We start from the raw sequence: 56361 nt of genomic DNA on the forward strand, positions 1-56361 counted from the left end.
TCACCGTGAGCGTGCTCGCCGTCGTGCTTCGAAAGAGCGACGTGCACATCGAGTGCGGCCCCGGCTTTCTCGCCAAAGCGCCCCGTTGCCTCGGCTGCCCCGCGCCCTTGGTGGCCTACGCCGGCGGCTGCGATGCCCCCGACGTTCGCATCGCCGTCCCGGCCACCACCCTTCTCCTCGGCCCCTCGGACTGGGAGGCCGAAGGCCGCGTCGCCCCGCGCACCGTCGAGGTCGCAGCCTTCGCCATCGACGCCTTCGAGGCCACCGTCGCCAAGGTCGAGCATCGCGCCTCGCCCGACGGCGCCCGCGCTGCCGCGGGCCTGACCCGCGACGAAGCCGCCGCCTACTGCGCTTCCCGCGGAGGACGCCTCCCCACCGAGGACGAATGGATGGCGGCCGCCACCAACGCCGGCACCCTTCGCCGCTACCCCTGGGGAGACACCGGTGCGGTGTGCCGCCGCGGGGCCTGGGGACTCGAACGCGGCCCCTGCGCCCACGGCGCCCTCGGGCCCGACACCGTCGGGGCCCACCCCGATGGCGATACGCCATCCGGCATCCACGATCTCGCGGGCAACGTCGCCGAGTGGGTGATGCCCTCACAGCCGGCCGGCGCCAGCACCACCCTCGCCGTGGCACGCGGCGGAAGTTACCGCACCGCGCTAGCTACCGAGCTCCGCACCTGGAGCCGTATGGAAATTCCCCCCGGTTCCCGAAATCCCGACGTGGGCGTGCGATGCGCCTACGAAGGCGCATCCGGCGAGGCGAATCCGGGTTACCCTCGTCGATCCCCATGACGTGCGCCGTTCTCTCCATCGGGACCGAACTAACTCGCGGTGAACTCGTCAACTCGAACGCCGCCTGGCTTTCTGCCAGCCTCACGGACCTCGGCTTCGACGTGCCCCTCGGCGCCACCGTCGACGACGATTTGACCCGCATCGTCCAAGAGCTGCAACGCCTGGCGTCCTTCGCGCGCGTCATCGTCTGCACCGGAGGCCTCGGCCCCACGACGGACGACATCACCACGCAGGCCGTGGCCAACTTGATCGGCGTGCCGCTCGTGCGCGATGAGGCCTCGCTCGAGCACATTCGCCGTCGCCTGGCGAAGTTCGGCCGCACCGTGAGCGACACCAACGCCAAGCAGGCCGACTTCCCCGAGGGAGCCGACATCCTGCCCAACCCCATCGGCACCGCCCCCGGCTTTTCCGTGCGCATCGGCAACGCGCTCGCCTTCTTCATGCCGGGCGTCCCCCGCGAGATGAAGCAGATGTACGAGGAGCAAGTGGTCCCGCGCGTGCGGGCCCTCGCCCCGAACGACAGCTACCAGATCCGCCTGCGCACCTTCGGCTTGCCCGAAAGCACCGTTGGCGAGCGCCTGGCCGGTGTCGAACAAGCCTTCCCCGGCGTGCTTCTCGGCTACCGCGCGACCTTCCCGGAGATCGAGGTCAAAGTCCTCGCCCGCGGTCTCTCCACGGCTGCCGCGCGCGAACTCTGCGAGCGCGCCACCCTCGAAGTGAAGCAGCGCCTGGCCGACGTCATCTACGGCGAGGCCGACGACACCTTCGCCGGCGTCACCGGCCGCCTCCTTCGCAAAAAGGAATACACCCTCGCCGTCGCCGAATCGTGCACCGGCGGCCTCGTAGGCCACCTGCTCACCCGCGAGCCCGGCGCCAGCGATTTCCTCCTCGTCGACGTGGTCACCTACGCCAACAGTGCCAAAACGCGCTTGCTCGGCATCGACGAAGAGGTCATTCGCGGCCACGGTGCGGTGAGCAGCGAGGTGGCCTGCGCCATGGCCGAGGGCGTGAAGCGCGTCTCCGGCGCCGACGTCGCGCTTTCGCTCACGGGCATCGCAGGCCCCAGCGGCGGGTCGCCGGAAAAGCCGGTTGGCACCGTCTTCATCGCCGTGGCCGGGCCGGCGGGCGTGAAGGTCGTCGAACGGCATTTTCCGGGCGATCGCCACATGATCCAGACCTTGGCGGCCTACGTGGGTTTGAACCTCGTGCGCCAGGTGTGCATCACTTCAACTTGACGCACGACGCATAGGCGCCCACGCGATCCGAGCCATCCGTGGGTGCCACGCGCAGCCGCACGTCCTTGCCCGGCCCCACGTAAATCTCGGCATACGGCTGCACGGTGCCATTGCTTCGCGTGCTGGACCACGCCCCGGTGATGCCGCTGATGTAGCAGCGCCCATTCTTGGCATTGGCCGCCGACAGCAATTGCGTATCCGACGTCGTGTAAATGTCCTTGGCCAAGTACACCGGGCTCCACGCATTGCACTTCGTCGAATAGGCCTCCCCGGTGAGCGGCCCCTGAATGAGCGGCGCCGACGGCTTCACGTGCTCCTGCGCCAAAAGCGCATTGGTGCCCGATTCGTAAACACGAAGGAAGTCCGGTTTCACCGTGGTCGCGATGTTCGTCTGGGCCACGTTGCCAATGAAGCCGGACAAGATGTTGATGAATTGCCCCGCCGGCGCAATCGTCGTGCTTTGACTGTAATGCGTCCCATCGGAGTCATTGAGCTTCGACGTCTGCATCGAACAATCATCGGGATTGGGAATCGCCTGAATTTCGTTGAAGCGCGAGCACTCCAGCGTGCCGCCCGGCGCCGCCATCGGCGCGCCCGGCGTATTGTCCATGAAGTACCGTGTCTTCCAGGCGCCATCGGCGGCATACAGCCGCAAAAAGCTTCCTCGGTATTTCTCGTCGGCAATGGGGATCGAGTTGTCCGTCTTTTGCCAGAACGACCCGTGCAAGGTGCGCCAATAGCAGAACGCGAGCGGGCATTCGCCGGGCGTCGAGCACTCCGAAACCGTTTCCTCTTCGTCCACGCGACCATCGTGTGGATCGGCGTGCGTTGCGCCATTGATGATGACGCGCTTGGGCCCTCCGCGGCACGTGTCGCCCTGCCCATATTGGGCAATCTTGCACTTGGCTGGGGGCTGGGGCGCGCGCGGGTTGTTGCCATATTCGGCAATGGCCTTGGCACATTCCGCGACATCGAGCGCCTCGCCCTCGACGGAGGCATTGTACGTCGTTTGCCCAGGCTTCATCCAAATAGGTGAATCGGCGGAGTGCGGATTCTTGTGCGTCTGCGTCGCCGCCGTCGCAATGGGTCCGAGCGCGATGGACGTGCCCCGCGTCGTGGAGAAGGCGCCGTCGAGCGCGGAGAGGCCCATGCGATGGCACACGCCCGTGCACCCGGCCCCGGTGCCCGTGGACTTGATCTCGTAGACCTTCCACGATTGGAAGTCCGCCCCGACGAAGTTGTACGGATTGGTCTTGTTCCAGCTGAAATCGTGTGAGCCCGGGAGCACGTTGCCCTTGGCAACCGCGTCCGGATCGTCGGCAAGTTGTGCAATGTAGGGCGAGCGAATGAAAGGCCCATTGTCGTGGCAACGCACGCAGTTGTCCGCTGCGGTTCCCGCGGGCGTCTTCCACGGGAAGTTTCCGCCACCGTTTCCTTTTATCGGCGCCGTCACCTTGGCCGGCAGATTTCCGAGCGCCTGATAGAAACAGGTATTGCCGTTCTTCTTGTTGTACTGAATGACGGCGATATCACCGTAATTCGCGCCCAGGCCTTTCTTCCGGCAGTGCGCTACGACCATGTGGGTCCCATCGTTCTTCAACACTTGAAAGCGACTGCCGGGATCGCATTCATGGTTGAGCACATTGGGACGGTCGCAATCCTGATTGGGGTAGCTGCCGCTCAGATTCGTCTCGGGGACCTCGGAGCCTTCGTCGCAGTCGAAATCGGGCACGGTCGCGCCAATGGCCGTGTCGCACTTTTTGGAGAATTGCTCCAGTTCCTCCGTCCGGCCGACGTCACACTCCGCCTCGGGATCGTTCGGATCGATGGGATCGATCGCTTGCTCGGTGCTGCCCACCGTTTCTTCGGGTACCGGCGCCGACGAACACGCTGCCAACCATGCCGCCGCGGTCACGGCGCTCAGCCCGATGTAACTGGCCTTTCGCATGAACGAAACGATGCCCACGCATTGCCACGGCCGGCAGTCGCTCAAACGAACGACGGCCGGCCGCAATGCACTGTTACGGCGCTGCCAGCACCTCGATGGCGCGCATCAGCTCGGGATCACGGCCATCGCGGAAATCGGCCGTGGTCATGGCTACTTCGTAATCCGGCACGATGCCGATACCGTGAAACGTCGACCCATCCGCATGAAGGACTTCCAGCCCGGTGAACGCGCACGCGTAGCCGCCGGGTAGTTGCACGGTCGTCACGTTGCCGTTCGTGCCCGCGCTCCGCCGGCCCACGACCGCTTTCAGCCGCCGCGCATCGACGAGCATCGTGGAGAAATTCTCCGCCGCCGAAATCGTCCCAGTCCCAACGAGGAGTACGAGCGGGCCGCGGTACGATGGCTCGGCGGGCGGTATGTCGTAGCGAACGGCATCGAGCTCGCGCCGTGCGGGCCCCGTGAGGACCGGAATATGGAACAAGGGACTAAAGAAGTCCCTTTGAATCAGGTGTTGTGCGACGTCATAGTGATCCACCAAGGGGTAATTGCGCATGTCCACGACCAATCCTTTGGCCGACTGACTCTCGACGATGGCCGCACGAAAATCGTCCATGGACGTGAGCACGTCACCCGCTAAATTGATGTAATGAACGTCAGGCGCACCCACGTCCCCGAGCCGGCCGGCGGGCCGCCGGGTGGGGCCCGTACCCAGCTTTTCCAAATAGTCCTTTTTCGAAAATGCCGTGGCCGTAACCGTGCGCACCGTGCCGTCGGGAGCGCGCAATCCGAACTCGGTGGGGCCGCTCATCTTGCGGTAGAAAAAGGATGCGCCGATGAAGCGGTCGCCTTCCGTGGCGGCCGACGTGCGCCATAGTTCGCGTGCATACCAAGTCTTCGCGTCTTCGCCGCCGATGCGAACGATGGTATCGCCTGGATGAATCGCGGGATCCAACGAACGGCGGACCACGTCCTCGCCGTCGATGTTCTCGGAAACGACGCCCAGCCAATTCGGCAGCGGAGGGGATCCGAAGTCGAGAATCGCATTATGGCCATCGTGAATGGATTCGGCGAAGCGCCGGAGCACGTCTCGAAAGGCGCTGCGCTCCAAGCGGGGCATGCCATCCACCGTGGCGAGCGTCTCCGCGAGCCGCTCGTCGATGCGATCGCCGACGGTGTGGAAGTACGGAAAGAACCGACGCAGCGTACCGTGCACCGTCAAAAGCGCCGCCCGCGCTTCGCCCAGGCCCAACGATGCGGGTTGGACTTCGTCGAGTTTCGTGATGGGCAGCAGCGGAGGGCGGTTGGCAGGACCCCACGGGATCGGCGGAGGCGTGGCTGTCCCAATGGCGGCCATCGCCTCGGCCTCCGTGGGGTCTTTTGCTTGCAGGTCGGCCGGCACCTCGTCGGGCCACCGCGCATTCCCGGAGAAGAGCTCTTGCGCGCGGTAAGCGAGACCGCTTTTCCCGACGCCGACCCAGCGTGCCTCGGCCACCTCGGCGCGCACATTCGAGCCGGCGAGCCAGGCGCGGTTGGCCAGGCGCAAGGTCATGGCCAGCTCCGCGGCCTCCGGCGCAAGCTCGGCACCCGTGACGAGCACCAGCGGCAGCTCGGACGTCCCTTTGGGCGCAAGCGCCGGCTGCGTCAGGGCCGCAACGCTGTTCTCGTAGACGCTTCCGTCCCTTGGGGCGAGTCCGTAGTGCTTGCGCACATGCGACGTGGCGCGCGGCACCGCCGACGCCAGCGCCGGTGCCACCGCGGCCTCGAGTGCCTCGCGCAAGCCCTGGACCGCGGGCAGATGACGCAGATCCACCACGACGGCCTTCGTCCCTGCCGGCAAGGTCACTTCGCCGGTGCCGGGCCGCACGATCGCCACCGGCCCCATGGAGCGCACCCGCGCCGGGCGAAGCGGCGTGGCATCGGAGGGGCGCGCGCACGCGGCCCCACCCAGGCGTGCCGCATACGCCGGCAGCACCGCCTCGGTGATGGGACCGGCCCCACCGACACTTGCGGCGAGGGCTTGATCCACCTCGGTGTACGTGGCGTGCACGCCGAAGAATCGAACCTCGGCGTGGGCCGACGAGAGCTCGATGGGAAGCTCCCCCGCGCCGCCGGGACCCGCCGCCACGTGGGCGCACCAGTCGAGCGGGGCGAGCGGGGCGAGCGAGGCGAGTGAGGCCGCGAGCCCGATGCGGGAAGGCTCCTCCGAGCCACCCCCGTCCGAGCAGCCCGCAAGCAGGGACGAAACCGCAAGCAGAGCAAGTCTTTTCATGCCCTGCGCGCGAGCAACAATTACACCGGGCCCGAGCGCGCGCCCGCAGGTGAAATCACGCGGTACACGCGCCCCGCATGCGCCGGTACATCGTACCGCTGTACCGGCGCAAATGTACCTACGGTGCCGGTGCCGACGCGGTCAACTCCGCGAGCCACTTCGTCACCATGCCGCAGTCGGACGTCTCTTTGGACGCGCCGTTCTGCGCGGCCTGCGTGGGCCCCACCACCATGATGAGATCGCGCCCTTTGCGCGCGATGCCAATCGGGCCGAGCCCCTTACGCGCAATGCAGGCCGTCGGACCGGGCCCTTTTTTCGCCGGTCCCACCTTGGCTTCCATCGGCGGCAGCAGCGCGGCGTAGGCGCGCTCCGCGAAGGCGGCGGCGTTCTTCCCCGGCCCGCGGTCGTAACGAATGCGCCACCCGAAGGCGAACTCGTTGTTCCCCTTTTGCAAAAGCACGCCTTTGTCACCGCCCCAATGGGCGGCCACCACGGCGGCCTTTTCCGGATCCATCCACTCGGCGAAGGTGATGCGGATCCCCAGCTCGCCGTACACGTCGTTCTCTTTTTCGGTCCATCCAGCGCCCAGCGCATTCCGCGTCGGCACGTCGATGTCGATGGCCGGCTCGTGCGACTCGTACTTGTCCAGGTGCAGGATCTGCTCGCTCGTGAGCGGCGGCTTTTCCCAGGCGCGGTTGACCGCTTCCCAGCCGCCCTTGCGACGCAGCGCATGCACGAACAGCGTCCCGTCCAGGTACGGTGCAATCAGCGACGCGCGCATCACGTGCGGCGCCGACGACCCTGGCCCCTTGTCCATGCTCTGGGCAATCGTCGCCGAGAAAAGCTCCTCGGGCATATCCAGCGCCGTCCGACCCGTCTCGGAGATGATCACGTCCAGCATCGCACTGGTCGCGTCCCCCTCGGCCAGCGCCGAGCGCGCCGCTGACTCGTCGCCGTGGCCCGGCTTGTACTTGCTGCGCGTGGCCAGGTCCCAGTTTTGGTCCTGCAGCGCGTGCACCAGCTCGTGCGCGAGCGTCGCCTGCGCATTTTCCTCATCGAGATCGGCCGCCATGTACATCGTCCGATCCGCCGGCTCGTAATAACCGGCGAGCTGCGCCTCCAAGAGCCCGAACGTCTCCGCCTCGTAGTCGAAGGCCATGGGGATGAACCCCAAGAGCTGCAGCACCAGCCCCTCGTCCCGAATGGCAGCCGGCGGGATCTCCCGCGCCACGTGCTCCTTCACCCGAGCGAGCAGCTTTTCGCGCGCCAAGGTGCGGCCAGGCACCTCCTTCTTGGCCTCGATCCCGCGCACCGCGCTCACCTTCTTCAGCATGCGCGCAATGAGCCGTTGCTGCTTTGCCGCTTCCTCCGCCGACACATCGTTCCCTGGCGCCGGCGGCGCAGTGGGGGCCGCCGAGGCCGTGGACACGGGAACCACGGCCACGGGTTGGGGTGCGGGTTTGGAGCTGCCGCACCCCAATGACAACAACAAGAAGGACAAGAACGTTCGGCCGCGCATGGAGCGTGTCATCACTCGGGTTACCCTTGGGATCAAACGAGCCCTTTTTGAGCTTCGGTCAAAATAGCCGAAATAGCCCGTTCGTAGGGTGGGTGCGTGAAAATAGCGTTTCCGGCGACCAGCGCCCGGGCCCCCGCGCGCACGGCCCTCTCCGCCGTTTCCGGCGAAATTCCGCCATCGATCTCCAAATCGATGGCCCGCCCGCTTTGGTCGATCATCTTGCGGATGGCCGTCAGTTTGGGCAGCGTCGATTCGATGAACGACTGCCCGCCGAATCCCGGGTTGACGCTCATCACGAGCACCAGATCGACCAAGTCCATCACGTAGCGAAGGGTCTCTTCGCTGGTGGACGGGTTGAGGACCACCCCGGCGCGCAGCCCGAGATGTCGAATGCGCTCCAGCGTGCGATGCAGGTGCGTGCAAGCCTCGACGTGCACCGTCAAACCATCGGCCCCCGCTTCGGCGAAGGCATCGATGTATTTTTCCGGCTCCACGATCATCAGGTGGGTATCGAGCCTCAGCTTGGTGACCTTGCGCACGGCCTTCACCACCGGCGGGCCGATGGTGATGTTCGGGACGAACCGACCGTCCATCACGTCCACGTGGATCCAGTCTGCGCCCGCGGCCTCGACGGCGCGAACCTCCTCCGCAAGGCGGCCGAAATCGGCGGACAATATCGAGGGGGCGATGATGATGCGATCCTTGTCGGGCTTCATGATTTCCTTGCTCGAAAACGAATTCGGGAAGACTCTATCTACTACCGAGAACCTACGCGTCCCATGGAAACCCGCCGCATTACCAAAGCCGACTTCGATCATATCGTCGAAGTGATTGACCGCTGGTGGGGAGGGCCCATCCACGCGCAAGTCCACCCGATGTTCTTTTACGAGCTCGGCGATCACGCCCTCATCGCGGAGGAAGGGGGCCTCATCATCGGGTTTCTCCTTGGGTTCGTAGCCCACGCCGAGGTCGACCGGCCCAATCCGAGCACGAGTCCCCATCCCGTGGCTCCCGGGGCCGGCCCCGGTGTGAAGACGGGTTACGTTCATCTGGTGGGCATTCACCCGGAGTACCGCCGGCGCGGCGTCGGCCGCTTCCTGTACAAGCAATTCGTACAGGAGTGCATCGCGGCGGGCTGCACGCGGATGAAGGCCATCACCACGCCGGTCAACGAGGGCTCCATCCGCTTTCACGTCGCCCTCGGCTGGCAGGTCACCGAGATGGATCACTACGCCGGCTACAAGCGAAAGCGCCTGGTGTTCACGAAGGACATCTCTCAGGAATCGGGGCAGGAGTCAGGGCAGGAATCGGGCGCGGACGGCTCGGTCGTGTCGGGATCCGGGTCGGGGAATGGCCATGAGTGAGCCCGAGGTCACGCCCGCGCGCCTGCGCGAAATCGGCCTCTTCGGCGCCCTTTCGGACGAGGTGATCGCCCACCTCGCCGTCGCGCTGAAGCCGCACAAAGTCCCGCCCGGCGAGACCATCTTCCGCGAGGGCGATCCCGCCCGCGAGATGTACGTCGTGCTCGACGGCGAAATCGAGGTCCTCAAGCGAAGTCGCCGCGGTCGCGATCTGCGCGTGGCCATCCTGGGCCCGAACGACACCTTCGGGGAGATGTCCCTCATCGACGTGCAGGCCCGCTCCGCCACCGTCCGGGCCGTGGCCCACACGCGCCTGCTGCGCATGAGCAGTGAAGACCTCGATTGGCTTTACCGGCACGATTTGAAGTCGTACGCGATCATCACCTTGAACATCGCGCGCGATCTCTCCCGTCGCCTCCGCGTGGCCGACGGCATCCTGGCCGACTTCGCTGCCAGCGTTCTTGACGAATACGTCATCGGCGATCGCAAATAGCGCGGGCTAGCCCGCGTCGGCGTCGCCCGCGTCCGCATCTCCCGCGTCCGCGTCGGCGTCGCCCGCATCGGCGTCGGGGCCGCCTTCACTGGTCTCGCTGGCATCCATGTCTGCGCCGGGGACGGCGGAGTCGCCGCGACCTTGGCCGCCGCCGTTCAACGAGCCATCCAACTCCGCACCCGGCGGAATCGGCTGCGGGTTGAGCGTGCACGCCATCCACAGCATCGCCGGAAGAACCAGCGCCAGGAGCATCCACACCGCAAGGCGAGCGCGCTTCATCCCGCGTCCCCCGCATCGCCGGCGTCTTCGCCTGCATCGCCGCCGTCACCAGCATCGCCCGCATCCGTACGGGGATCACTCGCGTCGGATCCCGCGCCTGCGTCCTCGACGGCTTTGGCATCGGGCAGGCTGGCATCTCTCGGTGGCTGCTGCGAGCCTCCGCCGTTGCCCATGCCATCCGTGGGCGAGCCGCTATCGGGCTCGGCGCCGGGAGGAATCGGCTGCGGATTGAGGTTGCAGGCGCCCATCCAGGCCGCGATCCCCAGGGCGAGCACCAGGCGCAGCCGTGCGCCGAAGCCCGTGCCTACCGGCATGGCCACATTCCCCTGGGACTGTGCCGCTCGCGGATCCATCGCCGATAGGTGATACCCCTCGATCCCACTGCTGTTCGCTTGCCGATCGCTCGCCAAACGCTTCCATAGCATCGAGGGTGCCATCTCGAATATCGCGGAAATTCGGCCACCTTGGGATCACCGGTCGCTGACAAGCGTGCCGTTTCGGCGCAACTTGGCACACGACGCTTCGGTGGGCTGCGGAATCAAAATCCACCACGGAGCACGGCGTCCAGCCCTTCGTTTTGCTAAGGGAATTCGGACGCGAACGCCATGACCTCCCCGGCCACCCCGCTGCCCCCGAAGCTCCGCCGTGCCCTCGAGCTGGTCTATGCGCTGGAGGGCGTGGCCTCGGCCCGCGTCTGGCAGTGGGGCGATCGCATCGCGCTCGGCGTTCGTGCCGGTCGAGCGGCCGCCCCGGCCGAGCTTCTGCAGCGGGTGGAAGACGCCGTCGCCGCGCTGCGTGAGCCCGGCGAAATCTGGGACTTCGGCCTGCTCGACGACGACGATTCGCGTTCGACGGAGCCGCCGGCTCTCTAAGTTCTCTGCACGATCAGTTGGCGACGAACAGCGCTTCGATTTCCGTCTTCACGTCGTCTTCGGTCTGCGCGCGGGCCACGGCGATCTCTTTCACGATCAAGCCGCGGGCAGTCTCGAGCATGCGGCGCTCTCCGAACGAAAGCTGCTTGTCGGTCTTCAGGCGGTACAGATCGCGAAGCACCTCGGCCACGTCGTAGATCGAGCCAGTCTTGATCTTGTCCATGAAGCCGCGGTAGCGCCGATTCCACGTCTGATTGTCGAACGCGATCGTGCGCTCCTTCAGGATGTCGAAGATCTCGCGGATCTCTTGCTCGTTGATGACTTGCCGGAGGCCTACCGCGCTGGCGTTCGTCACCGGGACCATGATTTTGCGGTCCGTATCGAGGATGCGGAGCACGTAGAAGCGCTGACGGCTTCCCGCGATGTCCTTTTCCTCGATCTTGATGACTTCGGCGACCCCTTGGGCAGGGTAAACAGCCTTGTCACCAACATTGAATTTGACGTCCGTCCCAGCTTGCATGGTATCTCCTTGTACGAGTGATTCACGGTAGTGGCGTCCGCGCCTTGAATGCGTGGTACACCCCGTCCGACCGGGCGCTCGTGAAAAGGCGGCCCGGTTCGCAAAAACACTTTCTCCCCGGCGCAAATGCGACGAACGCCAGAGGATCACGAAACGAAATGCCTTGGACCGAGCGTTAGACGTGGTCCAGGCGGCGAACTCAGAATCAGGAGCGAATCGATGAGGATGCGGGGGAGTGCAGTGGTGCACGTATGAGTGCACTGACTCAGCCGATTTGGAGGCTGAGTTCCTAACGGTCGGCGCCTTTTATCTGCCTGCTTTTACCTGCTTGCTAGCTTGCTGCCGAATTCGCATTTCACGGATGATTGAATGTGAAATGCCACTGCTCCTGGCGACCGCTGGATATGAAGCGAGGCGAGCGCACTCTAGTTCCCTCGCCATAGGTTTGTCAAACTTATTCGGCTGCTGCGGGATCACAATGTAGCAGCCGATCGAGAGAGCGCAACCGCGAGTCCCCACCGCACACCTCGGTCCGAAATCACCAACGATTCCGCGCCCAAATGCTCGAGTAGCGCCAGCGCGACCAGACCACCCGCCACGATGACGTCGGCGCGTTTGGGTTCCAGGCCCGGGACCTCACGACGCACTGCGAGAGGAAGGGACGCGAGGTGCTCCACCACACCGCGTAACGCGCGCGTCGTGAGGTGGTGCCCGTGCACGCGCGTTGCGTCGTAGGTCTCCATCTTCATCGCCACCGCGGCCAATGTCGTCACCGTGCCCGCGATGCCGATGGGCACCATCGCAGGACGCGCGTGTGCGCCCACGTCACCCGCCAAGGTCGAGAAGGTCGCATGAAGCTGCGCGCGGATCGCATCGAGCTCGCCCGCCGATGGTGGGTCGCTCCGCACGTGGCGCTCGGTGAGCCTCACGCTGCCGACGTCGAAGCTTTTCTTGTAACCGATGCTCCGCACCGCGCCTGTGTCGTCGAGCGTGCCGCGCACCACCTCGGTGCTGCCACCTCCGATGTCGAACACGACGAGCTCCTGCCCGGGCACCGCCTCTGCGAGCCCGACGAGCGCGCCGGCGAAGGTGAGCTCCGCCTCTTCGTCGCCGCCGATGACGCGCAGCTCGACACCGAAGGTCTTCCTGATGTGCTCTGCAATGACCTCGCTGCCGCGCGCATCGCGCATGGCGCTCGTTCCGACCACCGCCACGTGGGTGACCCCCAGCCGCTTCACGATCGCCCCGTAGGCGTCCAAGCAGGCGCCCGTGCGGGCGATGGCGTCGGGGTGGAGCGTGCGCGTCTCGTCGACCCCCTGCCCGAGGCGCGTGATGGTCGCATGCTCCTCCACGGCGCGCAGCGAGCCGTTGCCCGTGCGCTCGGCGACGAGCAGGAGCACGGTGTTGGTTCCAATGTCGATGGTAGCGATGCGGTCGGTGCGGCCTTCGGTCATGGACAAAAAACTAAAGGGCCGACCCTCTCGGGATCGACCCTTTTTTGCGCTGCGCGCAATAACGCGAGCTACTTGATGTTGTTCAGATTGAGCATTTCTTCGACGTTCGGCTGGAGCACCAGCTCGACACGGCGGTTCTTGCTGCGGTCGTCCTTCGACTGATTCTCGACGGTGCCCGCGATCGGATCGGTCTCGCCGTAACCGGCGGCCGACCAGTTCTTCGGATTCAGACCGCCGCCGCCCTTGCCCGCCGCGACGGGCTTCGCACCCGGCTTGGCCGGAGCATCGGCCTTCGGCGTGATCAAATACAGAAGCGTCGAGCGCGCGCGATTAAGCGACAGTCCCCAGTTGTCTTTGAAGGGTCCTCCGCCGTACGGTTCATTATCGGTGTGCCCCGCAACCTGGAAGATGCGTTGCGACAACGTTGCATCGCTGCCAATGACCTGCGCGACCTGCGCGAGGACGTCTTTGCCGCCCGCTTTGAGCTCGTCCTTGCCTGAGTCGAAGAGCACGTCGCCGGGCAGCTGGATGACCATGCGGTTGTTGCGCACGACCACCTTGAGGCCCACCTGCGTGAGCTTGTCGAGGCGGTTCTTCAGGTCACGAAAGCGCTGCTCGATCGCGGCGAGCTGCTCGGAGCGTTGCTTGTACTCCGAGACGGCTTGGCGAAGCTTGTCGGAGTCGATGCCCGCTTGCTTGAGTTGCGCGCGGAGATCTCCGATTTCGCCCTGGGCCTTGCCGTACTTCGCCTGGTCCTCGGCCATCTGGGCCTGCGCCGTCTTCAAATCCGCGGAGAGCTTGTCGATCTCGCGCTGTTTGGCGGCCATCTCCTCGTCCGTGTGGCCGCAGCCCACGAGCGTGAGCAGCAATGCCGCCATCGTGGCGAGCATGCTCCATCTGAAACTCTCTCTTGCCATCACCACCGCACCTCCTCTAACCGGCGCCTTGCCGGCGCACTTGGGAAACCGACGCGAAAACGCGGTCAAAATCATTGATTGGGAATGCATCCGATTCCGCGCGCCGACCCTAGCTTTGGCCCGTTTCGCGCGTCAAGTCGGGCGTCGAGGGCGTCCGGAGGCGGCTTCCACGCGTGATTGCATGTCGCGATCGCGTGCCCTGTGGAAAAAAATCGAGGCGCTCCGAAGCCGGGCTCGGCGACATGGCATCGGAATCAACCGACAGCACACATTCGAGGGTGATTGCTCGAGGATTTCTAGCCTTTTCGAGCCGGATCGCCGCGCTGAGCGGGAAATAATGAAAACGGAGCGAGTCAAGCTGGGAAATGCATCGATGTCAGACAAAGCAACTTTTTTGTTTGACAACTGACGTAGGTGACCATATACGTCATGTAAATCACCTTCTAGGAGGGATAGGGAATGGCTGCTAAGAAGGCTGCAAAGAAGTCCGCTGCGAAGAAGACGACGAAGACGACGAAGACCCCGAAGAAGGCCGCGGGCAAGACGGTCAAGAAGCCGGCGAAGCGCAAGGCCGCTAAGAAAGCCGCCACCAAAAAGGGAGGAGCCAAGAAGGCTGCCAAAAAACCGGCTAAAAAAGCCGCCCCAAAGGCGGCGAAGTCTCGTGGCCGGGCGGCTGCTAAGCGTTCGTCTGGCGGCCGCGGCAAGGCTTCTGGCGCGAAGGCGGCCAAAGCCGCACCTCCTGCAGGTGTACCGTCCATGCTGGGTGGCGCTCCCACCTCCAGCCAAGGCCTCGACGACGGCGAGGAGTAGACCCAACAGCTGCCTTACGGCAGCGCCCGGTAACGGGTGGGTCAAGCGAAGGGCGTCGAAATCGCTACGTGCGGTCGACGCCCTTCGTATTTAAAGCGCCACCTGTTTCCGCTCCCGCTCCCGCACCCCCTCCCGAGGGTTCCAGAAGCGAGAACGAGAAGAATCGGGAGCGGGAGGGGTAGAGAAGGAGAGAAGAAGAGTCCGCTAGGCCCAGTCAGGCGCCCAGGTAGAGCTTCAACGCTTCGGCTGCGGCGCGTCGGTCGAACGGCACCGAGGCGAGCTCATCGCGTTTGCCGATTTGCTCGAACAGATCGACCAGGAAGTCCTGGAACTGATCGGCCTCGACAATAGCGCGGTGCAGGCGAGCGGGCTCGAGCAGATCCGTCTCTTCGAGGGCGGTCATGGCGCTGACGAACGCATCCACACGCGGGTAGTCCGCGGTTCGGAGGAGCGGGTAGCCCATGGCGCGGAAGTAGACGAGGAACTCGCGCACGAACTCGAGCGGCGAGGCACCGCTCCAGCGCACCTCGCCCGCCGGAACCGCGCGCGCCTTCTGCGCAAATGCGCGAACGATCTGGGCGAACATCCACACGTCGCGCCGCAGACGCTCGGACAAGTTGCGTCGCGCCGCATGGTCGTCGAACACGCCTTGCGCCTCGAGCCGTGCGCCCAACGTCGCGCAGAGGAAGAGAATCCCGTTTTGCAGTGCAGGACGCAGGGTTCCAATGACCTGCAAGGTCGCGCGCCTCACGTCGTCGGAGCTCGGGGCATACTCGGGCGCGGGAAACTCGTGCTCGAACGCGCGCCGCAGCTCGAGGCGGAGGTTGGCCGCGAGCCCCTCGAGCGAGGCCTTGATGTCGAGCAAGCGATGCCCATCCGAGAGCAGCGATTCGTAGCGCTGCGCGATGTGGCTCGCGGGCACGTTGAAGAGATCGCGCTCGTAGCCGTCGGCCAGAAGACGCCCCGCGCGGTGCCGCAGATGGCTCGTGAGCGCGCGCGCATCGGAGCGAAGGACGCTGAGCACCAGGTAGATGATCCCGGACATGCGCCGCGGCTCGCGGCTGTCGCGCGTGGTCGCCTCGAGCAGCCCCAGGTAGCGCAGCATGCGAAAGAGCGAAAGAAACGTCAGCGCCACCAACCGGCGTGCATGCTCCTGCGTGACCGAGCGGGTCAGCTCCAAGATGCGCTGGTTGGTGATGCGATCGAACTCCGGGCGGAACTCCAGCGCGGAGAGCGAATTGAAGTACACCGACTGCGCCACCTCCCGCTGCGCGACGCCGAGCATCGCGTAGAACGTGCGGAAGGGCACACGCGGCAGCCGCGAGATGCCGCTGGCCACCTCGATCATGTTCGTCATCGCGTGGCGCATGACGAAGAGCGAGCCGGCGGGCGTGTCCTGCGTCAGGTTCTCGCTGACCAGCCGTGTCCGAGCGCCATCGTCCGGCAGCACCGTCTCCAGATAGCGCTGAAACACGAACGAGCGCTCCCGCTCCATGAGCAAGGTGCGGCAAAGGGCGATGATGCGCCCGATCGCCTCACGGGCGAGCGCCACCGGCTCGCGGAAGTCCTGCGCGACCACGGGGGTGCGCCGCGGCTGGCCGGGGTGGTTGCGCGGATTGGCGAAGCACGCGAGCCCCTTGAGCAAGATTTCCAGCTCGAAGAGGTGCTCTTCCTTGCGCTCGGCCCCGAGCATGGAAAACCATGCCTCCCGCGCTTGGGCATGCTCCCGCCGCAATCCGCGCGTGTCACGGAGGAGATCGGCGTAGGCGTCGCGTTCCCCGGGAACGGTGGAGCGCGGCGGGACGAGCGAAGTGGTGTGGGCCACGGAAGAGACGAAGGATACACGTCCCCCGTGCCCTGAGCGAGGGTACGACTTTTCTCCGCGCGTAAGAAAAAGTGCGATCCGGGAAAAAATTGGTTCCGCGCACGGATACCTCGCTAGCCTTGGCGCGTATCCCTGGACGACTCGGCCGAACCGATTTTCGGGCGAGCATGACCGGCCAGGAAAATGGCCCCCGCGACATCGCGGGCAATTGGAGGAGAGATCATCATGAAGATGGGTAAGGTTCTCGCGGTGTCTGCGGTTTCGGGCATTCTGATGGGCGTCGTCGCAGGGTGTGGCGGCGACAAGGCTGCCGCGGCGCCTGCGGCCGACCCCGCCACCACGGCTGGCGAAAAGGGCAGCTGCGGCGGAGCAAAAGGCAGCTGCGGCGGCGCCAAGGGCGCGGGCTCTGCGGCCCCCGCCGGTTCGGCGGCCCCGACGGGTGAGAAGGGCAGCTGCGGCGGCGCCAAGGGCAGCTGCGGTGGCGCGGGCGGTTCGTCGACCACGCCGCCGAAGAAGTGAAGGGACGGAGCAAACGCGAATGAGCTTCCGCGCGCGTCATGGCCTCCCCGATCTCGGCGTGGGCGTTGGCGCGCGCGTGAGGCACTACCCCGCGATCTTCGACGAGGCGCCCGATGCGCCGGTGTCGAAGATCGATTGGTTCGAGATCATCAGCGACAATTTTCTCTTTCCAGGTGGGCCGCCGCAGAAAAACCTGGAGCGGCTGCGTGCGTTGCGTCCCCTGGTGCCGCACGGCGTGTCCCTGTCCATCGGCGCGAGCCACGCATTGGACGAGGGGTACCTGCGGGGACTGAAGGGGCTCGTCACCCGGCTCCGCCCCCCGTGGGCTTCGGATCACCTGTGTTGGTCCGGTGTGCCGGGGTCGAACCTGCACGACCTGCTTCCGCTGCCGTACACCCGTGAGGCGCTCACCCACGTGGTGGAGCGCGTGCGCCAGGTCCAAGACTTCCTCGAGGTGCCGTTCGCCCTCGAAAACGTATCCAGCTACATGACGTACCGCGCGAGCACCATGCCGGAATGGGAGTTTCTCGCCGAGGTCGCGGAGCGTGCCGATTGCGGCATCCTGCTCGACTGCAACAACGTGTTCGTCAGCTCGTACAACCACGGCTTCGACCCGAACGCGTACATCGATGCCATCCCGGCCGGGCGCGTGGTGCAGATCCACCTCGCCGGCTACACCGACAAGGGCTCGTACCTCCTCGACACGCACTCCGCCCCGGTGGTGGACGCCGTGTGGGAGCTTTACCGGCGGGCCATCCGGCGCATCGGCCCGACCTCGACGCTCATCGAGTGGGACGACGACCTGCCCGCCTTCGACGTCTTGGCGGCGGAGGCCGAGCGCGCCCGCCGCATCCGCGAGGAGGTGACCTCATGACGCCGACCCATGGTGCGCACCGCGGCCTGGCCGACTTGCAGGCTTTCCTCGCGCAGGCCGCAACGAGCGCGCGCCCCATCCCGGACGATCCCGCGCTCGCGGCGGAGGCGGAGCTCGTGGCCACCGGCAACGCACGCCTCTCGCCCGCGCAGCAGGTGGACATCTACCGCGAGCAATTCTGGTTTCGCCACCTGGCCTCGCTCGAGGAGGATTACCCGACGTTGCAGCACCTGCTGGGCAACGACGGCTTTCAAGCGCTCTGCCGCCGCTACCTCGACGCGCACCCGCCGGACAGCTTCTCCTTGCGCGATTTGGCCGCGAAAATGCCGGATTTTCTCGCGCATACCGATCCGTACCGCGCCGACGCGCTGCTCGCCGATTGCGCCCGGCTCGAGTGGGCCTTCATCGAGGCGTTCGACGCGGCCGATGCGCCGCCGTTCGATGCGTCGGTGCTCGCCACCACCGAGGAAGAGGCGTGGGAGCGCGCGGTCATCGTCTTTCACCCCTCGCTGCGATTTCTCGCGCTCTCGCACCCCGTCCATGGCTTTCGTGCGGCCATCCGGCGCGGCGAAACGCCGGAGCGCCCGGGTCCGGAGCCAACGCACTGCATCGTGTACCGCGCGAACGACATCGTCGGCGTCGAGGTGGTCGAGCCCATGGCGTTCGCCCTGCTCGAACGCCTCGCGCGCGGGATGCCACTCGGTCCCGCGGGCGAGGAGGTCGCGGCGATGGACGCCTCCGTGGAGGCGAGCATCGGCGCGTGGTTTCAGGCCTGGGTGGCCTTGGGCTGGCTCCGCGAGGTGCGGGTTTAGAGCTACTTGGCCCCGCCCGGCGCACGCTGGTTGCCGCGCGGGTGGAAGTTGAACGGGTAGTGCATGCGCGACTCGAAGCCCTTGGGGCTTTCGGCGAACTTGATGTTCTTGATGATCGCGATGATGCACTTGCCCAGGCCCTCGTCGTGGATCTGGCTCTTCGAGTCGTCCACCGCGATGTCGGTCACGATGCCCTTCGGGTCGATCGTCCACTTGATGTCGATGTCGCCCTCGAGGCTTGGATTGCGCTTGACGGCGTCGTCGTAGCACTTGCGCGCGTCGTCGCGGCGCGAGCCGATGATGGTCTGCACGTCCTCGCGGCGCCGGCCGATTTCCCCATCGCCGCTCGGGCGCGGTCCGCCTTGGCCCTTCGTCTCCACCGTGGTCGTGGACGACGTCGTGAGCTTGGCGCCCTGCAGATCGCCATTGCCGCTCAGGGTGGAGGTCGTCGTGGTGGGCGGGCCGGCATCGACCGCCGGTGCGGGCGGAGCCGTGGTCGTCTCTGCGGACGCAGGTTCGGGCGTCTTGGCCGGTTCGGACGAGCCGCCGGATCCGCCGCATGCGGCAACGCCAAGGAGGGAAGTGATCACTGCCACGGTGGCAAAGAGCGGAGCGCGCATGGGAAAACCTCCGACAATGTAGACGGGCACAATCTTATCACGATGGTGGACGCCACGCGCCAGCTGCCCCATCATCCAACGTGTCGGGACGGTGCGAAAGATTCCTTCCATCCCGCCCGCTGGCGGTCACTCGCATCCTCCGCCGCTTCCCGCGGCAGGCCCACCTCCATCCACGCCACCCGTGGTACGTCCAACGGACGTGGCGCGTGCGGGCACCTACGACCTTCTTCTCGAGCTGGCGTGTGGCGGCATGGCCACCGTCTATCTCGCGCGCGCGCACGACGACGCGACCGGCGATGCACCGCTCGTCGCCATCAAGAGGCCACATCGGCACCTGGCGAAGGACAAGGCATTCCTGTCGATGCTGCTCGACGAGGCACGCCTCGCTTCGGCCATCGACCATCCCAACGTGGTGAAGGTGCGCGAGCTCGGGTTCGAGCAAGCGGAGCCCTTCATCGTGCTCGACTACGTCGAGGGTGCGTCGCTGTCGGAGTTGCGCAAGGAGCTCGCGGTGGCCGAAAGGGCCGTCGACACGCGCGTGGCCGTGCGCGTGGTGCTCGATGCGCTGGCCGGGCTGCACGCCGCGCACGATCTCACCGACGACAAGGGCCGCTCGCTCGGGATCATCCACCGCGACGTGTCGCCGCACAATGTTCTCATCGGCTCCGACGGGCGGGTGCGCCTCACGGACTTCGGCATCGCCAAGGCCGAGGATCGCATGCAGGAGACGCGCACCCACGAGGTCAAAGGCAAGCTGGCCTACCTCGCGCCCGAGCGCATCGACAAGCGCCGCATCTGCACCAAGCAGAGCGACATCTTCTCCATGGCCGTCGTGCTCTGGGAGTGCCTCGCCGGGCGGCGCCTCTTTCGCGGGGACGAGGCCATCGACACGTTGCACGAGGTGATGGAGGCGCCCATCCCGCGCCTTCGCCAGCTCGGTGCGGACATTCCGGCGGCGCTCGACGAAGCGGTGGCGCGCGGTCTCTCGCGCGACCTTTCCGTGCGTTACGCCAGCGCGGCCGAGTTTGCGCAGGCCATCGAGCGCGGCGCCGGCCCGGCCAACGTGGGCACGGCGGCCGATGTGGCGCGTGTCATCGCCGCGGTGTTCGGTGCGACCCTTCGCCACCGCCACCAGGAGGTTCGCAGCGCGGTGGGCGAAGAGGCCGCGGAGCACCTGCTCAAGGCCACGGGCATCACACCGCGCCCGCCGCCGCCGCCGAACATGCCTCTGTCGACGCCCGCGCTTTACGCTGCGGTGGCGCCTCCCGCGCCGAGCGAGCGTTATGCCTACGGCAACGTGCGCGATCTCACCCCGTCGCGGCGCCTTGCGGGTCGCTGGAGGACGGCTGCAGCCATCGCCGCGGGCGGGCTTCTCGGTGGCACCGCCGCCCTGGTGGTTTTCTCCACCGTGTACGGTGCCGCACCCGTTGCGCCCGCGCCCGCGCGCCCTGCGGTGTCCAGCGAGTCCGCGGGGAGCCCTGCGCCGCCGGCCGATCCGCGCGAATCCATGGGGGCGGCATGGTACGGGACGCCGAGCGCCGATGAAGCTCCGCAGGTGGAGCCCCCGCCGCCGGCGCCCGAGTCCAAGCCCGCCGCGCGCGATGCCGGAAAATCGCGCGCGCAGCGTGAATCGGATGTGGGCACGACCCGAAATGGGTTTACCAAGCTGAAATGAGATTTCGCTGGGCTCTGCTCTTCGCGGCCGGCGTCGCGTGCTTCGCCGTGGCCGCGGGTTGCGAAGACTCCATCCTAAGCATCGCGCCCTGCGGCGAGATCCCCGCCGGCGGCTGCCCGCGACGCGGCGATACTTGCGCCGACGTCACCTGCGACGCCGTCTACACCTGCACCGACGGCGCTTGGACCCGCATCGCCACGTGCCCCGCGCACGAAGCCGGCCCTGATGGCTCACCCTCGGACGCCGGGGTGACCGACACGGGCGTCCCGCCCCGGGATGCAAGCTGGCTGGATGCGCCAGGCTCCAATGGCGGTCCCGGCTGCGCCGATCTCGAGCTGCCCGATTGCCCGCTGGGCGTGGCCGCCTCATGCCCGAGCGGCTGCTGTGGCTGCGAAGACCTTTTCGTCTGCCGCGATGGCGGATGGGAATTTTGGGGCACGTGCCCGCTCCCACCCGGCCCCTAGGTCAGCTCGCCTTGAGAAACGGATCCCACTCTTTGTAGCGGGAGCTGGCGCCGAGCAGGAGCTGCGCGCAGGTGGACCACTTGGGCCGGAAGGGGCGCCGCGCCAGGCGCATGTTCGCTTCGTCCGGCGTCTTCCAACCTTTGCGCAGGTTGCAGACCCGGCACGCGGTCACGAGATTTTCCCAGGAATCGACCCCGCCGCGCGAGCGCGGCAGCACGTGGTCGATGTTCAGCTCACGCAGGGGCGGCCGCTTGCCGCAGTACTGGCACTGGTGCGCATCGCGGAACATCAGATTGCGGCGCGTCAATCGGACCGTGAGGCGCGGCGTCCGATCGTAACGATGTAGGTGCAAGATTCGCGGAACACGCAAATTGCCGCCCACGATGGCCACCGCATCGTCATGGTCGCGCACGGGCAGATGACGCCACGATTCGAAGGCATGGGTCTCACCGTCATCGTCCAGGGCCTGCGCCGCACCCCCATAAAGGAGAACGAACGCGCGGCGTGCCGTGGTGAGCTGAACAGCCTCGAAATGTCGGTTTAACACCAGTACCGGAATCGTGAGCACGTCGCCCATATCCAAGTGATGCTCAGTGTAGCACCGTTGGCGCGGGCCGCCCGTTGACGGGGGCACACGAGGGGCTAAGAATTCGCCGAACGATGGCACAAGACGAAGTGGTCGAAGGGGAGAAGGACGACGGCATCGAGGTGCCCATCCGGCGGCGAGGCCCCGTAAAACAAGACGAACAAGCGCGCAAACGCGGCGTTTTGATCGTGGTTGGTATGGTCGGGCTCGGCGGACTTCTGGCGGGGGTTTTCCTGACGCAGATGAAAGACAGCGCCGTCTACTCCAAGCCAGTGGATGAGCTCGTCGCGCAAAAGACCAAGTTTGCAGGCCGTCCGGTGCGGGCCGAAGGAAACCTCGTCCACGGCACCCTGATGAAGCGCGAGCAGCCCTGCGAATACCGCTTCACCATCAGCAAAAACGGTGTCGAGGTGCCCGTGCGCTACGCACAATGTGTGGTGCCCGATACATTCCGCGACGTCGCGGGCATGGACGTGGGGGTCACCGTCGAGGGCGAGCTTCGCGCGGACAACAGCTTCGAGGCCACCAACGTGCTGGCGAAGTGTCCGAGCAAATACGAGATGAAGGAACGCGCCAGCAAGGGCGAGCAAATGCCGCACGCGCAGGTCGACGGGACTTAAACGGAATTCGGACGGAACCCGACGCCGTGACCCATACCGTGCCCGTCGGCTGGATGGCCGATTTTGCTGCACGACAGGGACTCCGCTACGAGCCGGACGCCGACGAACGGTGGATGCGTGCGTGGGAGCCTTATGCGACCCTGAAGGTTCCCTACCGCTACGAACACGCGTTGCAGGCGACCGGTGAAACGGGATCGATGACCGTGGCCCGCATGGTCATGTCCTTCGATTACGAGGTCGCCGGTGTTCGGCATACACGCGAATCGGGAACGTGGATTGCGATTGTCCAGGATGTGCGCATCGATGCCGTCGCGGCGGCTACGAGCGATCACGGGCGCACCTTCGCCGAAACACTGGACTTGGTGACCATGCCGCGGCGTCGCACCGGCGATCCCGCGTTCGACGCAGTTTTTGCAGCCTTTTCGCCCACGCCGGAGAGCCTCGCGCGGGCGGTCACCCCGAGCCTGCGCAAACTGGTGTTGGGGTGGCGCATTCCATTGCACTTCGAATTGCGAAAAGGCGGATTCGTCTTGGTGCCCGTCGCTTTGACACCGGATGTTCAGGGGCTGTCCTGGTTGGTGCGCTCGCTCGAACTTTTCGGCGAGAAGGCGACGAAGCACCGCGCGTCGGAGTAAGCTAGGCCCCATGTCCGTCTTGCGTCACCCGATGGCGTTGACGATCTTTCTTACGAGTCTCGTCGCGGCGCCCGCTTTTGCTCAATCATCGCCCGGGCCGTCGCCTTCGAAGGCGGCCGAGGCGCCAACGTCTGGGCTGACCGTCTACCCCGACTGCAAAACGACGCCGACCGAGGCCGAAAGCGAAGCGGCCCACGGTGCGTACCTCGCGGGCAAAGGATCGTTCGACGAGGCCGATTACACGACGGCCATCACGTATTTCAAAGATGCCTACCGGCGCGATTGCACGAAATACGAATTGCTCAATGCCCTGGCGCGCGCCTTCGAGGCCAAGGGCGATACGCCGGAGGCCATCAACGCGCTCGAGACCTATTTGCGCCGCGCGCCCGCCAACAACCCGGGAAATGCCGATGTGCAGCGCCGCATTGCCGCATTGAAGGCGCAAATGTCACCGGCCCCGCCGGCCGTGGCCTCCGCCCCCGCACCGGCTCCCACCTCGTCGACGACGACCACGACGGCGCCTGCGCCGCGCGAAGCGGACCGCCCCGCGCCCGTGCACACGATCTATCCATGGATCGTCGCGGGTAGCGGTGCCGTGGTGGCCATCGTGGGCGTCTCGCTTTGGGCTGTTGGCAACGGCCAGGTGAGTCAATCGAAGGATGACGCCGCCGCCGCGGGATGCGACGGCACGCGCTGCCCGGATGGCGTCAACGTGAAGCCCTTTCAGGACAAGAACGATAGCGGCACCACCAAGAAGACCCTGGGCATCGTTCTCGTGGGGGTGGGCGCCGCCGCGGTGGCCGGCGGGCTCGTGTGGCACTTCGTCGAGCCGTCGCTCGCGCGTTCGCGCAAGGTGCACGCGCGCCCGGACATCGCGCCGGGCTACGCGGGACTGTCGCTGGGCGGCTCTTTCTAGCAGGGGAAAGGGGCTAGAGCAGCTCGACGCCGGTGGCGTCGAACTCGAGCTGGGCGCCGGTGGCCGACATTTCATCGCATTCCTTGCCGTCCTTCACGAGGACGACGGTGCCCTGAATCTTGGCCTGCTTGCCGCTCGAGGACTTGGGAACGAAGAAGGCGTGGCCGTGCATGCGCACGTTGGCGTGGTTCTCGGTGTCGACGATCTCCATCCAACAGCCGCGTTCCTGGCAGACGGCGCGCACGGTGCCGGTCGTGGCGATGGTCTTGCCCTTGAAGGCCGACGGGTTCTTCGCCACATCGGCCAGGGCCACCCGTTCCGCGGTGACGGGCTCGCCCAGCTTGATCGGCTCGGCCTTGGCCTCTGCGGCTTTCTGTGCGGGAGCGGCGGCGGCGGCCTTGGACGGATCCTCCGCGGCGGGATCGCTCATCTTGCAGCCGGTGGCGAGGGTCAGAAAAATCACGAGCCACGAGTGAAAACGCATGGCTACGTTTGTAGCACGGCGCAAAAAGAGAGAGACCTACATGCTCGTCCTTCGTTTGGTGCTGCAATTTTTCCGTCTGCTCCTTTGGCCCCTGTCCCGGTTGCGGCGGGCCAAGGCGGCACCGGATGGGGCGTACGTGCACCTCGAAATCGACGGAGCCGTGACCGACGTCGCGGCCCCGGCGCGGCCGTGGGATGCCTGGGTGCGCAAGCGCGCGGTCACCGTGCACGGCATCGCGGACCTCGTGGATGCGATCCTCGACGACCCCAAGCCGCGCGGGCTCCTAATCACGCTCAAGTCGCTCCACGCCGGCATGGCCACCGCCACGTCGCTACGGGCGCAGCTCTCCCGGCTGCGCGATGCGGGGCGGGACGTCGTGGTCTTTCTCCCGCTGGGGGGTGACACGCGCGAGTACTACGTTGCTACCGCGGCTGCGCGCATCTTCGTGGGGCCGCAGACGACGGTGGCTCCGCTCGGGTTTGCCGTGAATGCGCGCTACCTGCGCGGCGCGCTGGAGAAGGCGGGGCTCACGCCCGAGGTGTTCGCCCGCGGCACGTACAAAAGCGCCGGCGAGACCTTGGTGCGCGATTCGATGAGCGACGCGCAGCGCGAGCAGATGGAAGCGCTGCTGGCGACCTTTTACGACGAGCTGGTCGACGCCGTGGCCGAAGGGCGGCACCTCGACGTGGAGACGGCGCGGGCCCGCATCGATGGGGCGCCGTACCGCGCGGCCGATGCGGTGACCGCCGGCCTGGCCGACGGTGAGGCCTATGACGACGAGGTCGCGCAGAAGCTGGACGACGCGAAGCTCGTTCCGGCGGCCGCTTACCTCGGCGCGCGCAGGGCGGGGCGGATCGGGCCGCTGCGTCCCGAGCCCATCATCGGCGTGGTGCGCGTGCACGGGCCGATTGCGACGGACAATGCGGCGCACTTGCCGTTCGCGACCGACGAGCCGCTCATCCAGGTCGTGCGCCGTGCGCGTCGCGATCCGAGGGTGCGCGCGGTGGTGCTCCACATCGATTCGCCCGGCGGCAGTGCGCTGGCGTCGGACCGCATTCACCACGAGCTGGTGCGCCTCGCCGCGGAGAAGCCGCTCATCGCGTGCATGGCCAACGTGGCGGCGAGCGGTGGCTACTACGTCGCCGCTCCGGCCCACGTCATCGTGGCCGAGCCCACCACGGTGACCGGATCCATCGGCGTCATCGCGGCGCGCTTCACGCCCGAGCCGCTCTTTTCGCGGCTGGGCATCACCACGAGCAGCCTGCGCCGCGGCGAGCACGCGGGGTTGCTCGATCCGGCGGGTGCCCTCAGCGACGGCGAGCGCGGCGCCATCGAAAAGGAGCTCGACGGCGTGTACCGCGGTTTCGTCCAGGTCGTCTGCGATGGCCGCAAGAAGACCTACGACGAGGTGCACGCCGTCGCGCAGGGGCGCGTGTGGGTCGGCCGCGATGCGCGCGAGCGCGGCCTGGTCGATGAACTCGGTGGGTTCGCGACGGCGCTTCGGCTGGCCCGTGAGCGGGGCGCGAATGGCCAGAAACTCGCGCCCAAGGTCCTGCGCCCGCCGCGCTCGCCGCTGCCGCCGCTTTCGGCCGAGCATCGCGAAAAGCGTGTGGCCCGCGTGGTCGCGTGGCGCGTGCTCGCGATGCTCGGGCTCGGACCGAGCGCTTTGCTCTTCGGGTCGGCGCGCAAGGAGCGCCTGTTTCTCTGGTCCGAACTCGGCGAGCGCTTCGCGCAACCCACGGAAATCGAGTGACACGATCGTAAAGGTTCGTGCTACGGTCGAGGCCATGTGGGTCGCGGTGACCGGCGCCATCCTTGGGATTGCCAGCGGAGTGCGACACGCCATGGAGCCGGATCATCTGGCCGCCGTGTCGACGTTCGTGGCCGAACAGCGCACGCCTCGGGCCACCGTCACCTTTGCCGCCGCGTGGGGCTTCGGGCACGCGCTCATGCTGCTCTTCGTGGGCGGTGCGTTGATGCTCCTCGGCCGCGAGATGCCGCCGGCCTTGGCCGATGTCTTCGAGCTTGGCGTCTCCTTCATGCTCGTGGGCCTCGGCGTGCGCGGCTTGGTCCATGCGCTCCGCGCTTACCGGGGCGAGCTCGTGCAGCACCACCGGCACGACGGCCTCCCGACCCACACGCACGTGGGCCGGCCGCTGATTGTCGGCTTGATGCACGGCCTCGCGGGAAGCGGTGCGCTGACCGCGCTGGTGCTCGGTCAGGTCGGCTCGCCCGTCGCGGGCCTCGGCTTCATGGCCCTTTACGGATTCGGCGCGATGCTCGGCATGGCGCTTCTCGCGGGCGTGGCCGGTGTACCGCTCGCGCGCATCGTGCGCTCGCCGTTGGGCATGCCGATCATGCTCGCGGTCACCGGCGCCATCTCGCTGGTCGTCGGTGCGAGCTGGGGCGCGCCCCTGGCGATGCGAATGCTAGGGTGAAACCCGCGGATAGCCGCCGGCCCGCTGCTCCAACGGCGCAGTGAGGGGCAGGGGCTCGTGGTACTCGGCCAGCTCGTGCAGCACGTCCCGTGAGAGCGGTGTCGCGCCATCGAGGCAGGCGAGCCCCTCGACCAGGCGGCCCATGACGTCGTCGGCCTGCGTTTCGCGCTGCGCGTCCCATCGGGCAGCGGCCAGGGCGAAAATGGCCATGGCACGCACGCCATGATCGCCACCAAGCTTGCGCGCGATGCACTGCGCGGTCGCCTCTGGCCAAGCGAGCTCGCCGGCGCGCTTCACCCATTCCCAGGGCATGCGGGAGTACTCGTAGAGCACCATGACGGATGCCTGCATGGGCTCCGGGAACGTGGCGAGCGCCCGGGTCCGCGGCCGCGTCGAGGAAGCGGGGGCGGCCATGATGACGACTTGGCTCGGAGGTGTAGCGGCGTCGCACATGATGTCTCGTCCGCGCCTCAGCATGTCGAGTGCCAGCCCCCCGTCGTCGAGGGGTATGGCGCGAACAGACGGAAATGTCGACGATCTTCACCGGCTGCGTAGCGCGGGGTGTACCAACGTTGGTGCACCCGAACGGAAAGGGCCGGTACACCCGGTACGATCTTGGTCAGCGCGATCGTTCCCATGCAGGGACCTTCGGTCAACGCGCCGAGAATGTTTTGCGGTTTATCGTCGCAGACGACGTTTTGTCAGGTCACGCCGAGCAGCGCATCCATCGAGGCTTCGTCGGCGGGCGTGAACGGATACTGGTCGAACTCCGCGCTGAGCACCCATTTGAAGCCGTTCACCGCGCGAGCTTCCAGCGAGTTCGACAGCAGCGCGCACTCGTAGAGAAAGAGATCGACCACGTAGTGCTCGTAGGGGTGGCTCACGAACGAGATGAGCTTGCCACATTCGATCTCGGCCCCGAGGCGGTGCATCACCTCGCGGCGGAGGGCCTGCGCGTCGGTCTCGCCAGGCTCGACGCGGCCGCCAGGGAACTCCCACATCAAGGGAAGAACCGCCGTGGCCCGCCGCTGCGTGATGAGGTATCGGCCATCTTGCTCGAGCACGGCGGCGACGACCCGAATGGTGCGCGGCACGGTCATGGGGCTAATCTCACATGGTGATCCGGAAAAGCTGTTGACCCATCAGGAGCACGTCGCCGTTCTGCACTTCGACCTCCTCGCGTAGGCGGAGGAAGGTGCCGTTCGAGCTGCCGAGATCCGTGAGCGTCAACTTTCCCCCCGCGTAAGCCAGATGGCAATGTAACCCGGAAACGTAGCCGTCTTCTGGAAAGAGAATGTCCCCGCGCTCGCGCCCGAGGTGCACTCCCGCTTCCGGTACCGGAAACGCGTTGCCGGTCGTGTCTCGTCCAATGATCAGGGCGATTCGTCCCACGTAGCCCTTCGAGGGGGCGCCGAGGCGCTCGACGCCGTCGGGCGAGGCCGGCAGCGGGGCGAGTGGTTCGAACCGAATGATCTCCTGGCCGATGCGGAAGATGTCGTTCGGCTGAAGCTCGACCGGCGAATCGCGGAAAAGCTTGCGGTAGACGCCGTTGAGCGAGCCTTCGTCCTTCACGTGCAGGCGTGAATTGGCCTGGCGGAAGGTGGCGTGGCGCGGGGACAAGTAGCTGTCGCCCGCGAAGATGCCGCCCGTGTCCCGACCCACCGTCATGGTCGTCGAGGGCAGGGTGTAGTTGCCCGCTTCGCTCCCATCCGCGCGAAGGGCGGTGAGGACGATGGTGCCCGTGGCTGCGGCGGCCGGTGGGGCCACGGAACGCGCGGCCGGGGCCGCGCCCAGGCGAAATCCGCACGAACCGCAGAACACGTTGTTGGCGGCGTTCATGTGGCCGCACTGCGGGCAGCTCGAACCACCGGCCCCAGGACTCGCTTGCGGGGCCCCTCCGGGCGGTGGGGAGGTCGTGGCCGGTGCCGCGGCCGGCGTTCCGCCCGAGGGAAGCGAGCTTGCCGCCGGCGCCTGGGGAACGCTGGGAACGACCTGGGGCGGGGCCTGGGTCGGCTGATGCGACGGCATGGACGGCGCCACCGCGGCCAGATCGCCGGGCGTGTAGCCGGGCGGCGGCGCCTCGCTGGCGGCGGGCACGCGCGCGGCCGAAGCGGCCTTCACGCCGTGCGGAGGCGTCGACGCCGAGAACGCACGCGGCGCCGCTTCGCGGGGAAGTTCCGCACCGCAGCCGAGACAGAACTTGTAGTGGTCCTGATTCTCCTTGCTGCATTTCGGGCAAACGATCACAAGGGCCTCCGGTTATGCTGTCATTGAGTATCCCGCGGCCGGGCGAAGGCGGTCAAGCGCGTGACGACTTTCGGTCCTGGGAGCCCCGTGATAGCACCCGGGGCATGCCCAAAGCCCAATTTCCCGATATCTCGGTCCCCGGAACCGGAAAGCTCTACGCTCGCTTCGTCACCAGCGTGGGCAACATCGTCGTCGAGCTGGCGGAAGAGAAGGCGCCGGACACGGTGAAAAACTTCGTCGGCCTCGCCACCGGCACGCAGGAATGGAAGGACCCGCGTCCTGAAGCCAAGGGCGCCATCCGCCAGGGCGTGCCGCTGTACGATGGCACCATCTTCCACCGCGTGATCCCGGACTTCATGATCCAGGGCGGCGATCCCCTCGGCAAGGGCATCGGCGGCCCCGGCTACGACTTCAAGGACGAGTTCCACCCCGAGCTCAAACACGACCGCCCGGGCGTCCTCTCGATGGCCAATGCGGGCCCCGGCACCAACGGCTCGCAGTTCTTCATCACCGAGAAGCCCACGACGTGGCTCGATCGGAAACACTCGGTGTTCGGGCACACGGTGGCCGGCGTCGAGTTGATCAAGAAGATCACGAGCAGCCCGCGCGACAGCCAGGATCGCCCCAGGACCGACATCGTCCTCAAGAAGGTGGAAATCTTCCGCAGCGAGTCCGTGCCTACATCGTGACGGCAGCGGCCGCAGGATCGGGCGTTCGCAAGCTCTCGAATGCGGCCAATTTTTCCGCGCGGCGGGCAGAAATCTCGCGCGCGATGCGGTTGCGCAGCGTCAGCGGAAGGCCGTGCTGGCGCTGCATGACCAGGCGGGCCACGTCCAGATCGTGCACGTCGCCGAGCACTTTTTGCAGCTTCACCGCGGGCTTGCGCAAGGCGCGCAGGTGTTCCGGGAGCACCTCCTCGAAGAACTCGACGGTGTAGCGCAGTTGCTTGCAGGCGATGCGCAGCTCGTGCAGCTGCTCGGCGTCCTCGGTTTGCCGCATGGAGAGGCGCTCGGCCTCGGTCAGGGCGGTCTCCACCTTGCGCTGCGCGAACGCGGTCAGATCGCGTTCGCGCTGGGGGTGCACGGGCAGGATCAAGATGGCGTGCAACATGTCGTGCGCATGCGCCAGATCGCTCGACGACACGCGGGTGACCACGACCCGCCGCAGGGCGCGCGCCTTCGCGGCGCGCCGGCTTTGCCAGTCCTCGAAGGCCGGGTGGCGAATGGAGAGCGCGGCCACCGTTTCCTCGAGGGCCTCTTCGTCGCGCAGAGCGCCGGTGGCGCGATGCATGGCGGTGAACGAACCGCGCACGGCATCGGCGTGGAAGCGTCCGTAAAGCGGCCGCGAAAGCTTGAGCAGGGTGCGCAGCTGGCGGATGCTCACGCGGAAATCGTGGACGGCCTCGGCGTCGTTTCCGGCGACGATGCGGCCGGCGCCCTGCCGGATTTCCTCGTCGAGCGTCCGGAATTTGGCGCCGACGTGGGCCGACGCGGGGCGGATCGCAGGAACGGCGACGAAGTTCACGATCCCTCGCGGTGGACGGACACGGCGGTGAGCGGCTTGAAGCCGAGAGCTTTGTAAAAGCTTCTTCGGGCGCCGAGCCGCGCGGCCTCGACGATGGCATTGTCGTCCGCGCCACCTTGCGTGGCCATGCGCGCGAGCTCCTCGTTCACGGCGGCGGTCACATCGCGCTCGACCCGCACGATGACATCGCGCTCGAGCGACTCGTCCACCACGCCGCGGGTCAGGACCTTCACCGAGCGCACGGCGGCACGGACCGAGAGCGACACCGCCACGAAGGCGCACCCCGATTCGGCGAGCCATGCCCGCTCGCGCAGGACCTGCGCCGCCAGGGGACGTCCGGCGTAGGTGGCCACGCGCCCCACCGGTACCCGCTCTTTTCGGGTCAAGAAGGGTTGTCGCCGATCGTCGGCCGTCAGGGCGAGTTCCACCACGTCGCCATTTTCGATGACGCACACGTCGGGCACGCCGCACTCGCGGGCCAAATCTCCGTGGCGCATCAAGTGGTGAATCGTCCCGTGCACCGGGATGAACGTCTTCGGGCGCACCAGCTCGAGCATGCGCCGCTGCTCGCCGCGGTGGGCATGCCCGCTGACGTGAATATTCCGGTCCGTCCCGCGCGTGCGCACCACCACGCCGCGCCGGAGCAGGTCGCCCAGCACGGCGTAGACCTCGGGCTCGTTGCCCGGGATGATGCGGCTCGAGAGCGCCACCACGTCGCCCGGCTCGAGCTTCAAATATGGGTGCTCGCCGCGGGCCAGCCGCGCCAGCGCCGCGCGCCCCTCGGCCTGCGTGCCCGTGGCCAAGCCCAAAATGGCGTTGCGCGGCAGCTCGTTCACGCGCTCTTGCGGGAACAGAAGGTCGCTCGGCCAGGCCAGGTAGCCCGTGTCGTGCGCCACGCGCGTGTGCGTGAGGATGCTCCGCCCGAGCGGCACGATGCGCCGTCCGGTGCGCCGCGCGATGTCCCCGAGCATGCGCAGGCGGTGCACGTTCGAGGCGAAAAGTGCCACCACCACCGCATTCGGGGCCTGCGCCACGATGGGCTCGAGCGCATCGCCCACGGTTTGCTCGCTGCCCGAGCCGCCGTCGGCGTCCACGTTGGTCGAGTCGGAAAAGAGCAGCGCCGTGCCCTCATCGCCGAGCTCGCGCAGGCGCTCTTCGTCGAACGCTTCGCCGTCGGGCGGGCTCTCGTCGAACTTGAAATCACCGGTGTGCACCACCACGCCTGCATCGGTGCGGATGGCCAGCGCGGTGGCGTCCGCAATGGAGTGGGTGACCCGCACCGGCTCCACCTCGAACGAGCCCACCGTCACGCGTGTGCGCGCCTTCGTCTCGATGAGGCGCGCGTGCGCGAGCACCTCGTGCTCCCCGAGCCGCTCGCGCACCAGCCCCAGCGCATAGCGCGGACCCCACACCGGCACGTCGAAGCGCTTGAGCAGGTAGGGCAGGGCCCCGATGTGATCTTCGTGCCCGTGGGTGATGAACACGCCCGCGATGCGATCGCGGTAGGCATCGAGGGCCGTGAAGTCGGGGTGCACCACGTCGATGCCCAGACCGCGGTCATCGAAGGTGATGCCGCAGTCGATGAGCAAAACTTGGCCCCGTTGCTCCAAGGCCAGGCAATTCATGCCAATTTCGCCGAGCCCGCCAAGCGGAAAGACGCGCAGCATCTAGGCGCTCGCCCCAGGGTTACGTGTTCCGGCCGAGTAGGGTAGAAGTTGGGAGGTGTCGGCTCTCGAAGACAAACGGTTTCTCATCGTGACGGGCAAAGGCGGCGTCGGCAAAACGACCGTCGCCGCGGCCACCGCCGTTTCCTTGGCGGCAAAAGGCAAGCGCGTGCTCGTGGCGATGTGCAACGCCAAAGAGCGGCTGTCGGCCATGCTCGGGTCGGACCTCATTGGCGAGGACGTTTCGGAAGTCGCGAAAAACATATGGGCCGTCAACATGAACCCCGAGCGAGCCCTCGAGGAATACGGCCTGATGACCCTCAAGTCGAGGGTGCTCTACAATCTGCTCTTCGACAACAAATACGCCCGCAGCTTTTTTCGTGCGGTTCCGGGCATGAGCGAATGGGCCATGCTCGGCAAAGCCTGGTGGCACACGACGGAGGTCCGGGCGGACGGTTCACCGCGCTTCGACGTGGTCATCTTGGATGCGCCCGCCACGGGGCACGGGCTGGACATGCTGCGCGTGCCCAAGGTCATCGTCGACGTCACGCCGCCCGGGCTTTTGCGGCGGGATGCCGAGCGGGCCATCCAGCTTTTCCGCGATCCGAAGTTCTCCGCCGTCGTTCTCGTCACCTTGCCCGAGGAGATGCCCACCAGCGAGACCATCGAGCTGGCCGCGGCGCTCACCGGCGAGCTGGCCATGCCCATCGGGCAAATCGTGGTCAACGGCGTCTTGCCGCCGCTGTTTTCACGTGACGAGCGCGCCACGCTCGAGGGCTTCGCGATGCCCGAGATCCGCAACGCCGGCGACGGTGCCCTTGCCGCCGGGCGGGATCGGGCCATCCGCGAGCGCGTGCAGGCCGAGAGCCTCGCACGGCTATCGCGCGAGCTGCCGGTGAAGCCCGCGTTCCTCCCGCTCCTGTTCGACAATGCCTCTACCCCCCACGCGATCCACGAGCTCGCCAAACGCGTCTGATCGCATCGTGCCGTTCACGTACCCTTTCCCGCGCCCGTCCCTCACCGTCGACACCGTCGTCTTCGCCCTCCGTGCGACCGATCTCGCGGTGCTCTTGATCCGCCGCAAGAATGCGCCCTTCCAAGATGCGTGGGCCCTGCCCGGTGGCTTCGTGGACGAGAATGAACCGCTCGAAGTGGCCGCCCGCCGCGAACTCCACGAGGAGACGGGGATCTCCGGCGTGACCATCGAGCAGCTCGGGGCCTTCGGCGATCCGGGCCGCGATCCGCGCGGGCACACCGTCAGCATCGCGTACTACACGTTCGTCACGTCGGAGTCGCGCCCTGCCGCCGGCGACGATGCGGCCGATGCCGCGTGGCACCCGCTTCGTGGCCTGCGCAAGCTGGCGCTCGCGTTCGACCACAAGAAGATCATTGCGGCGGCGAGGGCACGGCTTCAGGAGAAGCTGCACACGCCGACCTTGGGCACCGCGTTTCGGCTCGTGCCCCAACATTTCACGCTCACGCAACTTCAGCGCGTGTACGAGGCCGTTTTCGGCCGCACGCTCGAAGCGCGGAACTTCCGCGCACGTCTCCTCCAATCGAAAGCGGTTGTCGCACTTGACGCACGCAAGACGGGACGCCACCAACTTTACCGCTGGGCCTGAGCCGAGAACCGGAACATCCAATCCAAAGTTGCCTTAGGCTACCGGCCTACCGGTCCATGCCGCCTGCCCCTCCCGCGTTTCTTCCCGTCAGTGCGCTGTCCGTCGAGCTCGAAGCGTACGTTGCTGTGACCGCGTCGCTTCATGCTGGCTTTGCCGAAGCGCGCACCACCTTCGAGTGCGTCCTGCCGCCGCTGCGCGATGCCGGCTTTCTCGTGCTGGCCGGCCTCGAGCCGCTGCTCGATGCGCTCGAGCGCTTCAAACTGAAGAACGACGAGTTGCTCTGGCTCGAAAGCCTGGGCGCGATCGACGAGGCCGCGCGGCGAAAGCTCGTGGACATGCGCTTCTCGTGCGACGTCGATGCGGCCCTCGAGGGCACGGTCGTCTTTCCGGGCGAGCCGGTGCTCACCGTGGAAGGCCCCTTCTGGCAGGCGCAGCTCGTGAGCGCGCTCGTGCGCGGCGGGCTCACGTCGCCGACGTTGACCGCGACGCGCGCGGCCCGTTGCTACTTGGCCGCCGATGGTGCGGAGGTCATCGAGGGAAGCGCCACCACCGCGCACCGCCTCGGGGGCAATCCTCTCGGCGCGCGGGCCGCGTACATCGGCGGCGCCAGCGCAACCACGTGTGCGTTGGCAGCGCGTCGCTATCGATTGCCAGTGCGCGCGTCGCTTCCGCGGCAGTTCGCACTGGGCGACTCGAACGCGCGCCAGATGTTCGAGTCGTGGCTGCGCGCGTCGCAGGACAAGGCGATTTTGCGCTTCGAGTCCAGCGAGGCCGAGACGGCCATCCCGGGCATCGTCGAGGCGGTGAGGAGCCGCGCGTCGCAGCCGTCGTGGCACCAGGGCGATATCGCGGTGGAGATCGCCGGGGGCGATCACGCGGAGGTGTCGCAAATGCTCATCGACGCCTTCGAAAAGGCGCGCCTCGGCGAGCCGGTCATCGTGGCCTCGGGCGATCTCGACGAGCACGCGATTGCGACGCTGCGCCTGCGCGAGACGCCCATTTCCGCGTACATCGTGCCGTCGTTCGACGTGGACGACGGGAATTGGCCCGCGCGTTACGATCTGACGGCCATCGAGTCGCATGGCCAATGGTCACCGCGCATGCGGCGCGGCGCCACCGTCGCCGACAGCGGCGATCCCGGGCGCAAGGTCATCGTGCGCTACGCCGATGCCGAGGGCCAATGGCTCGCCGACGTGGCGCATGCCACGAACGAGCGTGTGCAGAATGCACGTAACGTCGAATTCGTCGATCGTGCCACCGGCTTTCCGTCCCGCTTGTCCGCGGCATCCGGCGCCCCGCTGCTGACCAACGTGATGCGCGCCGGCAAGCGCGTCTCCTCGCCCGAGCCCGCGCGCGCCCTGCGCGATCGCACCACGCGCAGCCTGGTCGCGCTGCCCGAGCGCTACCGAAGGCTGCGCGGCCCCGCGCTCTACCCGGTCGGAACGACGCCCGCGCTGGCGGCCATCAAGCAAGAGATGCTCGGCCGCGGCTCCGGCTGATCGCGGCCCGTCCGCCACACCAGGGTCATCGGCATGCCGTGCAGCGGTCGCAGGGTGATGACCGGCTCCAGTTCGACGCGGGCGCCGGCGGGAAGTTGCAGCCGGTAGCGCGTGGCGATCATCGCGAGGAGGATCTGCGCCTCCATCAAGGCGAAGGCGTTGCCGATGCAGATGCGCGGCCCGCCTCCGAAGGGCAGGTACGTGTAGCGCGGGCGCTCGGTGCCCGGGGCGAATCGGTCGGGGTCGAAGCCCTCGGGGTTGTCCCAATACGCGGGGTGGCGGTGCAGCACGTACGGCAGAATGGCCACCATCGTTCCCTTGGGGACGCGGTAGCCGCCGATCACATCGTCGGTGAGCGCCTCGCGCTCGAAGCCCCACACGGGGGGATACAGCCGCATCGATTCCTCGATGACCGCGCGCGCGTAGGGCATGCGCGGCAGATCCTCCAGCGCGGGCAGCCGCGTGCCAATCACCGCGTCGGCCTCCGCCTCCACCCTCCGCGCCACATCGGGGTGACGTGACAAGAGGTACAAAGTCCACGACATCGCGTTGGCCGTCGTCTCATGGCCCGCCGTGACGATGGTCATCACCTCGTCTTTCAGCTGCTGATCGGTCATCGCTTCGTTGGTCTCTTCGTCCCGGGCGGCCATCAGCATGGCCAAGAGATCCTGCCGCCCCACGTCGGACGTCTTCCGGCGCTCGGCGATGATGTCCAGGACCAGGGCGTCCAACGTGCGCTTGGCGCGCTTGAAGCGGAGGTTGCGCGGTGTGGGCACCCAGATGGGCATCGGAAAGGGCGTCGAGGCGTACTCCGCCGCCGTGCGCACCGTCACCGCCATGGCGTCGCCGATGCCCTCGGCGCGGTCGTCGAGGCTTTGGCTGAGCAAGGTGCGCCCGACGATGTCGAGCGTGACCCGCATCATCTCCGCGTGCACGTCGAGCGTGCTTCCCGAGGGATGCCCGTACCAGCGCGCGAGCATGTCGCTCGCCGCATCGGTCATGCGCTGCGCGAGATCGGCCAGCTTTTCGCGATGAAACGCGGGCTGGGCCAACTTGCGCTGGCGCCGCCAAAAATCGCCCTCGCTGGTGACCAGGCCTTGCCCCAGGATCAACTTGAGCCCGCGGTAGCTGTAGCCCTTGATGTAGTTCTTCGCGTTGTCGACGAGCACGTGCTTGATGGACTCGGGCTCGTTCGCCATCACGTAGCGGTACGGGCCGAAGTCGAAGTGCACGATGTCCCCGTGCTCACGCGCAGCCCTGCCGAAGAAGCCCAAGGGATCGCGCCCGGCTTCGAAGGTGTGCCCGAAATAGGGCAAACCTCCGCGCGGGCCGGGCGGCCGCGCGTTCGTCTCATTTTTCATGGGCACGGCTCCCTCCTTGAAACGTGAGGAGACCCTCACGTTTGACAGAACTGTGAGCTTGTCCTCAAAATTGTCAAGTGACCCAGGCGTCGGCAGCGCGACGTATCCCCTTGCAGCAACGCAGCCGCGAGCGTCTCGAGCGCATCCTCGAGACGGCGGCCACCCTTTTCGTGGAGCGCGGCTACGAGTCGACGACGATGGAAAACATCGCCGAGCGCGCGCAGACGTCGATCGGCTCGGTGTATCAATTTTTCCCGAACAAACGCGCCATTTTCGATGCGATGGCGCGCCGCTACATCGAGCTTTCGCGCGAGCAGTTCGAGGAGCTCTTCGCGAGCTTCACACGCATCGAGCGATGGGACGAGATGCTCGATCGCGCCATCGATGCCTTCGCGGCCTTCGATCGATCGAGTGTCGTCATTCGTGCGGTGTGGCTCAATTTGGCGCTTTCGCCCGAGTTTCTGCTCGCCGGCGAGGCCCTGAACCGTGAGTTCGCACGCCGCGCGGTGGATCTCTTCGCCGATCGCGCCAAAGATCTTTCGCCGGACAAGCGCCTGGTCATCGCCACGATGGTCGTGGAGCACATCTCCGCGATGATGATCGTCAACGTGCGCCGCAACGATGCCTTGGGCGATGCGGTTCTCGAGGAGACCAAAGTGCTCTTACGCCGCTATTTGCAGCCGTACCTCGGCGCGCCGGAAGGCGGCGGAGGCACCAAGAGCAAAGCCCCTCCTTCCAAGCGGAAGAAGGGGCCCTGATCATTGGAACGTGTGGTTCGAAATGCTTATTTGAGCCACTGCGTGGCGCGCGTTTCGACGACGTCCCAATTGATGCTTTCCCAGAACTTATTCAAGTAGTCGGGGCGCTTGGTTTGATAATCGAGGAAGTACGCGTGCTCGAACTCGTCGAGGATGAGCAGCGGGATGGCGCCCCAGGGCGTGTGGTTCTGGTGCTGCTCCACCACGTAGACGTGGGACTTGTTGTCGAGCAGCGAGACCGCCCAGACAGCCCAACCCACCGGCGCGACCTTGCCGCCGCCGAGCAGCTGCGCCTTGAAATTATCGAGGCTGCCGAAGTCGCGGTTGATGAGCTCCAGCGTCTTCTTGCCGGGTGAGGTGCCCTTGCCGCCGATGTTCTCGAAGTACCACTCGTGCAGGATGACGCCGTTGTGCGCCCACGTCTCGCGGCGCTTCAACTCGCCCCACTCCGAGAAGTGCGGGTTGGCCTTCGTCACGTCCGCTTTTTCCAGCGCGGCCTGGATGTTGTTGTACTGCGTGACGTATCCCTTGTAGAGCACGTCTCGGTGCTCGGTCAGGGCCTTGTCGGAGAGAAAGCCTTCTACTTTGCCTTCCAGCGGGAAATTTTTTGCGTCGATCGCCATGGCTCCTCCGGGTTCTTTCGGATCTTTTTTCTTCGGGAACCGGGAGTCTAGGCACCCGCTGGCAATGTGAAAAGAGGAAGAGACGAGGAAGAGCAGAGAAGGGCGCAGACCAAAAAAAAAGAGCGCCCCCGCGAACGAGGACGCTCTCCCGTAGCCCCACGGCTACTGCTTACCCTACGGCGCGGCCTCCCTTCAGGTCGCGCCGCAGTTCTCCGCCACTATGTGACGTACGTGGTTCGTTGGCTCAGTGATCGCCGCGGCCGCAGGTGACGTCGGCGTGGACCTGGGCGATCTCCACCTCGATGGTGTTCAACAGTTCGACGTACAGAGCCGCCGCGTTGATGCTCCCGCCGTCGCTCTCCTGGTAGTTGACGATGATCTTGCCCACGTTGAGGCCGGCCACGTCAGACAGGTCGATCGTGGCATTCGGTCCCACCGCGATGGTGATCGGCTTGCCGTTGATCTTGACCTCGGCGATGTTGCTCTTCGCCTCGGTGGACGCCTTGCCGCTCTTGTCGCAAGAGGCGCTCGCGGACGCATCGGCCGCGCTGTACGAGATGCCCAGCTTGAGCGCCCCGTCGTCCCCGAAGAGACCGTCGAGCAGATCGCTCACGCCGAGGTTCTCGAGGAGTTTGCGCAGGTCGATGTCGAGCACGCCCACTTCTGCGTCGTCGCTGAGGACGTCCGCGAGGACGCCTTCCGCCGGTGCGTTGAGAACGGTGCCGGCAGCAACCGAGGCGGCCGACGCCGCACCGCTCGCGGTGCCCTGCGTCGAGGCGTTGGCTGCAGCGTCACGCGTCAGGTTGCCCGCGTTCACGCGTGCCACGGTGCGCGCCCGAAGAGCGCCGTCTGCACCGAGATCACCCGTGTCCGAAGAGAGCTTCTCCGGCAGCATGTTGGCGAAGCTGTTCGGTCCGAACGGCTTGCCCGCGTTAACCCTCACCGCGACCGCGCGGCCCGAGATGGCCTTCGGCTTGCCACCCTGCGGGGCTTGGGCAGCCGGATCGCCCATCAGTTGATCGCTTGACGAAGTGCCGCTGTCCCCAGAAGCGCAACCGAGTACGCCCATGGACGCAGCAAAGAATCCGACGATACCCAAACGTGCGAGTTTCGATGTAATCATTGTTTCCCCCCCCGACGTGTGCCTACATCCTTGTAAGCGCACGTCCTTGGCCATTCTGATGCGAGGTGGGACAAAGTCGCTGCGCACAATGCACATCGAGGTAGGGAAATTTGCGATAGGTGCGCCGAGTTCGCTGCGCTTGGGTTCTTGGGTCCGGTAGGGTCCTTCCTTCTTACACGGCCCCATGGGGGGCCTTGGGCCTACAAACGACGAAGCTGGACTTGCTATGCGCAAAATCCAGCTTCTTTCCATCGCCGCGCTCGCCTCGGCGGCGCCCACCTCAACAATCTTCCGAATTGAGAAGCGAGCGCCGCCGAGGCGAGTCGTCTCTCAGTGGATCAGTGGACGCGGCCGCAGCCACCTCCGTCGGAACCCCCGCACTCGACGCCAGCTTGTGCGCGGGCAACTTTCACATCGATTCGTCCGTCGAGCAGATTCACGTGGAGCCCCGTGGCATCCATGCTGCTCTTGCTCGGATCGTCGGACGTGGTGATCTGCTCGTTGATGGTGATGGTCACCAACCCGGGCAGATCGAGGATCTTCTGATTCGGTCCCAGCGTGATGTCGACGGGCGTGCCGCCGATGACCAGGCCCACGACTTTGCCCGTGGCCTCGGAGTGCGCTTTGCCACCCGCATCGCAGTAGGACTTCGCGCTTTCTTGAACGACGTCGGCCTGGATGCCGCCCTTGAGCGGGCCGGTGAAGATCACGGCGAGCAAGTCGTCGTTGATGCCGAAGTCCTCGAGGAGCTTCTGCAGGTTGATGGCCACGGAGCCCCCGCTTCCATCTTCACCGAGGACGTCCTTGAGGAAGCCGTCCGGCGCGGTGTGGAACAGGGACGCATTCGTGGCGGCCGCCGTGGCCTCCGCAGTGCCTCCCGATCCTTTGGCCTGCGAGCTCGATGCCGCGGCCTGCGCCACGGCGCCCGCATTGACGGTTGCCGTGCTCTTGATGATGTTGCCGCCGGACGCAGGAAGCGCCTTGGTGTCGGTCAACGTCGCAATGCCATCCCATGCCGTGGTCGACGGATTCTTGAGATCCACACGAACGGAGACCACCACGCCGCGCGCCGAATACGTCTTCGCGCTGCCCTGACCCGCCATCGCACCCGGGCAAGCCGGCTGCACGGCATCGCCCGTCAAATTGCCATCTTGTTGCGCCGTGGAATCCCCAGAGGCGCACCCGACCATACCGACCCCTGCGAGCACGACTCCCAACAGGCCGGTCTTAAACCCCCTCGAAACGATCATGATGTAATCCCCCCACTCGACACCGGCGTCCTACGTTCGATTACGTTAGCCGCCGTGTCTTACGGGATAGGATGCGCCGCACTTACGGTCCGGTTTCAGACTCCGAACTAGGAAATGCGCTTTGTCGACATGTCGATCGATCAGAGCGTCGATCGATGGGTCAATAGCTTCTCGATCAAGTCCTTCGAGTAGGCCGATAATTCGCGGAAAACCACGCCCATACCGGGCGGATCCTTCTCCACGCGCACCACCTCGCCAATGCCCTCGATCGTCTCGATGTCGTCCATGATGACGGTGAAACGGAGATTCACGCGGGTGCCCACGGGAAGCACGCTCGTCGATTTGATGAAGACGCCGCTCGCCGAAATATTGGTCACGTACTCTTGAATGAACGCGTCGAACGACTCGAATTCCTTGTTGATCGTGACGCGTTCGGCAATGCGCTTCTTGCCTTCGTCCATGTCACTTCCCCTGAAGGTCGAATTGTTCGAGGTGGTACTCTTTGCGCGGAACCACGGTGATCTTGCGCATGTAGCGGTTCTCCGCGTCGGCGACCGCTTCCTTTTCTTTGTTGGCAAGCACGTCGGCCACGGCGGGGTGGGCATTCACCAGCACGGTGTAGCCCGGTAGATCCTGTCGTTTCCTGCGGATTTCCCGCAGAATCTCGTACGCGATGGTCTCCTTCGATTGGAGTTGCCCCGTCCCATCGCAATAGAAGCAGGGCTCGTGGAGCAAACGACCGAGGCTCTCACGGGTACGCTTTCGCGTCATCTCGATGAGGCCGAGATCGGATATGCGATTGAGCGTCGTCTTCGCTTTGTCCTTTTGAAGGAGCTCCTCGAGCGAGCGGCGCACTTTCTCGCGATTTTGGTGCCGCTCCATGTCAATCAGGTCGAGAATGATGAGGCCGCCGATGTTGCGGAATCGAAGTTGATAGGCGATCTCGTGCACGGCCTCCAAGTTGGTCTTGAGGATGGTTTCCTCCATGTCCTTGGAGCCTTTGCCCACGAATCGACCGGTGTTGACGTCGATGGCGGTGAGGGCTTCGGCCTGATCGATAATGAGATATCCACCCGACGGGAGGGGCACTTTGCGCGAGAGCGCACGGCCAATTTCGTCTTCGATTCCGTAGGCATCGAAGATGGGTTCGTCTCCCGAATAATAGATGATGTCCTTGAGACGATCGGGCGCGAACATCTCCACGAAGCGGCAAAGACGCTCGTATTGATGGCGATCGTCGATGACGATCTGGTGCACTTCGTCGGTGAAGAGATCGCGTGCCGTTTTGAGCACGAGATCGAGCTCGCTCATGAGGATGTGCGGCGCTCTGGCACCCTCTTCCTTCTTTTTGGCAATCTCGCCCCACAATCGAACGAGATAACCGACGTCTTGCTTCAATTGCTTCTTCGTGAGGCCTTCGGCGACGGTGCGCACGATGAGACCGCCGCTCGGCGGTTTCACCGTTTCGATGGCTTCGCGCAGACGGGAACGCTCTTTTTCCGAGCCAATTCGCTTGGAGATGCCGATATGGTCGACCGTCGGCAAATACACGACGTAACGGCCGGGCAACGAAACGTGGCTCGAGCAACGAGCGCCCTTGGTTCCAATCGGGTCTTTGGTGACCTGGACGATGATTTCCTGCCCCTCGCGCACGACCTCTCGAATCGGGGTCGTCTTGGAAATGCGATTGGGCATGCTGCTGCGATCGCCGCGTGAACGGCCGTCGCGTCCCTCGCGTCCGCCGTCACGATCCCGGTTGTCGCGTCCTCCGCGGCGGTCCCGATCGCGATCCTGATCGCGATCACGTCCGCGGCGATGGCGCGATCGCTTGTTCGATTGGCCACGGGCTCCGCGGGCGTTGCGCTCGTTGCCGGCACGCGGCGGGCTCGGTGCGCGGGGAACGGGCGCGTTGGGATCGGTGATGGTGAAGCCGGGCATGCCCGGGAAATCGGGAAGGGGCTCCAACGTGGCGCGCGCAGCCGACGGCGGGCGCTCCGAAACGTGGGAGGGCGCGTCCCAGGCAGCGTCTTCGGCCGCTTCGAACGTCTCGGCAACGGGGGCGTCTTCGGCCGCGGCCGCGGCAAGCTCCGGAGACGAGGACACCGGTGCGGCCGCCTCGATTTCGGGGTTCGTCGGGCGAGTGCCCTCTTCGTCGTCGTCCTCTTCGTCGTCGATCGAATCGAGCGACGGGGACGCCTCCTCGGCGAGGTCGACGCGGGAAGGCTCCTCGTCGCTCAAATCGAGCCGCGAAGGCTCTTCATCCGTGAGATCGAGCCGGGAAGGTTCGTCCTCGTCGATGGAGTCTTCGCTCGACGGGCCCTCTTCTTCTTCTTGCTCTTCCTGCTCTTCTTGTTCTTCCGGCTCCTCGTCGTCGTCCTCGTCCACGGCGACCGCCAACGAGGGTAGGCTGACGCGCGAATCCTCGATGCTGTCGTCCATTTGAACGACGTCGGCATCGAGCGCGGCACCATTCTGGTGCGCCGGGTGGGCTTCCTCGGGCTCCACCAAGCTGGCCGTGACGTTTTCGACCGACTTGGCCGTGGGCGGCGGGGCGGTCTCCAGGATTTCTTCCGCCTCGGCGTCGAGCTCCTCGTCCCCCGTCACCTCGGGCAGGGCGGTGTCCTCTTTGACGCGCTTGGCGCCACCGGCGAGGTAGGTCTCGAAATCGTCCGGTCGGATGAGGTCTTCGACATGGAGGAACGCGGCGCGCTCCTGGCCAATGTCGACGAAGGCCGCCTGAAGGCCGGGCAGCACCCGGGTCACCTTGCCCAGGTACACATTCCCTACGGTATACGCGCTCTTACCGCGCCGCTCGATGTGCAGCTCGGCGATGATGCCCCCTTCGATGAGAGCTACGCGGGTTTCACGAATATCGACGCTGATGACAAGGATGTTCTTCGACATGAAGCGCTGGAAACTTTCTCGCTCCTGCCTCGTCTCCGCCCGCGCACGAGCCCGCCGTGCCACGGCCCCAGATGGTGGGGGTGGCGTACTCGGTCCTCGTCGTCGCGGAAATAAAGCCCTGAGCGCATTTTTGCTGGCGCATCGAACGTGAACTTTTGTGGTGGTTCGTGGTTCGTACTGCGCGGCGCGTAAACTAAAAACCTGCGGGGCGTGAAAATCACGTGACCCTAAGAAGGGGCAGTACCAGAGCTTCCCGCCCGGGGCCACAGATTTCTCGATCGTATCGTCCCCGAGCCCGCTACCGAAAGGACCGGCCGAGCTCCTTCATGAAAAAGGCTCTCGCCATCCGCGAAGAGACCTGCTAGTGACGGCGGGCAGTTCAGTCCTAGCCGGCTAGAAGCCGGCGCTCCATAGGGTTGGCCGATTGTGGCCTCACCGACTTGGAAGCGTGAACCCCGCCAGGCCCGAGAGGGAGCAACGGTAGCGCGGAAGAGTGTGGTGGGGCCTTTACCATTTTGGGCTAGCATCCGCGCAAGCAAGCAAGCCCGCTCCCGCTCCTCCTCCCGCTCCCGAACGTCTCGCCAGAGATGAATCGGGAGCGGGAGCGGGATCGGGAGGGGGATTTTACCGAGGAGCACGGAGTGACCGCACTGAACGAAGTTGGCCTCATCGCGTCCCGTGAGATGCGGAAGAATCTGCGGAGCCTGAAAGGCCTGGCCCTGGTCAGCCTGTCCCTGCTGGGGGCGATCGCCGTCGCGTTTCTCATCAACAAGGGGCACAAGCTGCAGGAAGGGCGCTTCGGTGCGGAGGAACTGCGCACCGGGCAGGAGATGGTGCTCTCGCAGGCCTACGACGATCCGCAGATGGGCAAGTACCTGGCGGAGGCACCGGCGGTGCTCCTGGCGCTGCTCGCCATCACCATTTGGCTCAGCCCGCTCATTGCCGGCGTTCTGGGTTTCGACGCGGTCTCTGGCGAACTTCAGCACCGCACGGTGCGTTATTGGACGGTACGGGCGCGGCGTGCGTCCTATTTCGTGGGGAAAGTGCTGGGGCTCTGGGGCGTGGTCGCCGCGCTCACCTTGGTGATGCACGTCTTCATCTGGATCGTGACGCTCATCGTGGGAGGGGCGGGCACGGCGCCGGCTTCGGCCACGGTGGGCTGGGGATTCCAATTTTACTTGGTGACACTCCCCATCAGCGCAGCATGGTGCGCATTGGTGATCCTGATTTCCGCGCAATTCCGTAATCCGATTGTCACCCTTTTCGTGATCAGCGCCGTGTTCGGCGGGCTCTGGATCGTCAACATCATCGGCCGGCTGGCGCAGATCAAACCGCTCACGTACCTGTATCCCAACTCGTACGATGCGCTGCTCTTGTCGCCGCACTTGAACAAGGTGGCGTTGGGCGCGGCCATTTGCTTCGGCATCGGTGTGCTGGCCACGGCATTGGGCACGCTCGTGTTCGTGCGGAGGGACGTCTGATGTCGCCCGAATCGTCATTGGCGCGCGAGCAAGAGAAGATCGACGACGCCGCCAAGCAGGATCAGCAGGAAAAGCCCAAGAAGAAAAAGGTCGCCGAAGCCGCCGTGCGCATGAAGCACGTGACGAAGCGCTTTGGCTCGAAGCTCGCCGTCGACGATCTGTCGCTCGAAATTCGCGCCGGGCGCGTGTACGGCCTCATTGGGCCGAACGGCGCGGGCAAGACGACGACGTTTTCGATGCTCGCCGGCTACCTTCAACCGACGGACGGCAACATCGAGGTGCTGGGCTTCAGCCCCCACCAGGTCTCCGAGTTGAAATCGCGCGTCGGCGTGCTCCCGCAGGATGCGATTTTGCCGCCGCTCGACAAGGTGGGCGAATTTCTCATGCACATGGCCCGCCTCCAGGGCACCTCCCGCGATCGCGCCGAATCCATGGCCCGCGCGGTGCTCGACGAGGTGGAGGGGCGCGACTGGTGGAACCAGCGCTGCTCGAGCCTGTCCCACGGTATGGCCAAACGCGTGCAGCTCGCGCAGGCGCTGCTCGGCGACCCCGACGTGGTGCTGCTCGACGAGCCCACGGGCGGCCTCGATCCGCGCAGCGCCTACGAGGTGCGCCAACTCATCAAGGGGCGCAAAGGGCGCTGCACGCTCATCGTCTCGAGCCACAATTTGCAGGAGCTCGAGGAGATCTGCGACGGCGCGGCGATCCTCGATCGCGGCAAGTTGGTTGCCTCGGGCACCATCGCGCAGCTGACCGGCGCCTCCGAGGAGGTGCACGTCAAGATCGGGCGCCCGCCGCGCGGAATGGACGCGTCCGCCTACCGCGCAACATCCGCCGACAGCATCGTCTCGCGCGGCATCCAGCGTGTGCGCGATCTGCCCATCGTCAAACGCGTGGAGTACGACGACGAGAAAAATGAACTCGTCGTGTATTTCGAACGCAGCGGCGAAGTCGATGCCGAGATGGTGATCGGCCACGTGCTATGGGCGCTCTTGCAGGAGCAAGTGCGCATCAGTGGCGTGATCAAGGGACGCGGCCTCGAGCGCCGCGTGATGGATCTCACCGACGAAGAGGACTGAATCATCCGTCGCTTCGGGTACTTCGGGTAGACTAAGCGCGGATGACAGGAGCTTCGCCGGCCCCGCCCACGCACCAGACCGAGCTTTTGCGTGTCGTCCTGGGGCTTGCGCTGGCCTTCGGTCTCGCCATCGTCGCGGCGCATCCCTTGGTGCGACGCATCGAGCGGCGTCTCGGGCTCACCGTGCTCTTGTCGAGCGGCCTCCCCTTCATTGCGATGGGGGTCATCTTCCGTCTCCCCAGCGTGGGCATCCTCACGAACGAGGTGGTGGCCGATCTGCGGCCGGCCCTGGAGTTCGGCATCGGGTGGCTCGGCTTCGTGGTGGGCATGCAGTTCGACGTGCGCGATCTCGACTTGGTGCCGCCGAAGACCGGTGCCGTCGTGGTCGCGGAGACGGTGATCCCGTTCATCCTGACGGCGCTTGCATGTGCAACCTTTTTGGCCACGCTCGATCCGGCATGGTCGCTGTCCGACCATAGTACGTGGAAGGCGACGTTGCGGGCGGCGGTGCACCATGCGCCGCTGCGGGATGCGCTGGCCCTGGGGGCATGTGCGGCGCAGGCGGCGCCGGTCGCCGCCGTGGCGATTGCGCGCGGCTCGGGATCGGTGGCCGCAAAGCTTTTGTCCTACGTCACGCAGCTCGACGACGTGGCGGGTGTGCTCGTGCTCGGGCTGATCTGCGCGGCCTTCCGCCCGACGGACGCGGTGGCCGCGTGGAAGCTTCCGCACATCGCGTGGATCTTCGTCACCTTGGGCATGGGCGGGGTGTTCGGCATTTTGACGTATGCGCTTTTGCGCAGTGCGAAGAATTCGAACGAGGAATTTGCCTATCTGCTGGGGGCGATTGCGCTGTCGGCGGGCATGAGCGGCTACTTGGCCATCTCGCCTCTTGTCACGTGCGCGATTGCGGGCGCGCTGCTCACGAACCTGCCGCACAAGAATTTCGACCAGCTCAAAGAGACGATGCTCCAGGTCGAGCGGCCGCTGTACCTCATCTTCCTCCTCATTGCGGGCGCGATGTGGGACGTGACGGCGTGGCAAGGCTGGCTGCTCGCGCCGGTGTTCGTCTCCGCGCGCGTGGGCGGCAAGTTGATCGGTGCGCACGTGGCCAAAGGCACCGGCCCCGAGGGGCTGCCCGATGCGACGACCCTGGGCTTGGCGCTGGCGCCGCAATCGCCCGCGGCCATTGCGACCATCGTGAGCTACGCCACGGTGTACAAACCGCATGCGACGGAGTCGGCGTCGCTCGGGTGGCTCATGACCGCGTGCATCGCGGGCGCCGTGCTCACGGAGCTCATCGTGCAGGCCACGGTGCGGATGCGCGGCGGACTGCGCATCGATTTCCGCAGCCCGTCGCTGGTGACCATCCCGCCCCCCTCGTTGACGCAGGGAGAAGAAGGAGAGCACTCGTGATCCGCGCCATCATGCTCCTGGCCATCGTGGTGATCCTGATCGCCGCGGCCCGTTCGTTCCTGCCTCAGGAGACGTCGCTCGTGGGCTCGGGCGCGGCGCTCGCGTTTGGCTTCGTGCTGCTGGCCGCCTTGCAATCGGGCACCATCTTCGCGTCGCTGCGCCTGCCGCGCCTCACCGGGTACTTGATGTGCGGCTTCATCGCCGGCCCGAGTTGCTTCAATTTCGTGACCGAGGGCATGGTGCACGATCTCAAGCTGGTGAACGGTGTGGCCATCGGTCTCATTGCGCTGTCGGCCGGCGGGGAGCTGAGCTTTCGCCGTCTGCGTCCGCGCATCCGCGCCATTTTGTCCGTGGGCTCGGTGTCCATTCTGATTGCGATCCTGTGCATCTCGAGCGCGTGCTTCCTGCTGAGCAGCCGGCTGCCCTTCATGGACGGCATGAGCACGTTCCACCGGTTCGTGGTGTCGCTGACCATGGGGGTCGTGCTCTCGGCGCTCTCGCCCGCGGTCACCTTGGCCATCGTCGCGGAGACCGGCTCCTCGGGCCCGATCAGCGAGACGATCCTCGGCATCGTGATCATGGCGGACCTGGCCATCGTCTTCACCTTCGCCGGGGCGAACGCGCTCGCCAACGCGGTGTTCGGAACCGTCGGCGGCGGCTCGGGCGGGGGCTTCATCGAGCTGATGATCCACATCTTCGGATCCATCGGCGTGGGCGCCGTGCTCGGCTTGGTCCTCGCGTTTTACCTGAAAAAGATCGCCCAGCGCGTCGCGCTCTTCGTGTTTGGCATCTGCTTTCTCTGCGCCGAAGCCGGCACGCGGCTGCATCTGGACCCGCTTCTCATGTGCCTCGTGGCCGGTCTATTCCTCGAGAACGCGACCTCCATCGAGGGCGCGAAGCTCGTACACGACATCGAATCCGCGTCGATGCCGGTCTTCGCCGTCTTCTTCGCCGTCGCTGGTGCGGGATTGCATTGGGACATTCTCAAGCGCGTGCTGCTGGTCGCGGTCATTCTCGCCGTCGTCCGCGCCATCGCGCTCGTCATCGGGTCGTACATCGGCATGGCCCTCGGCAAAGTGCCGGCGTTCCACCGCAAAATCATTCCGTATGGAACGATCTCGCAGTCGGGCGTGGCCATCGGCCTCTGCATTCTTCTCGCGAAGCACTTTGCGGGCTGGGGCGAGCAGGCGGCGACCTGCCTGCTCGGAGCCGTGATGATCAACGAATTGATCGGCCCCGTGCTGTTTCGCAATGCCTTGATGAGGAGTGGCGAAGCCGGCCGTCGCCAAGCGGTCGCCGCCGCCCACTGAGTCTTCCGCTCCGGAAGGAGATGTCTGGCGCCTCTTGACGCGGCGTCCAAAGTCCCGTACGAGGCGTTGTTGAAAGTGAAAGTCACTTTTGTTTTCTTGACAGGGGGGGAGGTCGGGAAAGGCGTCTGCGGATGAAACTGAAATCCTTCTTGGTCTCGACGACGGCCATCGCGGTGGTCTCGGATTCCATGTTGATTCCGTTTTATCCGCAGTTCTTCGCCGACGCCTTCGGTGTCACGGATCCGCGCCACGTGGGCATCTACCTCGCGGCGACGTGCTTCACCGTGATGCTCGCCTTTCCGGGCTGGGCACTTCTGGCCAAAAAGGTTCCACCGCTGCGGGTTCTGCTCTTCACGCAGCTGGCCGCGGGGCTCCTGAGCATCGGTTGCTACGGCTGCACGAACGTCGTCGCGTTTTGGCTGGTATCGCTCGGCATGCTCGTGTTCAAGGCGAGCTACCTGCTCATCTACCCCTACGTGATGAGCCTGGAGGACAAGGCGAATCACGCGGCCACCATCGGGCTGCTCTCGGTGATCGTGCACCTCGGCGGCATCGCCGGTGCGCTTCTCGGGGGCGCGGTGTTGCAGGCCTTCGAGCCGCGACACGCCTTTCTCGTCATGGCTGCGGGCGATTTCCTCCAGATGGGCGTCTGCCTCTTCTCGTTTGGCAGCGCGGCGGCATCGAAGGGAGAGCCTGTGGCGGAAGCTGCGCCATCGACCCCGGCCCGCAAAGGCATGGTCCATCGCCTCGGGCTCGTGATGTTCGTCTTCTACTTCAGCGCGTTTCTCGTGCGCCCGTTCTTTGCGACGTATTGGGAATCCATATCGTCGTTTCGTAGCCCCGTCGTGGCCGGCTTCGTCTTTGCCATTCCTGGATTGGTCGCCCTGCTCGCGCTCTGGCTGCGCAAGGGCGATACCGCGATCCCCCTCGCCATCGTGCTGGGAACCCTGGGCCTGTTGCTGCAGGCCGCGCCCTTCGCGCCCGTCGTCCTCGTGGGTCGCTGCGTCTTTGGTTGGGCCTTGTTCCACGCCATCGTCAAATTGGACCTTTTGCTCTTCGAGCTGAGCACGCCCGAGTCGTACGCGACCGACTTCAGCAAGATCAACATTTGCCAGCAGCTCGGTGTGCTCGTTTCGTCCTTCACCGCCGGCACGCTCGTCGTGTCGCACGGCCTGCGCATTCCCTTCTTCGCGGCGGCCGTTGGATTCGTCCTCACTCTCGTCTCGTACGGCCGCCTGCTCGCTCCGGAGAAACCGAAGACGGCCGACAAGGAAGTCGTGGTCATATCATGAGTACCTGCTTCGAAAAGCACGTGCCCGAGGTGGGGACCTTCGAATTGCGCGAGCTGCGCATTCCCGAGGACATCCCCGTCGTGCACGGGTGGGTGACGAAGGATTATGCGAAGTATTGGGGCATGCAGGGCAAATCCGTCGACGAGGTCGCGGTGGCGTACCGCGAAATCGTGAGCCCCGAGCATGCCCATGCGTACATCGGTCTTCACGACGGAAAACCGGCATTCCTCGTCGAGTGTTACCACTCGATGCACGATGCCATCGGCCGCTATTACGATGCGCTGCCGAGCGACCGCGGGATGCACGTCCTGGTCGCGCCGGCGGAAAAGCGCATTCCCGATTTCACCTGGCATGTCTTCACCGTCATCATGGACTTCTTGTTCGATGATCCGGCGGTGAAACGCGTCGTCGTGGAGCCGGACGCGCGCAACGAGAAGATCCACGCGCTGAACCGCCGCGCGGGGTTCGAAGTCGTGCGCACCGTCGATCTGCCGGCCACCTCCGCGCAGCCGGCCAAAAAGGCACTGTTGTCCTTCTGCACGCGTGAGCAATACGCGGCAGCGTCCACCGTGAGAACCGCACCCATGAAGACTTCCATTTCGTCCTCCCCCGGCGCGGCCGTCGCGCATCTCGATCCGCGCACCTGGGCCATCGTCAACCGGCAGCACGTTCGCAAGATCCTCGGCGAGTTCGCCCACGAGCTGCTCATCACCCCCGATCTGGAAGGCACGGTCGAAGGCTGGGGCCATTACCGGCTCGCGACCGATCAGCCCAATGTGGAATACCGCTTTCGCGCGCGCATTCTCCAGCTCGATCATTGGCACATCGACGGCGAGTCCATCGAGAAGTTCGTCGACGGTGCGCGCACGCCGCTGGATTCGCTGGCGCTGATCCTCGAGCTCCACACGACGTTGGGCATCAATCCGGCGATGCTCCCCACGTACATGGAGGAGATCACGAGTACGCTCTATGGCGCGGCGTACAAATACGAGACGCAGCGATTGACCGCCGTCGAGCTCACGCGGGCGTCGTTCCAAGAGGTGGAGACGTCCATGACCGAGGGGCACCCCTCGTTCGTGGCCAACAATGGTCGCATTGGATTCGACGCGCTCGATTACCGCGCCTATGCGCCGGAGGCAGCCTCGCCGGTGTCGCTGATCTGGATTGCCGTGCACGAGAGCCGCGCCGCGTTCGCGTCGATCGATGGACTGACGTACGGCGACTTGATCCGCGAAGAGCTAGGCGACACCGTGCTCGATTCGTTCCACGGCATCCTGCGCGGCAAAGGGCTGAACCCCGAGTCGTACCTGTTCATGCCGGTGCATCCGTGGCAGTGGTTCAACAAATTGGCCAGCATCTTCGCGCCGGACATTGCCGCGCAGCGGCTGGTGTACCTGGGCAGCAGCGAAGATCGCTATTTCGCGCAGCAGAGCATTCGCACGTTCTTCAATACGACGAACCCGCAGAAGCGCTACGTGAAGACGTCGCTCTCCATTTTGAACATGGGGTTCATGCGCGGCCTTTCGCCGTACTACATGGGCGGCACGCCGGCGATCAACCAATGGGTGCATGAGACCATCGGCAAGGATGCCTACCTGCGCGAAAATGGATTCAGCATTTTGCGCGAGGTGGCCACGGTGGGCTACCGCAATACGTATTACGAGGCGGCCATCCCCGGCGATAGCCCGTACAAGAAGATGCTCGCTGCGCTATGGCGCGAAAGCCCCATTCCGCAGCTGACCGAGGGCCAGCGGCTCATGACCATGGCCTCCTTGCTCCATCGCGATCGCGAGGGCGGCTCGGTGCTCATGGAGCTCATTGCATCTTCCGGCGTGGGCGCGGATACGTGGCTGCGCAGCTACCTCAAAGCGTATTTGAGCCCGCTCCTCCACTGCTTCTACGCCTACGACATGGTGTTCATGCCGCACGGAGAGAACCTCATCTTGGTGCTGCAGAACAACGTGCCCGTGCGCGCGCTCATGAAGGACGTGGCCGAGGAGGTCGCGGTCATGAACAAGAACGCGGTCCTGCCGGAAAAGGTGAAGCGCCTGGCGGTGTCGGTGCCCGAGGAGCTGAAGATCCTATCCATCTTCACCGACGTCTTCGATTGCATTTTCCGCTACGTCGGGCACGTCCTCGTGGAGCATGGTGTTCCGGAGGAGCGCTTCTGGAAGCTCGTGGCCGAATGCGTCCACGACTACCGGCGGTCGCGACCGGATCTGGGGGAGAAGTTCGATCGGTACGACCTTTTCGCACCCGAGTTCACCCGCTCGTGCTTGAATCGGCTGCAGCTCGGCAACAACCAGCAGATGATCGACTTGGCCGATCCGGCGAAAAATCTCAAGTTCGCGGGGACGCTGAAGAATCCGATCGCCGCCTTCAAGGCCTGACGTACTAGACGTAACAGGAGTTGCCCCGTGAAGTCCGCCTCGGTGAAGTCTTGGTACCTCGTGCACAAGTGGACGAGTTTGATCAGCACGTTGTTCCTGCTGATGCTCTGCGTGACCGGTCTTCCGCTCATCTTCCACGAGGAGATCGATCACGCGCTGGGCTACAGCGCCGAGGCGCCCGCCATGCCCGAGCCCGCACCGCGCGCCAGCTTGGATGACATCGTCGCGTCGGCGAAAGCGCGCCGCCCCGGCGATGCGGTGCAATTCGTCTTCAAGGATGCCGAAGATCCGCGCCTTTGGCTGGTGCGCCTGGGCGAAAAGGCCAATTCGGAGGATGCGTCGGCCTTTTATACTTACGACGGCCGCACCGGGACGTACCTCAACGAGTATCCGGTGAACAAGGGCGTGACGAACTTCTTGTTGCGGCTTCACGTCGACATGTTCGCCGGATTGCCGGGCACGCTCTTTCTGGGCTTGATGGGCCTTTTGCTGGTGGTCTCGCTGGTGTCCGGCACGGTGCTTTACGGGCCGTACATGCAGAAGGTGCAATTCGGTACGGTGCGCCGGGATCGTTCGCCGCGCCTCAAATGGCTCGATTTGCACAATCTGCTGGGGATTGCGACGTTGGTGTGGTTCCTCGTCGTCGGCTTCACCGGTGTGGTGAATACCTTGGCCGTTCCGGTGTTCGGCCAGTGGCAGGCGACGGAGCTTGCCGAGATGACCGCACCGTACCGCAGCAAGCCGCCGCTCACGGAGATGGGCTCGGTGCAAAAGGCGCTCGACGCCGCGCACGCCGCGGTGCCGGGGACGGAGCTCGGGTTCATGGCCTTTCCGGGCAGCGATTTCGCGAGCCCGCACCACTTCGCTATTTTCATGAAGGGCACGACGCCCTGGACATCGAAGTTGCTCAAGCCCGTATTGGTCGATGCGCAGACCTTGCAGGTGACCGACACGCGCGACCTGCCCTGGTACGTGAGCACTTTGCTCATTTCGCAGCCGCTTCACTTCGGCGACTACGGGGGATTGCCGCTCAAGGTGATCTGGGGCTTGCTCGATTTGCTCTCCATCGTGGTGCTGGGCAGCGGCGTTTACCTCTGGGTTCGCAAGCGCAATCTCTCGTTCGAGGCGTGGCTGCGCACGATGCAGGGCGAGAAGGAGATGGCCGCGTGAGTGCGCCACTGACCAAAACGCAGATTTGGGGAGCGCCCATTGCGCTGGGTGTACTCAGCTTGGTGGGGCTGCTCGCGGCGTTGCTCGCCGACGGCATTGGGGATGCCGCCTCGTGGGTGGCGCTGGGTGTGCCGGTGGTTGTTTCGATTTGGTACTGGGGCCGGCGGAGTTAATACGTGCGTTTACACAGATTGGCGTTCATCGCTGCTTTTGCGGCGGTGGGGATGTGCATTCGAGGCGGTAGCGCTCACGCGCAGGAGGCGGTGACGCCGCCGGCCGTGCAGCAGGAGATCCCCGCGGAGTATCCGGCGGAGGCCAAAGCGGCGCGCCTCGAGGGGCGTGTGGTGTTGCGTTTGACGATCGAGGCGGACGGCCACGTGAGTGCGGCCGACGTGGTGGAGTCGGCCGGGCACGGCTTCGACGAATCGGCGCGCGCGGCGGCGTTGCAGTCGCGGTTTTCGCCGGCGCAGCGTGGCGGCACGGCGGTGCGTGCACGGGTTTTGTATCCGTACGAGTTTCGTTTGCCGGCGGAGGTGCCGCAACCGCCGGCTCCCGCGCCCGTGAACGAGAACGCAGCGCCTGCGAAAGGCGCAGCCCCCAGCGATGTGACCGTGCGCGGGAAATCCGAGGCGGATCGATTGCGCGAATCCGCGCAGGCCGTGCAGGTCATCGAGACGGAGCAAGCGAAGCGACAGACCGCCGACTTCGGCGAGGTCATGGCGCGCTCGCAAGGTGTGAGTGTGCGCCGCGAGGGGGGCCTCGGGTCGGGAACGCGGTTTTCGCTCAATGGACTCACGGACGATCAAATCCGCTTTTTCCTGGACGGGGTTCCGCTGGACCTTGCGGGCTATCCGTTCGGCCTGGCCAACGTGCCGGTGAACCTCGTCGAGCGCGCCGAGGTTTACCGTGGTGTGGTTCCAATCCGTTTCGGCGCCGATGCCCTGGGTGGCGCCGTCAACCTCGTCACCGAGAAGATCACCCCGGGCACGCACGGTTCGGCGTCGTACCAAGCGGGCTCCTTCGAGACGCACCGCGCGACCTTGGCATTGCGCCATCTCGACGCGGACAGCGGCTTTTTCGCGCGCGCATCGGGGTTTTTCGACTACGCGAAAAACGATTACAGCGTCGACGACGTCCCACTGGGCAATCTAGCCGGTGAAGAGACGCGCATTCGCGCCACCCGATTTCACGACGGATACCGTGCCGGCGGCGCCAATTTGGAAACCGGATTCATCGATCGCTCCTGGGCCAAGAACCTTCGCCTGCGCGTCTTCTTTTCGGATTACAGCAAGGAGCTTCAGAACAACGTCGTGATGACCGTGCCCTATGGGGAGGCCGAATACGGTAAATTCACGACCGGCGCCACGGTTCGCTACGAGAATACCTTCGCCACACGGGCCGGTCGCGTCTCCGTCGATGTGCTTGGCGGCTACACGTACGGTCGCACCTTCCTGCGAGACGTTTCGAATTGTACGTATTTATGGAACGGCGAACGTAACTGCAACGATCGCGTCCTGGGTGAAATCGATTCCACCCACGGGCCATTCGATCAAGTCGTTTGGGTGCATAGCGGCTTTGCCCGTGCGAACACTAGCTGGCAAATCCGTTCGGGTCACACGCTTCGATTATCGCTTTCACCGACCTACTCCACCCGCAGCGGCGAGGAACGCCAGCGGCAAAGCGATGTGCTTCCCGATCCACTCGGCGCGAAGCGCGACCTCTTGAACATGGTGAGCGGTCTCGAATACCAAGCTGACCTATTCAAGCGCCGCCTCGAGAACATCGCATTCGTCAAAAGCTACTTTCAATCCCAGCGCTCGGTCGATCAACTGCCGGGCGGGGCCCGCGTCGATCGCGATCGCAATACGCACCGTTTTGGTGTCGGAGATGCTCTGCGCTATCGCTTCGTCGAGGGGCTCTACGCCAAGGCGTCCTATGAATGGGCCACCCGTCTTCCGAGCCCGGACGAACTCTATGGGAATGGGATACTCGTTGTCTCCAATTTGAACCTTCAGCCCGAGACCAGCCACAACGTCAATCTCGGGATGACCGTCGATTTGCGCACCACACCCGTCGGCGCCGTTCGTGCCGACATCAACGGCTTCCTCCGTGCGGCGGATCAACTCATCACGCTGCTCAGTAACGACAAATACTTCAGCTACCAAAACGTCTTTTCGGCCCGCTCGATTGGCGTCGAGGCAGCCGCCGGCTGGACCTCGCCCGGCGAATACGTCGTTCTCGACGGAAACGTCACCTACCAAGATTTTCGCAACGTTTCGGCCGATGGCGCATTTGGCAAGTTCGAAGGAGATCGCATTCCCAATCGGCCGTATCTTTTTGCCAACGCCTCGGCACGTCTTCAATTCCGGCGGGTGCGCCGCGCGGACGATGAGCTCTCGCTCACGTGGTTCACGCGGTACGTGCACGAGTTCTATCGCAGCTGGGAAAGTGCAGGCGTTCGCGAATACAAACCCACGGTCGATTCCCAACTCGTCCACTCGGTGGCATTGACCTACCTCGTGCACGGCGAGCCCATGGCGATGTCCTTCACCGGTGAATTGCAAAATATCACCGACGAGCGTGCCTACGACTTCTTCGGTGTCCAGAGGCCGGGTCGCGCTTTCTATTTCAAAACCACGCTCGAATTCTAATTCGCAAAAAAAAAGGAGAATATCCCATGAGAAGGCTTACACTCTTTGCGGCCCTAGTTACC

The 56361-nt window shown here is 65.5% G+C and carries 55 protein-coding genes, 1 other RNA gene and 1 pseudogene (2 of these 57 only partly in view); 33 read left to right on the forward strand and 24 right to left on the reverse strand.

The window, feature by feature from the left end; all coding sequences use genetic code 11:
* A protein-coding gene (locus tag LZC95_47235; GenBank protein ID WXA94034.1) for a formylglycine-generating enzyme family protein crosses the window boundary here: on the forward strand, window positions 1-794 show its 3' portion. 46 nt of this gene lie to the left of the window's left edge; only the last 794 of its 840 coding nucleotides appear in the window; the start codon falls outside the window, past its left edge; its stop codon occupies window positions 792-794.
* On the forward strand, window positions 791-2029 hold the full coding sequence (locus LZC95_47240; protein ID WXA94035.1) for a competence/damage-inducible protein A: 1239 nt from the start codon (window positions 791-793) through the stop codon (window positions 2027-2029). Before LZC95_47235 ends, LZC95_47240 begins: the two co-directional genes overlap by 4 nt.
* Here LZC95_47240 and LZC95_47245 read toward each other — a convergent pair.
* The 4 genes from LZC95_47245 to rpe form a co-directional block, all read right to left on the reverse strand.
* Complete coding sequence (locus LZC95_47245) at window positions 2016-3977, reverse strand: hypothetical protein (protein ID WXA94036.1); 1962 nt, start codon at window positions 3975-3977, stop codon at window positions 2016-2018. The two genes, LZC95_47240 and LZC95_47245, sit on opposite strands and share 14 nt — an antisense overlap.
* Before the next feature lie 73 nt (window positions 3978-4050).
* A complete protein-coding gene (locus LZC95_47250; GenBank protein WXA94037.1) occupies window positions 4051-6246 on the reverse strand; it encodes a S41 family peptidase in 2196 nt (731 codons plus the stop codon).
* A 118-nt stretch (window positions 6247-6364) separates the two neighbouring features.
* Window positions 6365-7780, reverse strand: a complete 1416-nt coding sequence (locus LZC95_47255; GenBank protein WXA94038.1) for a hypothetical protein — start codon at window positions 7778-7780, stop codon at window positions 6365-6367.
* A gap of 17 nt (window positions 7781-7797) precedes the next feature.
* Window positions 7798-8481, reverse strand: a complete 684-nt coding sequence (gene rpe, locus LZC95_47260; GenBank protein WXA94039.1) for a ribulose-phosphate 3-epimerase — start codon at window positions 8479-8481, stop codon at window positions 7798-7800.
* A 63-nt stretch (window positions 8482-8544) separates the two neighbouring features.
* Here rpe and LZC95_47265 point away from each other — a divergent pair, with 63 nt between their 5' ends.
* Window positions 8545-9129, forward strand: a complete 585-nt coding sequence (locus tag LZC95_47265; protein ID WXA94040.1) for a GNAT family N-acetyltransferase — start codon at window positions 8545-8547, stop codon at window positions 9127-9129.
* Window positions 9122-9619, forward strand: a complete 498-nt coding sequence (locus tag LZC95_47270) for a cyclic nucleotide-binding domain-containing protein (GenBank protein ID WXA94041.1) — start codon at window positions 9122-9124, stop codon at window positions 9617-9619. Before LZC95_47265 ends, LZC95_47270 begins: the two co-directional genes overlap by 8 nt.
* A 6-nt stretch (window positions 9620-9625) precedes the next feature.
* Here the strand turns inward: LZC95_47270 and LZC95_47275 are convergent, their stop codons facing one another.
* Together LZC95_47275 and LZC95_47280 are read right to left on the reverse strand one after the other, a co-directional pair.
* Window positions 9626-9898 (reverse strand): hypothetical protein, encoded by a 273-nt coding sequence (locus tag LZC95_47275; GenBank protein ID WXA94042.1) that lies wholly within the window; start codon window positions 9896-9898, stop codon window positions 9626-9628.
* Window positions 9895-10212 (reverse strand): hypothetical protein, encoded by a 318-nt coding sequence (locus tag LZC95_47280; GenBank protein WXA94043.1) that lies wholly within the window; start codon window positions 10210-10212, stop codon window positions 9895-9897. The genes LZC95_47275 and LZC95_47280 overlap by 4 nt, the downstream gene beginning before the upstream one ends.
* Before the next feature lie 291 nt (window positions 10213-10503).
* Here LZC95_47280 and LZC95_47285 point away from each other — a divergent pair, with 291 nt between their 5' ends.
* Complete coding sequence (locus LZC95_47285; protein WXA94044.1) at window positions 10504-10770, forward strand: hypothetical protein; 267 nt, start codon at window positions 10504-10506, stop codon at window positions 10768-10770.
* A gap of 13 nt (window positions 10771-10783) precedes the next feature.
* Here LZC95_47285 and LZC95_47290 read toward each other — a convergent pair whose 3' ends face one another.
* The 3 genes from LZC95_47290 to LZC95_47300 form a co-directional block, all read right to left on the reverse strand.
* On the reverse strand, window positions 10784-11290 hold the full coding sequence (locus LZC95_47290; protein WXA94045.1) for a CarD family transcriptional regulator: 507 nt from the start codon (window positions 11288-11290) through the stop codon (window positions 10784-10786).
* A 473-nt stretch (window positions 11291-11763) separates the two neighbouring features.
* Entirely contained in the window at window positions 11764-12744 is a 981-nt protein-coding gene (locus LZC95_47295; GenBank protein ID WXA94046.1) for a Ppx/GppA family phosphatase, read from the reverse strand.
* A 68-nt stretch (window positions 12745-12812) separates the two neighbouring features.
* Window positions 12813-13634, reverse strand: coding sequence for an OmpA family protein (locus tag LZC95_47300; GenBank protein ID WXA94047.1), 822 nt, complete (start codon window positions 13632-13634; stop codon window positions 12813-12815).
* Window positions 13635-14120: 486 nt separating this feature from the next.
* On the opposite strand from LZC95_47300, the gene LZC95_47305 reads away from it, so the two are divergent.
* Window positions 14121-14471 carry a hypothetical protein gene (locus tag LZC95_47305; GenBank protein ID WXA94048.1) on the forward strand — a complete coding sequence of 117 codons (351 nt, stop codon included), beginning with the start codon at window positions 14121-14123 and terminating at the stop codon, window positions 14469-14471.
* A 214-nt stretch (window positions 14472-14685) separates the two neighbouring features.
* Here LZC95_47305 and LZC95_47310 read toward each other — a convergent pair whose 3' ends face one another.
* Complete coding sequence (locus tag LZC95_47310) at window positions 14686-16296, reverse strand: hypothetical protein (protein WXA94049.1); 1611 nt, start codon at window positions 16294-16296, stop codon at window positions 14686-14688.
* A 225-nt stretch (window positions 16297-16521) separates the two neighbouring features.
* Here LZC95_47310 and LZC95_47315 point away from each other — a divergent pair, with 225 nt between their 5' ends.
* Genes LZC95_47315 through LZC95_47325 form a run of 3 tightly spaced genes read left to right on the forward strand, consistent with a single transcriptional unit; the run spans window position 16522 to window position 18501 of the window.
* The gene (locus tag LZC95_47315; GenBank protein WXA94050.1) at window positions 16522-16815 is read left to right on the forward strand and encodes a hypothetical protein; all 294 of its coding nucleotides are present in this window, start codon (window positions 16522-16524) and stop codon (window positions 16813-16815) included.
* A 19-nt stretch (window positions 16816-16834) separates the two neighbouring features.
* Window positions 16835-17689 carry a DUF692 domain-containing protein gene (locus LZC95_47320; protein ID WXA94051.1) on the forward strand — a complete coding sequence of 285 codons (855 nt, stop codon included), beginning with the start codon at window positions 16835-16837 and terminating at the stop codon, window positions 17687-17689.
* On the forward strand, window positions 17686-18501 hold the full coding sequence (locus LZC95_47325; protein WXA94052.1) for a DNA-binding domain-containing protein: 816 nt from the start codon (window positions 17686-17688) through the stop codon (window positions 18499-18501). Before LZC95_47320 ends, LZC95_47325 begins: the two co-directional genes overlap by 4 nt.
* 2 nt (window positions 18502-18503) lie before the next feature.
* On the opposite strand, the gene LZC95_47330 is transcribed toward LZC95_47325, so the two are convergent.
* Window positions 18504-19121, reverse strand: coding sequence for an AgmX/PglI C-terminal domain-containing protein (locus tag LZC95_47330; protein WXA94053.1), 618 nt, complete (start codon window positions 19119-19121; stop codon window positions 18504-18506).
* Window positions 19122-19302: 181 nt separating this feature from the next.
* Here LZC95_47330 and LZC95_47335 point away from each other — a divergent pair, with 181 nt between their 5' ends.
* The gene (locus LZC95_47335; GenBank protein WXA94054.1) at window positions 19303-20796 is read left to right on the forward strand and encodes a serine/threonine protein kinase; all 1494 of its coding nucleotides are present in this window, start codon (window positions 19303-19305) and stop codon (window positions 20794-20796) included.
* The gene (locus LZC95_47340; GenBank protein WXA94055.1) at window positions 20793-21260 is read left to right on the forward strand and encodes a hypothetical protein; all 468 of its coding nucleotides are present in this window, start codon (window positions 20793-20795) and stop codon (window positions 21258-21260) included. Before LZC95_47335 ends, LZC95_47340 begins: the two co-directional genes overlap by 4 nt.
* Before the next feature lies 1 nt (window position 21261).
* Here the strand turns inward: LZC95_47340 and LZC95_47345 are convergent, their stop codons facing one another.
* Entirely contained in the window at window positions 21262-21807 is a 546-nt protein-coding gene (locus LZC95_47345) for an HNH endonuclease (protein WXA94056.1), read from the reverse strand.
* A gap of 113 nt (window positions 21808-21920) precedes the next feature.
* Here LZC95_47345 and LZC95_47350 point away from each other — a divergent pair, with 113 nt between their 5' ends.
* From LZC95_47350 to LZC95_47360, 3 genes are read left to right on the forward strand one after another with little or no spacing between them, the layout of a single operon-like run.
* Window positions 21921-22466: a cytochrome c maturation protein CcmE gene (locus tag LZC95_47350; protein ID WXA94057.1), complete on the forward strand. Its 546-nt coding sequence runs from the start codon at window positions 21921-21923 to the stop codon at window positions 22464-22466.
* Window positions 22467-22492: 26 nt separating this feature from the next.
* Complete coding sequence (locus tag LZC95_47355) at window positions 22493-23101, forward strand: hypothetical protein (GenBank protein ID WXA94058.1); 609 nt, start codon at window positions 22493-22495, stop codon at window positions 23099-23101.
* 10 nt (window positions 23102-23111) lie between these two features.
* Complete coding sequence (locus tag LZC95_47360; GenBank protein WXA94059.1) at window positions 23112-24017, forward strand: tetratricopeptide repeat protein; 906 nt, start codon at window positions 23112-23114, stop codon at window positions 24015-24017.
* A gap of 13 nt (window positions 24018-24030) precedes the next feature.
* On the opposite strand, the gene LZC95_47365 is transcribed toward LZC95_47360, so the two are convergent.
* Entirely contained in the window at window positions 24031-24501 is a 471-nt protein-coding gene (locus LZC95_47365) for a DUF4920 domain-containing protein (GenBank protein ID WXA94060.1), read from the reverse strand.
* 40 nt (window positions 24502-24541) lie between these two features.
* Between LZC95_47365 and sppA the strand changes: the two genes are divergently transcribed.
* Together sppA and LZC95_47375 are read left to right on the forward strand one after the other, a co-directional pair.
* Window positions 24542-26254: a signal peptide peptidase SppA gene (gene sppA, locus LZC95_47370; protein WXA94061.1), complete on the forward strand. Its 1713-nt coding sequence runs from the start codon at window positions 24542-24544 to the stop codon at window positions 26252-26254.
* A 34-nt stretch (window positions 26255-26288) separates the two neighbouring features.
* Window positions 26289-26939, forward strand: coding sequence for a hypothetical protein (locus tag LZC95_47375; protein ID WXA94062.1), 651 nt, complete (start codon window positions 26289-26291; stop codon window positions 26937-26939).
* Here LZC95_47375 and LZC95_47380 read toward each other — a convergent pair.
* The 3 genes from LZC95_47380 to LZC95_47390 all read right to left on the reverse strand — a co-directional run bounded on the left by LZC95_47380 (window position 26931) and on the right by LZC95_47390 (window position 29186).
* Window positions 26931-27392: a hypothetical protein gene (locus tag LZC95_47380; protein WXA94063.1), complete on the reverse strand. Its 462-nt coding sequence runs from the start codon at window positions 27390-27392 to the stop codon at window positions 26931-26933. The two genes, LZC95_47375 and LZC95_47380, sit on opposite strands and share 9 nt — an antisense overlap.
* Before the next feature lie 248 nt (window positions 27393-27640).
* Window positions 27641-28039, reverse strand: coding sequence for a (deoxy)nucleoside triphosphate pyrophosphohydrolase (locus tag LZC95_47385; GenBank protein WXA94064.1), 399 nt, complete (start codon window positions 28037-28039; stop codon window positions 27641-27643).
* Between the two features lie 10 nt (window positions 28040-28049).
* Window positions 28050-29186, reverse strand: a complete 1137-nt coding sequence (locus LZC95_47390; protein ID WXA94065.1) for an FHA domain-containing protein — start codon at window positions 29184-29186, stop codon at window positions 28050-28052.
* A gap of 104 nt (window positions 29187-29290) precedes the next feature.
* Between LZC95_47390 and LZC95_47395 the strand changes: the two genes are divergently transcribed.
* Window positions 29291-29875: a peptidylprolyl isomerase gene (locus tag LZC95_47395; GenBank protein WXA94066.1), complete on the forward strand. Its 585-nt coding sequence runs from the start codon at window positions 29291-29293 to the stop codon at window positions 29873-29875.
* Here the strand turns inward: LZC95_47395 and LZC95_47400 are convergent.
* Together LZC95_47400 and LZC95_47405 are read right to left on the reverse strand one after the other, a co-directional pair.
* Window positions 29865-30710: a CHAD domain-containing protein gene (locus LZC95_47400; GenBank protein WXA94067.1), complete on the reverse strand. Its 846-nt coding sequence runs from the start codon at window positions 30708-30710 to the stop codon at window positions 29865-29867. The two genes, LZC95_47395 and LZC95_47400, sit on opposite strands and share 11 nt — an antisense overlap.
* Window positions 30707-32377, reverse strand: a complete 1671-nt coding sequence (locus tag LZC95_47405) for a ribonuclease J (protein WXA94068.1) — start codon at window positions 32375-32377, stop codon at window positions 30707-30709. Before LZC95_47405 ends, LZC95_47400 begins: the two co-directional genes overlap by 4 nt.
* A 55-nt stretch (window positions 32378-32432) precedes the next feature.
* On the opposite strand from LZC95_47405, the gene LZC95_47410 reads away from it, so the two are divergent.
* The 3 genes from LZC95_47410 to LZC95_47420 are packed head-to-tail and all read left to right on the forward strand — an operon-like array spanning window position 32433 to window position 35495.
* Window positions 32433-33350, forward strand: a complete 918-nt coding sequence (locus tag LZC95_47410; GenBank protein ID WXA94069.1) for an ArsA family ATPase — start codon at window positions 32433-32435, stop codon at window positions 33348-33350.
* A gap of 7 nt (window positions 33351-33357) precedes the next feature.
* On the forward strand, window positions 33358-33996 hold the full coding sequence (locus LZC95_47415; GenBank protein WXA94070.1) for an NUDIX hydrolase: 639 nt from the start codon (window positions 33358-33360) through the stop codon (window positions 33994-33996).
* Between the two features lie 56 nt (window positions 33997-34052).
* On the forward strand, window positions 34053-35495 hold the full coding sequence (locus tag LZC95_47420; GenBank protein ID WXA94071.1) for a hypothetical protein: 1443 nt from the start codon (window positions 34053-34055) through the stop codon (window positions 35493-35495).
* Here the strand turns inward: LZC95_47420 and LZC95_47425 are convergent.
* A complete protein-coding gene (locus tag LZC95_47425; protein WXA94072.1) occupies window positions 35426-36856 on the reverse strand; it encodes a cytochrome P450 in 1431 nt (476 codons plus the stop codon). The two genes, LZC95_47420 and LZC95_47425, sit on opposite strands and share 70 nt — an antisense overlap.
* Window positions 36857-36966: 110 nt before the next feature.
* Between LZC95_47425 and LZC95_47430 the strand changes: the two genes are divergently transcribed.
* The gene (locus LZC95_47430) at window positions 36967-37614 is read left to right on the forward strand and encodes a TetR/AcrR family transcriptional regulator (protein WXA94073.1); all 648 of its coding nucleotides are present in this window, start codon (window positions 36967-36969) and stop codon (window positions 37612-37614) included.
* A 26-nt stretch (window positions 37615-37640) separates the two neighbouring features.
* Here the strand turns inward: LZC95_47430 and LZC95_47435 are convergent, their stop codons facing one another.
* From LZC95_47435 to LZC95_47455, 5 genes are all read right to left on the reverse strand, one after another.
* Window positions 37641-38237, reverse strand: a complete 597-nt coding sequence (locus tag LZC95_47435; GenBank protein ID WXA94074.1) for a hypothetical protein — start codon at window positions 38235-38237, stop codon at window positions 37641-37643.
* 244 nt (window positions 38238-38481) lie between these two features.
* Window positions 38482-39360 carry a hypothetical protein gene (locus tag LZC95_47440; protein ID WXA94075.1) on the reverse strand — a complete coding sequence of 293 codons (879 nt, stop codon included), beginning with the start codon at window positions 39358-39360 and terminating at the stop codon, window positions 38482-38484.
* A 338-nt stretch (window positions 39361-39698) separates the two neighbouring features.
* Entirely contained in the window at window positions 39699-40610 is a 912-nt protein-coding gene (locus LZC95_47445) for a hypothetical protein (GenBank protein ID WXA94076.1), read from the reverse strand.
* A gap of 140 nt (window positions 40611-40750) precedes the next feature.
* Window positions 40751-41071: a PilZ domain-containing protein gene (locus LZC95_47450; protein ID WXA94077.1), complete on the reverse strand. Its 321-nt coding sequence runs from the start codon at window positions 41069-41071 to the stop codon at window positions 40751-40753.
* Between the two features lies 1 nt (window position 41072).
* Window positions 41073-43514, reverse strand: coding sequence for an Rne/Rng family ribonuclease (locus LZC95_47455; GenBank protein WXA94078.1), 2442 nt, complete (start codon window positions 43512-43514; stop codon window positions 41073-41075).
* Window positions 43515-43939: 425 nt separating this feature from the next.
* On the opposite strand from LZC95_47455, the gene ffs reads away from it, so the two are divergent.
* The 12 genes and pseudogenes from ffs to LZC95_47515 all read left to right on the forward strand — a co-directional run.
* Window positions 43940-44026, forward strand: an RNA gene (gene ffs / locus LZC95_47460) — signal recognition particle sRNA small type.
* Between the two features lie 129 nt (window positions 44027-44155).
* Window positions 44156-44995 carry an ABC transporter permease gene (locus tag LZC95_47465; protein ID WXA94079.1) on the forward strand — a complete coding sequence of 280 codons (840 nt, stop codon included), beginning with the start codon at window positions 44156-44158 and terminating at the stop codon, window positions 44993-44995.
* Window positions 44995-46074 carry an ABC transporter ATP-binding protein gene (locus LZC95_47470; protein WXA94080.1) on the forward strand — a complete coding sequence of 360 codons (1080 nt, stop codon included), beginning with the start codon at window positions 44995-44997 and terminating at the stop codon, window positions 46072-46074. The genes LZC95_47465 and LZC95_47470 overlap by 1 nt, the downstream gene beginning before the upstream one ends.
* Before the next feature lie 41 nt (window positions 46075-46115).
* Entirely contained in the window at window positions 46116-47486 is a 1371-nt protein-coding gene (locus LZC95_47475) for a hypothetical protein (protein WXA94081.1), read from the forward strand.
* Window positions 47483-48796 (forward strand): cation:proton antiporter, encoded by a 1314-nt coding sequence (locus LZC95_47480; protein ID WXA94082.1) that lies wholly within the window; start codon window positions 47483-47485, stop codon window positions 48794-48796. The genes LZC95_47475 and LZC95_47480 overlap by 4 nt, the downstream gene beginning before the upstream one ends.
* A 131-nt stretch (window positions 48797-48927) precedes the next feature.
* A complete protein-coding gene (locus tag LZC95_47485) occupies window positions 48928-50088 on the forward strand; it encodes an MFS transporter (protein ID WXA94083.1) in 1161 nt (386 codons plus the stop codon).
* Between the two features lie 122 nt (window positions 50089-50210).
* Window positions 50211-50519 (forward strand): annotated as a pseudogene (locus LZC95_47490) (acetyltransferase).
* Between the two features lie 153 nt (window positions 50520-50672).
* The gene (locus LZC95_47495; GenBank protein WXB00280.1) at window positions 50673-52478 is read left to right on the forward strand and encodes an IucA/IucC family siderophore biosynthesis protein; all 1806 of its coding nucleotides are present in this window, start codon (window positions 50673-50675) and stop codon (window positions 52476-52478) included.
* Between the two features lie 27 nt (window positions 52479-52505).
* Window positions 52506-53648 (forward strand): PepSY domain-containing protein, encoded by a 1143-nt coding sequence (locus tag LZC95_47500; protein ID WXA94084.1) that lies wholly within the window; start codon window positions 52506-52508, stop codon window positions 53646-53648.
* Entirely contained in the window at window positions 53645-53821 is a 177-nt protein-coding gene (locus LZC95_47505; protein WXA94085.1) for a hypothetical protein, read from the forward strand. Before LZC95_47500 ends, LZC95_47505 begins: the two co-directional genes overlap by 4 nt.
* 3 nt (window positions 53822-53824) lie before the next feature.
* Window positions 53825-56299 (forward strand): TonB-dependent siderophore myxochelin receptor MxcH, encoded by a 2475-nt coding sequence (gene mxcH, locus LZC95_47510; protein WXA94086.1) that lies wholly within the window; start codon window positions 53825-53827, stop codon window positions 56297-56299.
* 26 nt (window positions 56300-56325) lie between these two features.
* Window positions 56326-56361, forward strand: partial view of a hypothetical protein gene (locus LZC95_47515; GenBank protein WXA94087.1) — the 5' end (the start) only. It continues 1167 nt past the right edge of the window; only the first 36 of its 1203 coding nucleotides appear in the window; it begins with the start codon at window positions 56326-56328; the stop codon falls past the right edge of the window.

Source organism: Sorangiineae bacterium MSr12523 (assembly GCA_037157775.1).
Classification (GTDB): Bacteria; Myxococcota_A; Polyangia; order Polyangiales; family Polyangiaceae; genus Pendulispora; species Pendulispora brunnea.

Excerpts from the sequence above, each read along its gene's own strand:
- LZC95_47240 (WXA94035.1), top strand. The coding sequence starts at position 791 with ATGACGTGCGCCGTTCTCTCCATCGGGACCGAACTAACTCGCGGTGAA.
- LZC95_47245 (WXA94036.1), bottom strand. The coding sequence starts at position 3,977 with ATGCGAAAGGCCAGTTACATCGGGCTGAGCGCCGTGACCGCGGCGGCA.
- LZC95_47250 (WXA94037.1), bottom strand. The coding sequence starts at position 6,246 with ATGAAAAGACTTGCTCTGCTTGCGGTTTCGTCCCTGCTTGCGGGCTGC.
- rpe (WXA94039.1), bottom strand. The coding sequence starts at position 8,481 with ATGAAGCCCGACAAGGATCGCATCATCATCGCCCCCTCGATATTGTCC.
- LZC95_47265 (WXA94040.1), top strand. The coding sequence starts at position 8,545 with ATGGAAACCCGCCGCATTACCAAAGCCGACTTCGATCATATCGTCGAA.
- LZC95_47270 (WXA94041.1), top strand. The coding sequence starts at position 9,122 with ATGAGTGAGCCCGAGGTCACGCCCGCGCGCCTGCGCGAAATCGGCCTC.
- LZC95_47275 (WXA94042.1), bottom strand. The coding sequence starts at position 9,898 with ATGAAGCGCGCTCGCCTTGCGGTGTGGATGCTCCTGGCGCTGGTTCTT.
- LZC95_47280 (WXA94043.1), bottom strand. The coding sequence starts at position 10,212 with ATGCCGGTAGGCACGGGCTTCGGCGCACGGCTGCGCCTGGTGCTCGCC.
- LZC95_47285 (WXA94044.1), top strand. The coding sequence starts at position 10,504 with ATGACCTCCCCGGCCACCCCGCTGCCCCCGAAGCTCCGCCGTGCCCTC.
- LZC95_47290 (WXA94045.1), bottom strand. The coding sequence starts at position 11,290 with ATGCAAGCTGGGACGGACGTCAAATTCAATGTTGGTGACAAGGCTGTT.
- LZC95_47295 (WXA94046.1), bottom strand. The coding sequence starts at position 12,744 with ATGACCGAAGGCCGCACCGACCGCATCGCTACCATCGACATTGGAACC.
- LZC95_47300 (WXA94047.1), bottom strand. The coding sequence starts at position 13,634 with ATGCTCGCCACGATGGCGGCATTGCTGCTCACGCTCGTGGGCTGCGGC.
- LZC95_47305 (WXA94048.1), top strand. The coding sequence starts at position 14,121 with ATGGCTGCTAAGAAGGCTGCAAAGAAGTCCGCTGCGAAGAAGACGACG.
- LZC95_47315 (WXA94050.1), top strand. The coding sequence starts at position 16,522 with ATGAAGATGGGTAAGGTTCTCGCGGTGTCTGCGGTTTCGGGCATTCTG.
- LZC95_47320 (WXA94051.1), top strand. The coding sequence starts at position 16,835 with ATGAGCTTCCGCGCGCGTCATGGCCTCCCCGATCTCGGCGTGGGCGTT.
- LZC95_47325 (WXA94052.1), top strand. The coding sequence starts at position 17,686 with ATGACGCCGACCCATGGTGCGCACCGCGGCCTGGCCGACTTGCAGGCT.
- LZC95_47330 (WXA94053.1), bottom strand. The coding sequence starts at position 19,121 with ATGCGCGCTCCGCTCTTTGCCACCGTGGCAGTGATCACTTCCCTCCTT.
- LZC95_47340 (WXA94055.1), top strand. The coding sequence starts at position 20,793 with ATGAGATTTCGCTGGGCTCTGCTCTTCGCGGCCGGCGTCGCGTGCTTC.
- LZC95_47350 (WXA94057.1), top strand. The coding sequence starts at position 21,921 with ATGGCACAAGACGAAGTGGTCGAAGGGGAGAAGGACGACGGCATCGAG.
- LZC95_47360 (WXA94059.1), top strand. The coding sequence starts at position 23,112 with ATGTCCGTCTTGCGTCACCCGATGGCGTTGACGATCTTTCTTACGAGT.
- LZC95_47365 (WXA94060.1), bottom strand. The coding sequence starts at position 24,501 with ATGCGTTTTCACTCGTGGCTCGTGATTTTTCTGACCCTCGCCACCGGC.
- sppA (WXA94061.1), top strand. The coding sequence starts at position 24,542 with ATGCTCGTCCTTCGTTTGGTGCTGCAATTTTTCCGTCTGCTCCTTTGG.
- LZC95_47375 (WXA94062.1), top strand. The coding sequence starts at position 26,289 with ATGTGGGTCGCGGTGACCGGCGCCATCCTTGGGATTGCCAGCGGAGTG.
- LZC95_47380 (WXA94063.1), bottom strand. The coding sequence starts at position 27,392 with ATGTGCGACGCCGCTACACCTCCGAGCCAAGTCGTCATCATGGCCGCC.
- LZC95_47385 (WXA94064.1), bottom strand. The coding sequence starts at position 28,039 with ATGACCGTGCCGCGCACCATTCGGGTCGTCGCCGCCGTGCTCGAGCAA.
- LZC95_47395 (WXA94066.1), top strand. The coding sequence starts at position 29,291 with ATGCCCAAAGCCCAATTTCCCGATATCTCGGTCCCCGGAACCGGAAAG.
- LZC95_47405 (WXA94068.1), bottom strand. The coding sequence starts at position 32,377 with ATGCTGCGCGTCTTTCCGCTTGGCGGGCTCGGCGAAATTGGCATGAAT.
- LZC95_47420 (WXA94071.1), top strand. The coding sequence starts at position 34,053 with ATGCCGCCTGCCCCTCCCGCGTTTCTTCCCGTCAGTGCGCTGTCCGTC.
- LZC95_47425 (WXA94072.1), bottom strand. The coding sequence starts at position 36,856 with ATGAAAAATGAGACGAACGCGCGGCCGCCCGGCCCGCGCGGAGGTTTG.
- LZC95_47435 (WXA94074.1), bottom strand. The coding sequence starts at position 38,237 with ATGGCGATCGACGCAAAAAATTTCCCGCTGGAAGGCAAAGTAGAAGGC.
- LZC95_47440 (WXA94075.1), bottom strand. The coding sequence starts at position 39,360 with ATGATTACATCGAAACTCGCACGTTTGGGTATCGTCGGATTCTTTGCT.
- LZC95_47445 (WXA94076.1), bottom strand. The coding sequence starts at position 40,610 with ATGATCGTTTCGAGGGGGTTTAAGACCGGCCTGTTGGGAGTCGTGCTC.
- LZC95_47450 (WXA94077.1), bottom strand. The coding sequence starts at position 41,071 with ATGGACGAAGGCAAGAAGCGCATTGCCGAACGCGTCACGATCAACAAG.
- LZC95_47455 (WXA94078.1), bottom strand. The coding sequence starts at position 43,514 with ATGTCGAAGAACATCCTTGTCATCAGCGTCGATATTCGTGAAACCCGC.
- LZC95_47470 (WXA94080.1), top strand. The coding sequence starts at position 44,995 with ATGTCGCCCGAATCGTCATTGGCGCGCGAGCAAGAGAAGATCGACGAC.
- LZC95_47475 (WXA94081.1), top strand. The coding sequence starts at position 46,116 with ATGACAGGAGCTTCGCCGGCCCCGCCCACGCACCAGACCGAGCTTTTG.
- LZC95_47485 (WXA94083.1), top strand. The coding sequence starts at position 48,928 with ATGAAACTGAAATCCTTCTTGGTCTCGACGACGGCCATCGCGGTGGTC.
- LZC95_47495 (WXB00280.1), top strand. The coding sequence starts at position 50,673 with ATGAAGACTTCCATTTCGTCCTCCCCCGGCGCGGCCGTCGCGCATCTC.